The sequence below is a fragment of the Rossellomorea sp. ABR4_004 genome, from assembly GCF_056159585.1.
The window spans coordinates 57672-113923 of the sequence record NZ_JBSWVM010000002.1 but is presented as its reverse complement, the minus strand read 5'-3'; the positions used below and the strand labels follow the sequence as shown (position 1 = coordinate 113923).

The 56252-nt window shown below is 43.1% G+C and carries 59 protein-coding genes, 16 tRNA genes, 3 rRNA genes and 1 pseudogene (2 of these 79 cut by a window edge); 68 read left to right on the top strand and 11 right to left on the bottom strand.

Annotated features, from left to right (window positions below; translation table 11 throughout):
- On the top strand, positions 1 to 512 hold the 3' portion of the coding sequence (gene recX / locus ACXAF2_RS13475; RefSeq protein WP_475139351.1) for a recombination regulator RecX. It extends 295 nt beyond the left edge of the window; the window shows 512 of its 807 coding nt (coding positions 296-807); its start codon lies beyond the left edge, outside the window; its stop codon occupies positions 510 to 512.
- A gap of 54 nt (positions 513 to 566) precedes the next feature.
- Positions 567 to 980 (top strand): hypothetical protein, encoded by a 414-nt coding sequence (locus ACXAF2_RS13470; protein WP_475139350.1) that lies wholly within the window; start codon positions 567 to 569, stop codon positions 978 to 980.
- A 43-nt stretch (positions 981 to 1023) separates the two neighbouring features.
- Here the strand turns inward: ACXAF2_RS13470 and ACXAF2_RS13465 are convergent, their stop codons facing one another.
- Complete coding sequence (locus ACXAF2_RS13465) at positions 1024 to 1695, bottom strand: SDR family NAD(P)-dependent oxidoreductase (protein WP_475139348.1); 672 nt, start codon at positions 1693 to 1695, stop codon at positions 1024 to 1026.
- A 145-nt stretch (positions 1696 to 1840) separates the two neighbouring features.
- Between ACXAF2_RS13465 and ACXAF2_RS13460 the strand changes: the two genes are divergently transcribed.
- Positions 1841 to 2167, top strand: coding sequence for a YfhH family protein (locus ACXAF2_RS13460; protein ID WP_148968106.1), 327 nt, complete (start codon positions 1841 to 1843; stop codon positions 2165 to 2167).
- 38 nt (positions 2168 to 2205) lie between these two features.
- Here ACXAF2_RS13460 and ACXAF2_RS13455 read toward each other — a convergent pair whose 3' ends face one another.
- Together ACXAF2_RS13455 and ACXAF2_RS13450 are read right to left on the bottom strand one after the other, a co-directional pair.
- Positions 2206 to 2364: a YpzG family protein gene (locus ACXAF2_RS13455; RefSeq protein ID WP_082051311.1), complete on the bottom strand. Its 159-nt coding sequence runs from the start codon at positions 2362 to 2364 to the stop codon at positions 2206 to 2208.
- A 31-nt stretch (positions 2365 to 2395) separates the two neighbouring features.
- Positions 2396 to 2560: a small, acid-soluble spore protein K gene (locus tag ACXAF2_RS13450; protein ID WP_044339716.1), complete on the bottom strand. Its 165-nt coding sequence runs from the start codon at positions 2558 to 2560 to the stop codon at positions 2396 to 2398.
- Between the two features lie 150 nt (positions 2561 to 2710).
- Between ACXAF2_RS13450 and ACXAF2_RS13445 the strand changes: the two are divergent.
- Positions 2711 to 2985, top strand: a pseudogene (locus ACXAF2_RS13445) (YfhJ family protein).
- Between the two features lie 43 nt (positions 2986 to 3028).
- Here the strand turns inward: ACXAF2_RS13445 and ACXAF2_RS13440 are convergent.
- Positions 3029 to 4015, bottom strand: a complete 987-nt coding sequence (locus tag ACXAF2_RS13440) for a metal-dependent hydrolase (RefSeq protein WP_475139346.1) — start codon at positions 4013 to 4015, stop codon at positions 3029 to 3031.
- A gap of 90 nt (positions 4016 to 4105) precedes the next feature.
- On the opposite strand from ACXAF2_RS13440, the gene ACXAF2_RS13435 reads away from it, so the two are divergent.
- Together ACXAF2_RS13435 and mutY are read left to right on the top strand one after the other, a co-directional pair.
- On the top strand, positions 4106 to 4408 hold the full coding sequence (locus ACXAF2_RS13435; protein WP_148968109.1) for a hypothetical protein: 303 nt from the start codon (positions 4106 to 4108) through the stop codon (positions 4406 to 4408).
- Between the two features lie 55 nt (positions 4409 to 4463).
- The gene (mutY, locus tag ACXAF2_RS13430) at positions 4464 to 5570 is read left to right on the top strand and encodes an A/G-specific adenine glycosylase (RefSeq protein ID WP_475139344.1); all 1107 of its coding nucleotides are present in this window, start codon (positions 4464 to 4466) and stop codon (positions 5568 to 5570) included.
- Between the two features lie 42 nt (positions 5571 to 5612).
- Here mutY and ACXAF2_RS13425 read toward each other — a convergent pair whose 3' ends face one another.
- A complete protein-coding gene (locus tag ACXAF2_RS13425) occupies positions 5613 to 5837 on the bottom strand; it encodes a hypothetical protein (RefSeq protein WP_148968111.1) in 225 nt (74 codons plus the stop codon).
- Between the two features lie 103 nt (positions 5838 to 5940).
- Here ACXAF2_RS13425 and fabL point away from each other — a divergent pair, with 103 nt between their 5' ends.
- From fabL to nikC, 10 genes are all read left to right on the top strand, one after another.
- On the top strand, positions 5941 to 6684 hold the full coding sequence (gene fabL / locus ACXAF2_RS13420) for an enoyl-[acyl-carrier-protein] reductase FabL (RefSeq protein ID WP_034762580.1): 744 nt from the start codon (positions 5941 to 5943) through the stop codon (positions 6682 to 6684).
- 76 nt (positions 6685 to 6760) lie between these two features.
- Positions 6761 to 6970, top strand: coding sequence for a gamma-type small acid-soluble spore protein (locus ACXAF2_RS13415; protein WP_324747581.1), 210 nt, complete (start codon positions 6761 to 6763; stop codon positions 6968 to 6970).
- A gap of 234 nt (positions 6971 to 7204) precedes the next feature.
- The gene (locus tag ACXAF2_RS13410) at positions 7205 to 7465 is read left to right on the top strand and encodes a YgaB family protein (RefSeq protein ID WP_475140391.1); all 261 of its coding nucleotides are present in this window, start codon (positions 7205 to 7207) and stop codon (positions 7463 to 7465) included.
- Between the two features lie 166 nt (positions 7466 to 7631).
- A complete protein-coding gene (gene ntdP / locus ACXAF2_RS13405; protein WP_113970149.1) occupies positions 7632 to 8162 on the top strand; it encodes a nucleoside tri-diphosphate phosphatase in 531 nt (176 codons plus the stop codon).
- Positions 8163 to 8325: 163 nt separating this feature from the next.
- Positions 8326 to 10074, top strand: a complete 1749-nt coding sequence (locus ACXAF2_RS13400) for an ABC transporter ATP-binding protein (RefSeq protein WP_475139342.1) — start codon at positions 8326 to 8328, stop codon at positions 10072 to 10074.
- A 316-nt stretch (positions 10075 to 10390) separates the two neighbouring features.
- The gene (locus tag ACXAF2_RS13395; protein ID WP_475139340.1) at positions 10391 to 11407 is read left to right on the top strand and encodes an ABC transporter ATP-binding protein; all 1017 of its coding nucleotides are present in this window, start codon (positions 10391 to 10393) and stop codon (positions 11405 to 11407) included.
- A complete protein-coding gene (locus ACXAF2_RS13390) occupies positions 11382 to 12347 on the top strand; it encodes an ABC transporter ATP-binding protein (RefSeq protein ID WP_148968115.1) in 966 nt (321 codons plus the stop codon). The genes ACXAF2_RS13395 and ACXAF2_RS13390 overlap by 26 nt, the downstream gene beginning before the upstream one ends.
- Before the next feature lie 74 nt (positions 12348 to 12421).
- The gene (locus ACXAF2_RS13385) at positions 12422 to 14011 is read left to right on the top strand and encodes an ABC transporter substrate-binding protein (protein WP_475140388.1); all 1590 of its coding nucleotides are present in this window, start codon (positions 12422 to 12424) and stop codon (positions 14009 to 14011) included.
- A 410-nt stretch (positions 14012 to 14421) separates the two neighbouring features.
- Positions 14422 to 15426 carry an ABC transporter permease gene (locus ACXAF2_RS13380; protein ID WP_475139338.1) on the top strand — a complete coding sequence of 335 codons (1005 nt, stop codon included), beginning with the start codon at positions 14422 to 14424 and terminating at the stop codon, positions 15424 to 15426.
- 28 nt (positions 15427 to 15454) lie between these two features.
- On the top strand, positions 15455 to 16351 hold the full coding sequence (gene nikC, locus ACXAF2_RS13375) for a nickel transporter permease (protein ID WP_044339707.1): 897 nt from the start codon (positions 15455 to 15457) through the stop codon (positions 16349 to 16351).
- Between the two features lie 48 nt (positions 16352 to 16399).
- On the opposite strand, the gene ACXAF2_RS13370 is transcribed toward nikC, so the two are convergent.
- Together ACXAF2_RS13370 and ACXAF2_RS13365 are read right to left on the bottom strand one after the other, a co-directional pair.
- A complete protein-coding gene (locus ACXAF2_RS13370) occupies positions 16400 to 17482 on the bottom strand; it encodes an FUSC family protein (protein ID WP_475139336.1) in 1083 nt (360 codons plus the stop codon).
- A 272-nt stretch (positions 17483 to 17754) separates the two neighbouring features.
- Complete coding sequence (locus tag ACXAF2_RS13365) at positions 17755 to 19041, bottom strand: glutamate-1-semialdehyde 2,1-aminomutase (RefSeq protein ID WP_475139335.1); 1287 nt, start codon at positions 19039 to 19041, stop codon at positions 17755 to 17757.
- A gap of 200 nt (positions 19042 to 19241) precedes the next feature.
- Between ACXAF2_RS13365 and ACXAF2_RS13360 the strand changes: the two genes are divergently transcribed.
- From ACXAF2_RS13360 to perR, 8 genes are all read left to right on the top strand, one after another.
- Entirely contained in the window at positions 19242 to 20252 is a 1011-nt protein-coding gene (locus ACXAF2_RS13360; RefSeq protein WP_475139333.1) for an ABC transporter ATP-binding protein, read from the top strand.
- 49 nt (positions 20253 to 20301) lie between these two features.
- Entirely contained in the window at positions 20302 to 21093 is a 792-nt protein-coding gene (locus ACXAF2_RS13355; RefSeq protein WP_475139331.1) for an ABC transporter permease, read from the top strand.
- A gap of 3 nt (positions 21094 to 21096) precedes the next feature.
- Entirely contained in the window at positions 21097 to 21882 is a 786-nt protein-coding gene (locus ACXAF2_RS13350) for an ABC transporter permease (protein WP_044339702.1), read from the top strand.
- A 61-nt stretch (positions 21883 to 21943) separates the two neighbouring features.
- Positions 21944 to 22348, top strand: a complete 405-nt coding sequence (locus ACXAF2_RS13345) for an ion channel (protein ID WP_475139330.1) — start codon at positions 21944 to 21946, stop codon at positions 22346 to 22348.
- A gap of 71 nt (positions 22349 to 22419) precedes the next feature.
- Positions 22420 to 22884, top strand: a complete 465-nt coding sequence (gene bcp / locus ACXAF2_RS13340; protein ID WP_475139329.1) for a thioredoxin-dependent thiol peroxidase — start codon at positions 22420 to 22422, stop codon at positions 22882 to 22884.
- 225 nt (positions 22885 to 23109) lie between these two features.
- The gene (locus ACXAF2_RS13335; RefSeq protein ID WP_475139327.1) at positions 23110 to 24060 is read left to right on the top strand and encodes a D-2-hydroxyacid dehydrogenase; all 951 of its coding nucleotides are present in this window, start codon (positions 23110 to 23112) and stop codon (positions 24058 to 24060) included.
- A gap of 1 nt (position 24061) precedes the next feature.
- Complete coding sequence (locus ACXAF2_RS13330) at positions 24062 to 24610, top strand: cob(I)yrinic acid a,c-diamide adenosyltransferase (protein WP_475139325.1); 549 nt, start codon at positions 24062 to 24064, stop codon at positions 24608 to 24610.
- Positions 24611 to 24703: 93 nt separating this feature from the next.
- Positions 24704 to 25144: a peroxide-responsive transcriptional repressor PerR gene (gene perR, locus ACXAF2_RS13325; protein WP_475139324.1), complete on the top strand. Its 441-nt coding sequence runs from the start codon at positions 24704 to 24706 to the stop codon at positions 25142 to 25144.
- 81 nt (positions 25145 to 25225) lie between these two features.
- Here the strand turns inward: perR and ACXAF2_RS13320 are convergent, their stop codons facing one another.
- The gene (locus tag ACXAF2_RS13320; RefSeq protein WP_148968126.1) at positions 25226 to 25573 is read right to left on the bottom strand and encodes a YgzB family protein; all 348 of its coding nucleotides are present in this window, start codon (positions 25571 to 25573) and stop codon (positions 25226 to 25228) included.
- 154 nt (positions 25574 to 25727) lie between these two features.
- Between ACXAF2_RS13320 and ACXAF2_RS13315 the strand changes: the two genes are divergently transcribed.
- The 35 genes from ACXAF2_RS13315 (at position 25728) to ACXAF2_RS13145 (ending at position 45379) form a co-directional block, all read left to right on the top strand.
- Positions 25728 to 26594, top strand: coding sequence for a nucleotidyltransferase-like protein (locus ACXAF2_RS13315; protein ID WP_475139322.1), 867 nt, complete (start codon positions 25728 to 25730; stop codon positions 26592 to 26594).
- A 258-nt stretch (positions 26595 to 26852) separates the two neighbouring features.
- Positions 26853 to 28404: ribosomal RNA gene (locus tag ACXAF2_RS13310) — 16S ribosomal RNA — on the top strand.
- A 199-nt stretch (positions 28405 to 28603) separates the two neighbouring features.
- Positions 28604 to 31540: ribosomal RNA gene (locus tag ACXAF2_RS13305) — 23S ribosomal RNA — on the top strand.
- A 298-nt stretch (positions 31541 to 31838) separates the two neighbouring features.
- Positions 31839 to 31955 (top strand): 5S ribosomal RNA (gene rrf, locus ACXAF2_RS13300).
- The 16S, 23S and 5S rRNA genes sit together here with 15 tRNA genes alongside, the layout of an rRNA operon.
- A 7-nt stretch (positions 31956 to 31962) precedes the next feature.
- Positions 31963 to 32037, top strand: a tRNA-Asn gene (locus ACXAF2_RS13295).
- Positions 32038 to 32043: 6 nt separating this feature from the next.
- A tRNA-Ser gene (locus ACXAF2_RS13290) sits at positions 32044 to 32135 on the top strand.
- 19 nt (positions 32136 to 32154) lie between these two features.
- Positions 32155 to 32229: transfer RNA gene (locus tag ACXAF2_RS13285), tRNA-Glu, on the top strand.
- Positions 32230 to 32267: 38 nt separating this feature from the next.
- A tRNA-Val gene (locus tag ACXAF2_RS13280) sits at positions 32268 to 32343 on the top strand.
- Between the two features lie 17 nt (positions 32344 to 32360).
- A tRNA-Met gene (locus tag ACXAF2_RS13275) sits at positions 32361 to 32434 on the top strand.
- A gap of 106 nt (positions 32435 to 32540) precedes the next feature.
- Positions 32541 to 32617, top strand: a tRNA-Asp gene (locus ACXAF2_RS13270).
- Between the two features lie 18 nt (positions 32618 to 32635).
- Positions 32636 to 32711: transfer RNA gene (locus tag ACXAF2_RS13265), tRNA-Phe, on the top strand.
- A 19-nt stretch (positions 32712 to 32730) separates the two neighbouring features.
- Positions 32731 to 32806: transfer RNA gene (locus ACXAF2_RS13260), tRNA-Thr, on the top strand.
- A gap of 19 nt (positions 32807 to 32825) precedes the next feature.
- A tRNA-Tyr gene (locus ACXAF2_RS13255) sits at positions 32826 to 32909 on the top strand.
- Between the two features lie 120 nt (positions 32910 to 33029).
- Positions 33030 to 33103, top strand: a tRNA-Trp gene (locus tag ACXAF2_RS13250).
- Positions 33104 to 33114: 11 nt separating this feature from the next.
- Positions 33115 to 33190, top strand: a tRNA-His gene (locus ACXAF2_RS13245).
- Positions 33191 to 33229: 39 nt separating this feature from the next.
- Positions 33230 to 33301: transfer RNA gene (locus ACXAF2_RS13240), tRNA-Gln, on the top strand.
- Positions 33302 to 33305: 4 nt separating this feature from the next.
- A tRNA-Gly gene (locus ACXAF2_RS13235) sits at positions 33306 to 33380 on the top strand.
- A gap of 7 nt (positions 33381 to 33387) precedes the next feature.
- Positions 33388 to 33461, top strand: a tRNA-Cys gene (locus ACXAF2_RS13230).
- A gap of 8 nt (positions 33462 to 33469) precedes the next feature.
- Positions 33470 to 33553, top strand: a tRNA-Leu gene (locus ACXAF2_RS13225).
- Positions 33554 to 33681: 128 nt separating this feature from the next.
- Positions 33682 to 34659, top strand: coding sequence for a tyrosine-type recombinase/integrase (locus ACXAF2_RS13220; protein ID WP_475139321.1), 978 nt, complete (start codon positions 33682 to 33684; stop codon positions 34657 to 34659).
- Between the two features lie 173 nt (positions 34660 to 34832).
- Entirely contained in the window at positions 34833 to 35594 is a 762-nt protein-coding gene (locus ACXAF2_RS13215; RefSeq protein ID WP_475139319.1) for a hypothetical protein, read from the top strand.
- A 457-nt stretch (positions 35595 to 36051) separates the two neighbouring features.
- Positions 36052 to 36630, top strand: coding sequence for a recombinase family protein (locus tag ACXAF2_RS13210; protein ID WP_475139318.1), 579 nt, complete (start codon positions 36052 to 36054; stop codon positions 36628 to 36630).
- A 591-nt stretch (positions 36631 to 37221) separates the two neighbouring features.
- Positions 37222 to 37422 (top strand): helix-turn-helix transcriptional regulator, encoded by a 201-nt coding sequence (locus ACXAF2_RS13205; protein WP_475139317.1) that lies wholly within the window; start codon positions 37222 to 37224, stop codon positions 37420 to 37422.
- Between the two features lie 50 nt (positions 37423 to 37472).
- Positions 37473 to 37796: a hypothetical protein gene (locus ACXAF2_RS13200; RefSeq protein ID WP_475139315.1), complete on the top strand. Its 324-nt coding sequence runs from the start codon at positions 37473 to 37475 to the stop codon at positions 37794 to 37796.
- A 372-nt stretch (positions 37797 to 38168) separates the two neighbouring features.
- The gene (locus ACXAF2_RS13195) at positions 38169 to 40001 is read left to right on the top strand and encodes a hypothetical protein (protein WP_475139314.1); all 1833 of its coding nucleotides are present in this window, start codon (positions 38169 to 38171) and stop codon (positions 39999 to 40001) included.
- 99 nt (positions 40002 to 40100) lie between these two features.
- Entirely contained in the window at positions 40101 to 40778 is a 678-nt protein-coding gene (locus ACXAF2_RS13190; protein WP_475139313.1) for a hypothetical protein, read from the top strand.
- Between the two features lie 124 nt (positions 40779 to 40902).
- Positions 40903 to 41118: a helix-turn-helix transcriptional regulator gene (locus tag ACXAF2_RS13185; RefSeq protein WP_475139311.1), complete on the top strand. Its 216-nt coding sequence runs from the start codon at positions 40903 to 40905 to the stop codon at positions 41116 to 41118.
- A 46-nt stretch (positions 41119 to 41164) separates the two neighbouring features.
- Complete coding sequence (locus ACXAF2_RS13180) at positions 41165 to 41482, top strand: hypothetical protein (protein WP_475139310.1); 318 nt, start codon at positions 41165 to 41167, stop codon at positions 41480 to 41482.
- Positions 41479 to 41601, top strand: coding sequence for a hypothetical protein (locus ACXAF2_RS13175; RefSeq protein ID WP_475139309.1), 123 nt, complete (start codon positions 41479 to 41481; stop codon positions 41599 to 41601). Before ACXAF2_RS13180 ends, ACXAF2_RS13175 begins: the two co-directional genes overlap by 4 nt.
- 121 nt (positions 41602 to 41722) lie before the next feature.
- Positions 41723 to 42070, top strand: coding sequence for a hypothetical protein (locus ACXAF2_RS13170; RefSeq protein WP_475139307.1), 348 nt, complete (start codon positions 41723 to 41725; stop codon positions 42068 to 42070).
- Between the two features lie 54 nt (positions 42071 to 42124).
- A complete protein-coding gene (locus ACXAF2_RS13165; protein ID WP_475139305.1) occupies positions 42125 to 42820 on the top strand; it encodes a hypothetical protein in 696 nt (231 codons plus the stop codon).
- A 120-nt stretch (positions 42821 to 42940) separates the two neighbouring features.
- On the top strand, positions 42941 to 43333 hold the full coding sequence (locus ACXAF2_RS13160) for a hypothetical protein (protein ID WP_475139304.1): 393 nt from the start codon (positions 42941 to 42943) through the stop codon (positions 43331 to 43333).
- On the top strand, positions 43330 to 43779 hold the full coding sequence (locus tag ACXAF2_RS13155) for a phBC6A51 family helix-turn-helix protein (RefSeq protein WP_475139302.1): 450 nt from the start codon (positions 43330 to 43332) through the stop codon (positions 43777 to 43779). The genes ACXAF2_RS13160 and ACXAF2_RS13155 overlap by 4 nt, the downstream gene beginning before the upstream one ends.
- Positions 43780 to 43815: 36 nt before the next feature.
- A complete protein-coding gene (locus tag ACXAF2_RS13150; protein WP_475139300.1) occupies positions 43816 to 44451 on the top strand; it encodes a DUF6932 family protein in 636 nt (211 codons plus the stop codon).
- The gene (locus ACXAF2_RS13145; RefSeq protein ID WP_475139298.1) at positions 44423 to 45379 is read left to right on the top strand and encodes a hypothetical protein; all 957 of its coding nucleotides are present in this window, start codon (positions 44423 to 44425) and stop codon (positions 45377 to 45379) included. Before ACXAF2_RS13150 ends, ACXAF2_RS13145 begins: the two co-directional genes overlap by 29 nt.
- A gap of 227 nt (positions 45380 to 45606) precedes the next feature.
- On the opposite strand, the gene ACXAF2_RS13140 is transcribed toward ACXAF2_RS13145, so the two are convergent.
- The 3 genes from ACXAF2_RS13140 to ACXAF2_RS13130 form a co-directional block, all read right to left on the bottom strand.
- Positions 45607 to 46449 (bottom strand): hypothetical protein, encoded by an 843-nt coding sequence (locus ACXAF2_RS13140; RefSeq protein ID WP_475139296.1) that lies wholly within the window; start codon positions 46447 to 46449, stop codon positions 45607 to 45609.
- Positions 46450 to 46516: 67 nt separating this feature from the next.
- Positions 46517 to 46699 carry a hypothetical protein gene (locus ACXAF2_RS13135; protein WP_475139295.1) on the bottom strand — a complete coding sequence of 61 codons (183 nt, stop codon included), beginning with the start codon at positions 46697 to 46699 and terminating at the stop codon, positions 46517 to 46519.
- Between the two features lie 19 nt (positions 46700 to 46718).
- On the bottom strand, positions 46719 to 46919 hold the full coding sequence (locus tag ACXAF2_RS13130) for a hypothetical protein (RefSeq protein ID WP_475139293.1): 201 nt from the start codon (positions 46917 to 46919) through the stop codon (positions 46719 to 46721).
- 373 nt (positions 46920 to 47292) lie between these two features.
- Here ACXAF2_RS13130 and ACXAF2_RS13125 point away from each other — a divergent pair.
- The 9 genes from ACXAF2_RS13125 to ACXAF2_RS13085 form a co-directional block, all read left to right on the top strand.
- A tRNA-Gly gene (locus ACXAF2_RS13125) sits at positions 47293 to 47366 on the top strand.
- Positions 47367 to 47709: 343 nt separating this feature from the next.
- On the top strand, positions 47710 to 48651 hold the full coding sequence (locus tag ACXAF2_RS13120) for a carbohydrate ABC transporter permease (RefSeq protein WP_475139291.1): 942 nt from the start codon (positions 47710 to 47712) through the stop codon (positions 48649 to 48651).
- Positions 48651 to 49478 (top strand): carbohydrate ABC transporter permease, encoded by an 828-nt coding sequence (locus ACXAF2_RS13115; protein ID WP_148968227.1) that lies wholly within the window; start codon positions 48651 to 48653, stop codon positions 49476 to 49478. Before ACXAF2_RS13120 ends, ACXAF2_RS13115 begins: the two co-directional genes overlap by 1 nt.
- 82 nt (positions 49479 to 49560) lie before the next feature.
- Complete coding sequence (locus ACXAF2_RS13110) at positions 49561 to 50838, top strand: ABC transporter substrate-binding protein (protein WP_475139289.1); 1278 nt, start codon at positions 49561 to 49563, stop codon at positions 50836 to 50838.
- Positions 50839 to 50980: 142 nt separating this feature from the next.
- Entirely contained in the window at positions 50981 to 52792 is a 1812-nt protein-coding gene (locus ACXAF2_RS13105) for a sensor histidine kinase (protein WP_475139288.1), read from the top strand.
- The gene (locus tag ACXAF2_RS13100) at positions 52773 to 54347 is read left to right on the top strand and encodes a response regulator transcription factor (RefSeq protein WP_475139286.1); all 1575 of its coding nucleotides are present in this window, start codon (positions 52773 to 52775) and stop codon (positions 54345 to 54347) included. The genes ACXAF2_RS13105 and ACXAF2_RS13100 overlap by 20 nt, the downstream gene beginning before the upstream one ends.
- A gap of 15 nt (positions 54348 to 54362) precedes the next feature.
- On the top strand, positions 54363 to 55088 hold the full coding sequence (locus ACXAF2_RS13095) for a ThuA domain-containing protein (protein WP_475139285.1): 726 nt from the start codon (positions 54363 to 54365) through the stop codon (positions 55086 to 55088).
- 21 nt (positions 55089 to 55109) lie between these two features.
- Entirely contained in the window at positions 55110 to 56135 is a 1026-nt protein-coding gene (locus ACXAF2_RS13090) for a Gfo/Idh/MocA family protein (RefSeq protein ID WP_475139283.1), read from the top strand.
- Positions 56136 to 56149: 14 nt separating this feature from the next.
- A protein-coding gene (locus tag ACXAF2_RS13085; RefSeq protein ID WP_475139281.1) for a Gfo/Idh/MocA family protein crosses the window boundary here: on the top strand, positions 56150 to 56252 show its beginning. 938 nt of this gene lie beyond the right edge of the window; the window shows 103 of its 1041 coding nt (coding positions 1-103); its start codon is at positions 56150 to 56152; its stop codon lies off the right edge, out of view.

Here is a 56252-nt window from a genome sequence, read left to right as displayed (position 1 = left end):
ATAAATTAAATGATATTAAATACATCAATGATTTAGAATTCGCTCAAGCATTTGTCGGGACTCACATGAATACCTCCGATAAGGGACCGACCTGGATTCGGGGGGAATTAAGAAGAAAAGGGGTGGATGACCCTTATATTGAAGAGGCTCTTTCTGCATTTACAGAAGAGAAGCAGGTCGATAAAGCGGTCGGTCTCACCGAAAAACTTCTTCAAAAATACCGGAAAGATTCAAAGATGATCGCCAAGCAAAAAATTGAGCAGAATTTGATGCGAAAAGGATATCCGGGTTCTGTCATGAAAATGGTCTGGGAGACAGTAGAATCTGATCGGGATGACGATGAAAAATGGGATGCTGTCTATCACCAAGGGTTAAAGGCTCATAGAAAACTGAGTTCAAAGTATGAGGGATACGAGTATGTCCAGAAGATGAAACAGATCTTGTATCGAAAAGGTTTCTCTATGGAGGACATCGATAGACTTTTGGAAGAATTAAAAGAAAATGAAGAATGATTTGATGTTTTCAAGGTAGATTGAACTATAGGGGTATGACAAGGGGGAGTTCGTGTGGAGATTTTCACGCTTCTGTTTGCTGGTATAACACTTCTGCTGCTCATCGGTACGACTAAAAAATTCAAGCTTTACACAGGTGGAATTGTCGTGGGGGCGGCGGTACTATTTATCATTGGTGAAATCATCATTAAAGTCCAAACCGGATTCTATACACTGGGGAAACAAGAATGGTATAACCAAGGGTACGCCGAAACCATGGGGAAATGGGTGATGCCATTTTTTCTCTTAGGGGTGGCGATCTTCCTCATCCTCGTGAACATCCGGATAATCCAGCAGTTTCTCAAAAGAAAAGACGGTATCCGCTGGGTGTGGATGGCACTTGTCGTTGTTATTGATGCCTTCGCTGTATTTTTGGTCCCTGTTTTATTATTTGTGGTGGCCTTTATGTTCTTCCCGTTTGCTCCATAATTGAGAAGGCAGTCTTCCTTTAGGGAAGGCTGCCTATTCAGGTTTATTTTTTTGATTCAATGACGATTTCGTCTTTTTCTTTGTATTCATTCACAATCAATTCCGCAACTTCTTTAGGAGAGCGAAGTCTTGATGGATCACTGATATGGTCACTGTTTTCCCAGAATGGGGTATCCATTCCACCCATATATGCATTCACGATGCGAAGATTCGAGTCCTCATACTCCTTCTGTAAACTTTCACCAAATCCTCTGAGGGCAAACTTACTCGCTACATACAATGATTCGTTCATTTTACCTCTAAGGCCAGCTGTTGAAATGATGTTAATGATGGTGCTATTTGGTTCCAGTTGATTTAGAAGTGCCTTGGTAAGTCGAATGGGACCCAGTGCATTGGTTTCAAACATGCTTACTAATTCCTCATCGTCCGTTTCCTTGAAGGGCCCGAAATAGCCTACTCCTGCGTTATGTACGAGTAATTCAACATTTAGATCATTTAGATAATTTTTGCCGAATTGTTGAATGTCATGAGTTGAACGAATATCCAACGGGGCAAATGAAACATGTCCGCCTATACTTTCAATTTCTGCAGCAGCTTCTTTTAAGCGGTTTTCCGTTCGGCCAAGAAGCAAGATATGATATCCCTGCTGGCTAAGAAGTTTTCCTAATTCTTTTCCAAGGCCGGAGCCTCCGCCTGTGATGATGGCTGTTTTCATGATGGTGTCATCCTTTCTGGTGAATTTGGTTAGATGATTGTCTTGGAATAAGGGTCGTCTTATGCTTGTCGGGTCTGACCAAGCCGCTTCCGCTTTTCTTATTGTATCATTTTCTCTATACTACTATTAGTAGAGGTGATGAAGAATGGAACAAGAGAGAAGATATAGTGAGATGACGGAGCATGAGCTGAAGCAGGAAATTGCTTCGTTGAAAGAGAAGGCGAGAAAAGCTGAACAGCTGGGGATTGTGAATGAGTTTGCCGTATTGGAACGAAAGGCTCTTATGGCACAGGCTTATTTAATGGATCCAGACAGCTACAAGCCTGGTGGAATATACGCAATAGAAGGGGATCCAGGTACATATTTCAAAGTGGACTATCTGAACGGGGTATTTGCCTGGGGATATCGCCTTGGAGGAGACGGAAAAGAAGAAGCACTGCCGATTTCGCTGTTGGCAGGGGAAAAGAAATAAAGGAGAGGTCCGTCATAGGGACGGACCTCGTAAGCAGGCTAGGAACGCTTGCGTGTCTGGTTCTCTAGTATGATTAAGTCTTGAGTTTGTGTGGTTTGTCCATTAGCTTGGGAATGGGCATGCTTCGGGTTGTAGAATGCCTTGTTAAATGGACTGCTGTACTTATTTCGGTAGAAGTTGTTTTTCATGTTTGCCATCGTAACTACCCCCTAAACAAATTTCACTTCATTAAAGTGAGTCGTGATCTCTTTCTCCAGAAGCTTTCATACGTTCTTGAGGATGGGTATTGATGGTGCCGTTAGCCCTTTTAGATGCAAATTCCGCTTTAGCTCTCGGTTCACCTTCGAATTTATTGTTATTCATGTTAGGGAACCCTGTCGTTTTATTTCGCATAAAGTGCCTCCTAAAAGGTGAATTTTCTGACTCATACCGTGAAGAAGCAAAGATTCACAACTAAGCTTAACCACGTACTAATAGTATGGGTGAAATGGTGTACATTATCATAAAAGCGGGAACTAAATATATGGAAAAGGAGGAGACAAAATGGAGTCAACATTCCACGAATTAACACAATTGTTAATTGAAAAAATAATAAGCTTTCATATGAAAAAGCGAGAACCTGGATTGAACTTGTTTGGGAAGATTTTGAAGCAACATACGCAAAAGCAGGTTACGATTATAAAGGGAAGGCAGTAACGGAAAAAGTCGTTCGCCAATGGGTCAATACATACGGAGAACAAATCCACGAATTTGCTGCACAAAACCCTAAATACAAACACCTGATCGACGATAAGGAAGATGATGATTTAGTGCATTAAAGTGATGAGGGACGGACCTTGAAAAGGTCCGTCCCTCACTGCTTTAATCGATTAAAATGTCGATGTCGACTTTTGAGCGGAGTTTTTCTTCGCTGAAGACCCATCCTGTGTAGGAGCTGACAATGGTCAGATCTTTGTCGAGCTGTACCAGGGCGACAAAGGGATAGTGTCCGTTATTTCTGTAGCGAAGATCGATGAAGCGAACTTCAAAATGATCTTCGTATTCGTCCACTTCCCAGCGGAAAACAGGCGAAAAAGAAAGAAAAGCGGCCAGATTTTTATCTTTTTTAGCAGCATTGATTACTGAATTCTCTGGTATCGGTACCCGTTCAAATTTATCAAAAATCGTAATCGACCGTCTGAATGCCCGCGCGACATAATAATGCTCCTTTGTAACGATCGCAAGGCGCCATTGGAAGAATCGGATGGTCGGAGAAACGATTATTTTCTCCGCTTTAGGGATTCTTCGCTTAACAGCATTTTTTACGGCTTTTTGAACCTGGAATCTCAATACATAATAAGCAAAAATCACCATGTACATGACCAAAAAGGTTTTTCCGGGAGGTAATCCGATGCCCCAAAGGATCAATCCTCCAATATGAATCCCGAAAATAATCGGATCAAACGTGTTAATGACCCCTAAAGCGACCCATTTCGACGAGATCGGCCTGATGGCTTGTGTCCCATAGGCGTTGAAAATGTCGACAAATACATGGAGGAATACGGCCACAAATGTCCAAATCCATAAATGAAGCAAATCTGCCCCCGGGAAAAAAGGATAAAGACAAGCGACAATTAGAAGTGGCCACAGAGCAACAGCTGGAATGCTGTGGGTGATGCCTCGGTGATGACGTATATAAACGGCATTATTGCGTAATTTCAAAACGGTATCAATGTCTGGTATTTGAGAGCCGATGACTGCTGCAACGAGCACACTTTGAGAAGTGGCTGCACTTTCAGCAACAACGGGATCCAGGGTGGCTAAGCCCCCAAGAGCGAAACCCATGACGATATGTGTGCCTGTATCCAAAAAAAGTCCTCCCTTGGCTCGCATTTCTTTGATTTCTTTATGACTTGTATTCATTTTTGAACATGATATGGTTAAAAGGAGTTTATTTCAATGAAAAACACTTTACACATTTACTTAGAATATGAAATAAAACAAAACTTCAAACCTCAATATAAGCAGATTATGAATAACATCGTCGAGACATTACCACAATACGACGCCTGTAATATCCAATGGGAAAAGTCTGATGCCGGCTCTAATCGTTACATCGAACGGTTTATTGTGCCTACGGAATCCCATTTCCATGTTTTGAAACGTTTACGAACTTCCCGTCGTCATTTATTATTTGGATTATTGGACGAATGTATTTGTGGAGGGTTAAAAGAAATAAACCTTGTTGGCTTAAAAACATAGCCTTAATTATTTATTCCCTATTCAATGTAACATTTAACATCCTGGAGGTACAAAATTGACTGAAGAATCATTGAAACATTTACAAACCATCAACCGTGAGGAATTTCAGAAAGATTTACTATCATGGTTTTCAAGGGAACAGCGCGATCTTCCATGGAGGAAGGATCAAGATCCATATAAAGTGTGGGTATCAGAAATCATGCTTCAACAAACAAGAGTGGATACGGTCATTCCTTATTTTAACCGATTCATCGAGAAATTTCCTACCATAGATGCTCTTGCTACAGCAGACGAAGAAGATGTGCTGAAAGCATGGGAAGGTCTCGGGTATTATTCGAGAGTCAGAAACCTTCAATCTGCTGTAAAAGAAGTGAAAGAAAAGTATGAAGGAATCGTCCCGGATACACCGAAAGAAATATCGTCATTAAAAGGTGTGGGACCATACACTGCAGGGGCGATTTTGAGTATTGCCTACAGCAAACCCGAGCCTGCTGTTGACGGAAATGTCATGCGGGTATTTTCAAGGATCCTCTCCATCTGGCTGGATATTGCCAAACCTGCTTCACGCAAGGTATTTGAACAATCAGTCAGACATTTGATTTCTGAAGAGAATCCATCGTATTTCAATCAAGGATTGATGGAGCTTGGGGCACTGATTTGCACACCGACATCTCCATCCTGCTTACTGTGTCCTGTACGGGAGCATTGTCAGGCATTTGAAGAGGGAGTGCAAACAGAACTTCCAATCAAATCGAAAAAGAAATCTGCACGTAAGCTAAATATGGCGGCAGCCGTTCTGTTTACGGAAGATGATCGAGTAGTTATCCACAAACGCCCAAATAAAGGGCTGCTCGCTAATTTATGGGAATTCCCTAATTTTGAAGTGGGAAGTTCAAGGGGCGGCCGAAAGCAATTGCTTGATCAAATGGAGGAAGAATACAAGGTAGATTGCTCATTGAAAGCAGGGGTTGTCACGAAAATCCAGCATATTTTCTCACACATTGTTTGGGATATTGAAGTATATGTAGGTTCTATCGACAGTACTACTCTTGATGCCAGCGATCTGATTGCCGTAACGACTGAAGAATTAGAGAAATATGCCTTTCCTGTTTCCCATCAGAAAATCTGGAAGGAAACAGGGGAAGGGATACTACAGAAATAGACAAAGAGCAGCCGGGAAGGTTGCTCTTTGTCTATTGTCATTTCAATCGTAACTAACCTTTGTCCCGTGAGTATAATCGGCTTCTCCACGCTTCAATCCACCGCGGTTTTCAATTTCTTCGACAATTTCTCTGTGAATCGATTGTCCTTCTGCGTTCAAATAGGGTACTATTTGTTGTAGTGAATGATGAAAGAAAGCAAGCTCGCTTTTCTCCCATTCATTTTTAGGAATCATTGAAAGCTCTGTCATATCTCTGCCTACATACATAACTCATTCCTCCATTTAACTGACGTGCTCTTATTAGTGTGCATGTTCGTGGTGTGATTATGCTTTACACCGAATGGAAAATGAAATTGAAAGGATGATCAACATGAGTCAAAAAGTAGCATTAGTCACAGGAAGCAGCCGGGGACTTGGACGGGAAATTGCGATCCAACTAGCAGAAAAAGGGTACGATATTGTCGTTAATTACGCACGAAGCAAAAAAGGTGCACTTGAAACGGCTGAACAGGTCGAAAAGTTGGGACGAAAAGCATTTGTCGTAAGGGCAAATGTAGGGGACGTCGATAAAATCAAATCGATGTTTGAACAGATCAAAGAAGAATTCGGCCGTTTGGATGTACTGGTAAGTAACGCAGCATCCGGGGTTCTTCGCCCGGTCATGGAACTTGAGGAATCTCATTGGGATTGGACGATGAATATTAACAGCAAGGCACTACTATTCTGTGCTCAGGAAGCGGCAAAATTAATGGATAAAGGCGGACGCATTGTAAGCATAAGCTCATTGGGATCCATCCGTTATTTAGACAATTATACAACTGTGGGGGTTTCTAAAGCTGCAGTTGAAGCATTAACGCGATATCTTGCAGTTGAGCTTGCACCTCGTGACATAATTGTAAATGCAGTTTCCGGTGGTGCGATCGATACAGATGCACTCAAGCATTTCCCTAATCGTGAAGAGCTTCTGGAGGATGCACGCAGTAAAACACCTGCAGGCCGAATGGTGGAAATTGATGATCTTGTGAAGTCAGTGATGTTCCTCGTTTCCGACGATTCTTCTATGATTAGAGGTCAAACGATCATCGTCGATGGCGGTCGCTCACTACTCGTTTAGTGGAATGTATTTCCTGAAAAATATCGAATAGTGAAATCCACGCTTGGTTATCTTAATAAGCGTGGAGGTGATTACAATGGCAAAACAACCAAACAAAACTCAAGCTGGTACAAGCGTTCAACATGTTAAACAACAAAACGCTCAAGCTGGTGCAACTCAACAACAACAATACGGTACTGAGTTCGCTTCAGAAACAACAGCAGCACAACACGTGAAGCAACAAAACCAACAAGCAGAAGCTAACAAAGCGAAAGCTTCTGGTAAATACGGTCAACAACAACAATAATTGAATTGTTCTTGACGGAAAAAGCACCCATTAACCTGGGTGCTTTTTCGTGTTTGAGGGACGGACCTCCCATGAATCCTATCATGTCAACCCCAATCAATCATCATCCTTGGAAATGTGGAGGTCCGTCCCTCCATCGACAAAACTGGTGAGATTGTGACAGAAGTTGTCAAAGGGTTTGGGGGGTGAAAGGAGAATGTTTAAGAGAGTTTGTTTAGGGGAGTGGTGGATGTGATGCAGCAACGGTTTAATGAGTTGGTAACAGAGCAGTTGGAGACGATGGATAAGCTGTTATATCTTCAGTCTGAGATCGAACGTTGTCAAGAGCTTCAAGAGGAGCTGCTTCAGCTTCAAGAGATGACGAAGGTTGAGTCTATAATGAGAGAGATTGCTTCAAAGAAGATGGAACTTAAAGAGATTCAAAATATGTTTCAAAAACAAACCGATGAAGTGATTCGCTCCTATCAAAAGGAACAAAACAGCGTTACAACATAAAAAGATATGAATGATAAATCCCATTTTTGAACAGGAACCGGGCGATTCTTAAAGGATTTTTTCTTTAAGGATAGCCCTTTTGTTTTAAATTTTCTGAGGAAACGTTATAATGATAGAATAGACAAGTATATATAAGGGTAATTTTGAAATGAAAGAAGGGGATACGATGGCGGTTCCCACTGAAGGAAAATCAGTACAAATACATAGCTTTAAGCATGATGGCAACATTCACCGGATATGGAATGAGACGACGGTTCTGAAAGGAACAAGCAATCAGATAATCGGTGGAAATGATCGAACGATGGTGACGGAATCAGACGGAAGAACGTGGATGACCCGTGAACCGGCAATATGCTATTTTCATTCAGAGCTATGGTTTAACATTATTTGTATGATTCGTGAGGACGGTATTTATTATTATTGTAATTTAAGCTCACCATTTGTATATGACCATGAAGCGATCAAGTATATTGATTACGACTTGGATATTAAAGTGTTTCCTGATATGACATATACATTGCTGGATGAGGATGAGTATGAAGCTCATCGCAAGTTGTACGGTTACCCGGATGTGATCGACCACATCCTGAAGCGAAATGTCGACAAGCTTGTTCGCTGGATCCGACAAAGAAAAGGGCCATTTGCTCCTGACTTTATTGACATTTGGTACGAGCGTTATCTTACTCACAGGGGGTAACACAACTGGAAAACTGTATAGGCATTAAAGGGCTGACCCAGTAAGGAGCAACCCTTTTCATTTCCTGAAAGGACTTGAAGAGGAACATTGCTGCGTTCCATACAGGGTCATCCCTTTTTATTGGGGCAAAATAAATACTCACATCTTAGAAAGGAGTAATCACTTGGATAGTATCAAACGCTACCTTCAATTTGTAAAACCTTATCGGTGGCAAATTATTGGTACATTAATCATAGGTATTATTAAATTTACCATCCCGTTATTAATCCCGATTTTAATCAAATATGTCATTGATGATATTGTGGGGGCTTCGGGCCTGTCTGCGGAAGAAAAAACAAATCAATTACTGATGATCATGGGGATCATGCTTGGCCTTTTCTTACTTGTAAGACCGCCTGTAGAGTATTATCGACAGTACTTTGCTCAGTGGACGGGAAACAAGATCTTGTATGACTTAAGGGATCATTTGTTTTCACATATTCAACGACTCAGCTTTAAGTATTATTCGAATACAAGAGCGGGGGAAGTCATTTCCAGGGTCATCAATGATGTAGAACAAACGAAGAATTTCGTAATCACCGGTCTGATGAACCTATGGCTGGATGCCGCTACCATTGTCATTGCCCTCTCCATCATGTTTACGATGGATGTTTCGTTAACACTTGTTTCTTTAATAGCATTTCCTTTCTATGCTTTTTCTGTCCGTTATTTCTTTGGCAGACTTAGAGGGTTGACGAGAGACCGTTCTCAGGCACTGGCGGAGGTTCAAAGTCATTTACACGAACGGGTCCAAGGAATGGCTGTCATCAAGAGTTTTGCTGTAGAAGATTATGAACAAAAACAGTTTCAAGATCAAAATAGCAACTTCTTAACGAAAGCCTTAAAGCAAACAAGCTGGAATGCGAAAGCGTTCGCGGTTGTGAATACCATTACGGATATTTCTCCGTTAATCATCATCGGATATGCTGGGCTGCAGGTTATTAATGGAGATCTGACCATTGGTACAATGGCTGCCTTTATCGCATATATCGATCGTCTCTATGGTCCGCTTAGACGACTGGTGAATTCTTCTACAACCTTGACTCAATCGATCGCTTCCATGGACCGTGTATTTGAGTTCATGGATGAGAAGTATGATATTGATGATGAGCGAGGGGCGATTCCTTGTGAAAATGTACGCGGAGATATTCATTTTAAAAATGTTTCCTTCCGCTATGAATCTGAAGAGGAAGATGTATTGCGTAATCTCAACCTTGATATTAAAACAGGTGAAACCGTCGCTCTGGTCGGTATGAGCGGGGGAGGGAAATCATCCTTCGTCAGTCTTATTCCCCGTTTTTATGATGTCACAGGTGGTGAAATTCTTTTAGATGGAACAGACATCAGAAGATTTCAGGTGAGGTCTTTGCGGGATAATATCGGAATGGTGCTTCAGGATAATATTCTCTTTAGTGAATCGGTCAAGATGAATATTAAATTCGGTAATCCTGATGCAAAGGATGAAGAAGTAATAGAAGCTGCCAAGGCGGCAAATGCACATGAGTTCATCATGAAATTACCTCAAGGCTATGACACGAAAGTAGGAGAACGAGGTGTGAAACTATCTGGTGGACAGAAGCAGCGTGTCGCGATTGCCAGGGTGTTCCTAAAAAACCCACCGATTCTCATACTTGATGAAGCAACGTCAGCCCTAGATCTGGAAAGCGAACACCTTATCCAGGAATCTCTTGAAATCCTGGCAAAAGATCGAACGACCTTCATAGTGGCTCATCGATTATCAACGATCACCCATGCCGACAGAATCATTCATATGGAGCACGGGGAAGTTGTCGAAATGGGCACACATGAAGAGCTGATGGCAAAACAGGGTCATTACTATAAACTCTTCCAAGTACAGCAACTCGATCAATAAACCAAGAAAGTCATGACTTATCACGATTCATGTGATAAAAGTCATGACTTTTTTTGTTTTTCTAAATAAAATATCAAACTTATTTCAGGTCTTCGGTGAAAGAAGTAGGGCTAAATAACTTTATCTGGAAGGAATGAAAAGAATAATTGGACATATATTGAATTGAATTAGGCATGAAAGAGTAAATGGGTTTTGTGTAGAAAAATTCTGAAAATAGATTGCAACATTTGTAACATCTTGTATAATAAGAAACATATAAAATTTAGAAAATAATCACTATTAAGAAAAGAGAGAAAGTTTCAAGAGGAGGATTTGAATGAGCGAAGCGCGTCCTTTACTAAAAGTGGAAGATTTGAGGACCTCCTTTTTTACTGATGACGGAGAAGTTCCTGCAGTCGATGGAGTTAGCTTTCATGTGAATGAAGGGGAGGTGCTCGGGATCGTTGGGGAGAGTGGATGTGGTAAAAGTGTTACATCCCTATCCATTATGGGCCTGGTACCGAAACCACCGGGGAAAATAGTTGGTGGGAAGATTCTGTATAAAGATGAAGATCTGACACAAGCATCTGAAAAGCGAATGAGAGATATCCGGGGCAATGATATAGCAATGATCTTCCAGGAGCCAATGACATCTTTAAACCCTGTTTTTACTATAGGTGACCAATTAACGGAAGCAATACGAATACATACTAAGGTTGGAAAGAAACAAGCAAGGGATAAAGCGATTGAAATAATGAAGATGGTAGGTTTACCGAGATCTGAAGAGCTTATCAAGGATTATCCTCATCAGCTATCAGGCGGCATGAGACAAAGGGTCATGATTGCCATGGCAATGGTTTGTGATCCACGTGTGTTGATAGCAGACGAGCCGACAACCGCTCTTGATGTGACGATTCAGGCCCAAATTTTAAAATTGATGAAACGATTAAATAAAGAATTGAATACAGCGGTCCTCTTGATTACTCATGATTTAGGAGTAGTTGCTGAAACATGTGAACGGGTGGTCGTTATGTACTCAGGTAAAGTGGTGGAAGAGGGGAAAGTAGAAGAAATCTTTAAAAACCCTCAGCATCCATACACGAAAGGCCTGATTCAATCCGTACCGGATATGAGAATCAAGCAGCAGCGACTGCACTCGATTCAGGGGAATGTTCCGAAACCGGGGTCCATTAAGACAGGATGCCGATTTGCAGCCCGCTGTGAATATGCCTTCGATCGCTGTTTAGTTGAAACACCGGAATTATATGAAACATCACAAGGACATTGCACACGATGCTTCCTGTTCGATGAAGTGGAGGAGGGAGTTTATGACGGAACCGTTGCTAAAGGTTGAGAATCTTAAGAAACACTTTCCAATTACAGGAGGAATTCTTGGACGACCTGTCAGTTCGGTAAAAGCAGTAGACGGGGTATCTTTTACAGTGAATAAAGGAGAGACCCTGGGAATCGTAGGTGAAAGTGGATGTGGCAAATCTACGACTGGCAGGATGCTTATGAGACTCATCGATCCATCCGAAGGAAAAGTGACATTCGAAGATCGAGAGCTTACGAGTCTATCAAACTCAGAAATGAGGAAGATTCGCCGGGAGATGCAGATGGTCTTTCAGGATCCTTTTGCTTCCTTAAACCCGAGGCATACTGTTGAACAGATTCTCGAAGAACCATTGAAGGTCCATGGAATGGGTTCAGCAAAGGAAAGAAAAAAGAGGGTTCATGAACTACTTAATATTGTCGGGTTAAGCAGCTATCATGCGAAACGTTATCCACATCAATTCAGCGGTGGACAAAGACAGCGGATTGGGATCGCGCGGGCTTTGATGACGAAACCCAAGCTCATAATAGCCGATGAGCCTGTTTCAGCTCTTGACGTATCCATTCAATCCCAGGTCCTGAACCTGATGCAGGATTTGCAAAAAGAGTTCGGACTCACCTATATCTTCATTGCACATGATTTAGGTGTAGTTAGACATATTAGTGACCGGGTAGGCGTGATGTATCTCGGAAAAATGGTAGAGCTGAGTAATAGTGAAACACTTTATGAAAAACCGCTTCATCCATACACCCAGGCACTTCTATCAGCGGTACCGGTACCGGATCCGGATTTCAAAAGGGAAACGATTCTCTTGCAGGGTGACATTCCCAGTCCGTCCAACCCGCCAAGTGGCTGTACATTTCACACCAGATGTCCACATGCAACGGAGATCTGCAAACAGAAAGTACCGGAATTCAAGGAACACCAACCAGGGCATTATGTAGCTTGTCATCTTTACTAGAAGACAAGTCTCATAAGTATATAAACATTATTCAGGAGGGGATTTAGTTGAGAAAAAAAAGCTGGTCAATTTTAATGCTGCTCATCCTACTCGTATCATCTGTTCTTTACGGATGTGGAGGAAATGAAAGCTCTTCAGGCGAAGGCAGCGACAGTAAAGATAGCGGCGATCCAAAAGTATTGATCTTTGGTCGCGGGGGGGACTCAGTAGCACTTGATCCTGCTGCGGTTACAGATGGAGAATCATTTAAAGTAACAAAGAATATCTTCGAAACTTTAGTTGAATTTGGTGAACAGGATACAGAACCAAATCCAGGATTGGCTGAAGAGTGGAAGGTATCTGAAGACGGTTTAACGTATACGTTCACACTTCGTGAAGGTGTTAAATTCCAAGATGGTACAGATTTCAATGCTGACGCAGTAGTGAAGAACTTCGAGCGTTGGATGAATGGGAATGAAGAAGCATTCTACTACTATAAATCTATGTTTGGTGGATTTAAAGGTGATGAAGGTCACGTTATCAATGAAGTAAAAGCGGTTGATGAGAAAACAGTTGAGTTCGTTCTTAAGCGCCCTCAGGCTCCGTTCTTAAAGAACATTGCGATGAGTCCGTTTGCGATTGTAAGTCCTAAAGCTCTTGATGAGTTAGGTGATAAGTTAGGCGAAGCACCGACTGATGCAGGAACAGGTCCTTTCAAGTTCAAAGAGTGGAAGCGTAATGACAAAATCGTTTTAGTTAAGAATGAAGACTACTGGAAAAAAGATCTACCGAAATTAGATCAAGTTGTCTTCAAATCAATTCCTGAAAACTCTGCACGCCTTAACGCACTGGTTTCTGGTGAAATCGATCTTGCAGATGGTATCAATCCAAGTGATGCAGCACAAGTTGAAGGGAACGACCAATTACAATTATTCGAACGTCCTTCAATGAACGTTGGATACTTAGGGTTAACTTCGACTCGTAAACCATTTGATAATCCAAAAGTACGTCAGGCAATTAACTATGCCATCAACAAGCAGGAAATCATTGACGCATTCTTCGAAGGAAGAGCAGAAGTAGCGAAAAACCCAATGCCTCCAGTTATTGGCGGCTACAATGATGCACTTGAAGGATATGAATACAATCCTGAAAAAGCAAAAGAACTTCTTGCTGAAGCAGGACTTGAAGATGGATTTGAAATGGAATTATGGGCAATGCCTGTACCACGTCCGTACATGCCGGATGGTCAAAAAGTAGCTGAAGCGATTCAGGCGGATCTAGAAGAAGTAGGGGTTAAAGCTAAAATCGTATCTTACGAATGGGCAACCTACCTAGAGAAGGCCCGTAACGGAGAAGCGGATGCGTTCTTACTTGGATGGACCGGTGACAACGGTGATGCAGATAACTTCCTATATGTATTACTTGATAAAGACAATATCGGAAGTAATAACTACACGTACTACAGTAATGACGAGCTTCATGAATTATTAATCGCTGCTCAATCTGAAACAGATCAAGCAAAACGTGAAGAGATGTACAAACAGGCTCAGGAAATCATCCATGAAGATGCTCCTTGGGTACCTTTGGCTCACTCAACACCATTATTAGCAGGTAGTGCGGCAGTGAAGAACTTCCAACCGCATCCAACCGGATCTGACTTCTTAGGTGCAGTAGACATGGAATAGTCCTAATAAGCTTCAACCTAGGGGAGATGACTTTAAGTCTCCCCTTTGTACATAGAAAAGCGGAGGCGGCTTGTTCAGCCCCGACAAGCATAAGATGAATGGGCCGGGAAGGCGCTCTTTGCCTTCTTGGACCATTTAGCTTATGACCTCGAGGGGCTAGCCGCCGCAGCTGGACAAAAAGAAAAGCGGAGGCGGCTTGTTCAGCGCCGACAAGCATAAGATGAATGGGCCGGGAAGGCGCTCTTTGCCTTCTTGGACCATTTAGCTTATGACCTCGAGGGCTAGCCGCCGCAGCTGGACAAAAAAGAAAAGCGGAGGCGGCTTGTTCAGCGCCGACAAGCAAGGAATATAAAAACGATTTAAGCAAGCTTCCAAGAATACTAGAATCTCCTTTCAGAGAGGTGAACTAAATGTTTCAATACACCATACGAAGATTACTTCAATTAATACCCGTATTATTAGGGATGACCTTTATTGTATTCTTTATCATTCGGGCGATACCTGGAGACCCTGCCCAAGTGATCCTGGGTCAACAGGCTTCAAAAGAAGCCATTGAACAGCTTAGAACACAGTTAGGTCTTGATAATGCCTGGTATGTTCAATATTTTGAGTACTTAAAAGGCCTTTTAACAGGTGATTTAGGCAGCTCTATTCGTACAAAAACAGAAGTTTCAAGTGAAATATGGCCATACTTGGCTGCGACAGCCGAATTGGCGATTGTAGCGATCGTCATCGCCGTGGTCATTGGGGTGAATGCGGGTATCATCAGTGCCTGGTTCCAGAACTCATGGTTTGATTATACGGCCATGATACTGGCTCTAGTCGGGGTGTCTATGCCGATCTTCTGGCTTGGTTTGATGGAGCAGTGGATCTTTGGTATTCAACTTGACTGGCTTCCAACCACAGGTAGGGAAAACATTCGTAATCCAATCGATGCCATTACGAACCTCTATATTATTGACACCATCATACAAGGACGTTTCGATCAATTAGGTGAAGTGATGAGGCATCTGATCCTTCCTGGTATTGCACTTGCGACGATTCCTATGGCGATCATTGCCCGTATGACCCGTTCAAGTATGCTTGAGGTCATGCGTTCGGATTACATTCGAACTGCTCGTGCCAAGGGTCTGAAAATGTTCTGGGTTGTGTACAAGCATTCTCTTAAAAATGCCATCATTCCAGTATTGACGGTGATCGGTCTGCAAATGGGGCTCCTATTGGGTGGAGCGATTTTGACAGAGACGATCTTTGGATGGCCTGGAATTGGTCGCTATATTTATGAAGCGATCGGCTTCCGTGATTATCCTGTTGTACAGTCAGGTATTCTCGTAGTGGCAACGATCTTTGTCACAATTAACTTAATCGTCGATTTACTATATGCTGCTGTCGATCCGCGCATTAAATACAACTAACATCAATAGAAGAAAGAGGTGAACTCTCATGGCAGAATTAGCAGAACCGCAAAAAGAGCTTCATCCTTCCCTGCAGGAGGAAACGGTTTCTCCTTGGAAGGAAGCGTGGAAAAGCTTTCGGAAAAACAAAATCGCTTTAGTCGGATTTTTTATCGTGCTTTTCTTTGTCGTCTTAGCCATTGCTGCACCAGTCATTGCCCCACAAGGCATCAATGAACAAGATTTATCGAAAAGACTGCAGGCTCCATCTTCTGAACATTGGCTCGGGACAGATGACTTTGGACGGGATATATTGTCCAGAATTATTTATGGGGCACGAATTTCATTATGGGTAGGTTTCTTTGCAGTAATCGGTTCAGCAGTAGTAGGAAGTCTACTGGGAATCGTGGCAGGTTATTATGGAAGATGGGTGGATACGATTATCTCGCGAATCTTTGATATCATGCTCGCATTTCCAAGTATCCTGTTAGCGATAGCTGTTGTAGCTGCTCTTGGGCCATCCCTGAGAAATGCTTTAATTGCCATTGCAATTATCAATATCCCTAACTTTGGGCGACTCATCCGGTCACGGGTGTTGAGTGTAAAGCAGGAAGAGTATGTGATGGCTGCGAAAGCCATTGGGATGAAAGATAGCCGTATTCTATTGAGTCATATCCTTCCTAACAGTATGGCGCCGATCATTGTACAAGGAACTCTGGCCATTGCGACTGCAATAATTGAAGCTGCGGCACTTGGCTTCCTTGGTTTAGGTGCACAAGCCCCTCAGCCCGAATGGGGAAAAATGCTGGCTGATGCACGTACGTTCATGCTGCAAGCCCCGTGGACAATGATCTTCCCGGGACTTGCCATCATGCTGACGGTACTGGGATTCAACTTGATGGGGGACGGACTTCGGGATGCCCTTGATCCGAAAATGAAAAACTAAATAGAACAAAAAAACGGAGCAAAGGAAATCACATCCTTTGCTCCGTTTTTATTCTTCTTCTTCCCCGATCATCACTTCATTGTCTTCTTTATGATACGATTGGAAGCTTGTGATGAGTTTTTCCAGGTGCTCTAAATGCTCATCGTATTCAAAGATAGCAGAGAAAATATGCAGCAGATGGAAATTATGAATATTATCATCTTTACTATGCTGTTTTACTTCCTGGATCATGATATTCATCAGTTCTTTGCGATGCATGCACACATCCTGCTGGGCTTCTGACTCAGTATGGGGATGCATCTTACCCAAGAACTTCAAAAGGAGCTGTTCGTGATAAGTAAGGAGACAATCAAGCTGTCCCTTGATGACCCCACGTAATTCATCCGGCAACTGAAAAATTTCATTTTCATACCGGTTTAATCGTTTCAAGATGTCAAAGCTTCGATTCGTTGAGGAAATCATTTGACGGAAAATGACAAGCTTACGACTTTTGACAATCGAATTTTTCTTGAAATAGTCCCGTTCTTCTTTATAGAGAAGGTACAATTGATCGACCTTAATAAGCTTTTCTTTGATGCGCTCCAAGTCTTTTTTCAAGAGGTGGAACTCTGTTGCGTGCCTTGAACTTAATCGGATCCACTTTAAGATTTCTTCTGTAGAATCAGATATTTTATGGTAAAGCTTCGTTTCGTATTTTGGCGGCAGGAAGATCAAGTTAATGATGAACGATGAAAATACTCCGATCATGATGGTTGAGAAACGGATAAATGCAAATTGAATAAAATCCTGATCCGTCACTTCCATAATCGCGATCAACGTTACAAGGGCAAGGCCGATTGTGTTTTGCAGCTTTAATTTAAGAATGATGGCAATGGCTATGACAGCAGCGAGACCCACAATAAGAGGATTGCTGCCGAATAAGAGAACGAAAATAACGGCAATACAGGCACCTATCAGGTTCGCTTGAATTTGTTCAATAATCGATAGATATGAACGATAGATGGTGGGCTGGACGGCAAACACAGCCGCGATTCCAGCAAACACTGGAGACGGTATATTCAATAGCTGAGATACAAGTAAAGCTAATACAATCGCAATTCCCGTTTTAAGGATGCGAGCACCAAGTTTCATGGAATTAGGATCCTTTCTTGTGTAACTTTTTTATAAACAATACTGTACTATACATGTACTTACAAGCAATATCAATAGGGAAATTTAAATATGTTTCTACAAAATATGTACCTTTTTGATGAAGAGAATAAACAAATAGGGAAACGGAATTCTTCTACCAAATGAATAGATATGCCAGGAAGGAAAGGGTTATTCATACCGAGTGAACCAAAAAGACTGCTCCGACAGGGTGAAATACCGGTGGGGCAGTCTTTGACTGGTTTCTTATTCGATTATAATTGTGCAAAAGCACGATCGACAGCTTCGATCGTTTCCTGTATATCTTGTTCGGTATGAGCAGTTGTAAGGAACCATGCCTCATATTTAGAAGGAGCAAGATTGATTCCCTGATTCAGCATCAGCTTAAAGAACCTGGCAAACATTTCTCCATCTGTTGCTTCCGCTTGTTCATAATTCTCCACTTTTTCTGTCGTAAAGTAAAGAGTGAGGGCTCCTTTCAATCTGTTAATGGAGATCGGTGTGTTATGTTTTTCAGCGGCAGCAAGGATCCCTTTTTCAAGCATTTCCCCGAGTTTATCAAGTTTCTCATATACGCCTTCTTCTTTTAATACTTCAAGGCAGGCAATTCCTGAAAGGATGGAAGCGGGATTTCCTGCCATTGTACCTGCTTGATAGGCAGGTCCTAACGGGGCAACCTGTTCCATGATTTCTTTCTTGCCGCCGTAAGCTCCGATTGGAAGACCGCCGCCGATGATTTTTCCCAGCGCCGTTAAGTCAGGCTTTACCTTTAAGATATCCTGTGCCCCGCCGTACATGAATCGGAATGCCGTGATGACTTCATCATAAATGACAAGGGAACCGGCATTATGAGCAATCTCATTCACTTGCTCAAGAAACCCTTCTTTAGGTTCTACAATTCCGAAGTTTCCTACGATGGGTTCCACGAGGACCGCTGCAATTTGATCTCCCCATTTTTCCATTGCTGCTTTAAATGGCTCGATGTCGTTGAATGGAACCGTGATGACTTCCTGGGCGATACTTTTTGGAACACCGGCTGAATCAGGAGTTCCTAATGTAGATGGTCCAGATCCAGCTGCAACCAGGACCAGATCTGAGTGACCGTGATAGCAGCCTGCGAATTTAATGACTTTGTCTTTCCCCGTGTATGCTCTTGCAACACGAATCGTTGTCATAACCGCTTCAGTCCCGGAGTTTACAAATCGAACCTTGTCCATATAAGGCATTGCTTCTTTGATCATTTTGGCAAACTTCACTTCATGTCGGGTGGGGGTTCCGTAAAGGACTCCATTTTCCGCCGCTGTTTTGATCGCTTCTGTAATATGTGGGTGGGCGTGACCGGTAATGATAGGTCCATATGCTGCCAGATAATCGATGTATTTATTTCCGTCAACATCCCAGAAGTATGCGCCTTGTCCTCTTTCCATTGCAACCGGGGAGCCTCCGCCTACTGCTTTATATGAACGTGACGGGCTATTCACTCCTCCTACGATATGTTCCAATGCTTCTGTATGTAAAGTTTCTGATTCAGTATATTTCATGTTTTCCTCCTATATAAGTGTATTTAGCTATCTATTACTCTTCTATTGTAGTACGGTCATTTCCACTTTAGCAAATAGGGAATCATTGGGCACACTAATTTTCAAGCAGACTGTTCTAAGGGAATCAGATCTCTGTGGTACACTATTCTTTGTTTGTAAATGAGGGGCCGATACTTTTTTTGATATTAGGAGGACGCAGTATGAATGCAATCGAAGTACATCACTTGCGTAAGGAATTCAAGGCTTTTTCCAGTCGTTCCGGGTTAAAAGGGGCATTCAGGGATTTGTTTACGCGTAATTATAAAATCGTTCCTGCGGTGAACGATATCTCATTCAATGTGAAACAGGGTGAGATGGTCGGATACATCGGTGAAAATGGAGCCGGAAAATCCACTACCATCAAGATGCTGACCGGGATCTTGACACCGACCGGGGGAGAGTTGAACGTCAATGGAATGAATCCTCATCGTGATCGGGAAAAATTCGTTCAGACGATCGGGGTCGTGTTTGGGCAGCGCTCCCAGCTCTGGTGGGACATTGCGGTTCAGGAATCCTTCCAGCTCTTAAAGAAAGTGTACAAAGTCCCCGATCAACAATATAAAGCACATATGGATCATGTGATTGAAACACTGGATATCGCACCGCTACTGGACAAGCCGGTCCGTAAATTATCACTGGGGCAGCGAATGAGATGTGAATTGGCAGCGGCTCTTGTCCATAATCCACCTTTACTTTTCTTGGATGAACCTACAATTGGATTGGATGTTTTGGTGAAACTGAAGATCCGCCAATTTTTAAAAGAAATAAACGAGAAGTACAATACTACGATTCTTCTAACCACCCATGATTTAACCGACATCGAAGCTCTTTGTGAACGGGTCGTGATGTTGGATGAAGGGAAAATCATTTATGACGGGGCTCTGAGTCAGCTCAAGGAAAATTGGGGAGATCAAAAGGAAGTCGTGTTTCAATTTCTGGACGACACGTGTTTGTCCGCCTTATCCGATCTTACTAAGAATCAAAACATCTCCTGGTCGTTTGATGAGAAAAAGCAAAGCTATTCCGCATTGATTGAAGCGGATGATGAAGTTATCTCACAACTGATCACGAAAATCGTTGCGAGTTTCAAAGTGAAAGACATGAAGATAGAAGAAACGACTACGGAGGAGATCATACGGAATATCTATGAAAAAGGGGCTGTGACGAGATGAGTTTGGCCTTAGAAGCTAACGGTTCAGCTCCAGCGTCTGGGAGGGTATCATGGCTAAGTATATAGAAATGATTCGCATCCGCTTTCTCATGATGCTGGCGTATCGAACTAACTATTATAGTGGAATATTAATATACAGTATCAATATTGGAGCTTACTATTTCTTATGGCAGGCTATCTACGGAGGAAAAAGTGATATTGAAGGATTATCAATCATTCAAATGACGACGTATGTGGCCGTTTCATGGATGGCGAGGGCCTTTTACTTTAATAATATCGACCGTGAGATCGCTCAGGAAATCAAGGAGGGGAAAGTGGCGGTTGAATTTATCAGACCCTATAACTATCTGGGGATGAAGACGATGCAGGGACTCGGAGAGGGAGTCTTCAGACTGTTGTTTTTCTCGTTCCCGGGAATGATTATTGTCAGCCTCATCTTCCCGCTGCAAATAGGTACAGGGTTTGATACTTTGGGCTTATTTGCGATTTCAATCCTGTTTAGCTTCATTATCAATACACAAATCAATTTATTGACGGGTATCACGACCTTTTTCTTATTTAATAATGATGGTCTCATCCGGGCGAAACGGGTGGTCATTGATTTGTTTTCCGGCTTATTGCTGCCGATTCATTTCTTCCCCCTTTGGGCGCAAAATGTGATGGGATACTTACCGTTCCAAAGTATAAGTTATGTTCCCAGCATGATTTTCACCAATGGTTTTACGACTTCTGAATCATTCAACGCCATTCTTATGCAGGGCGTATGGTCATTGATTCTTCTTGTACCAATCAAGATACTATGGGTCATGGCAAAAAAACAGATGATTATTCAAGGAGGGTGACAGATGTTTTATGTAAAGATGTTTTTTCAATATGTCGCCCAATATATGAAGATCAGGCTGCAATACAGGGCCGACCTGGTTGTCGAGATTCTTTCTGATTTACTGTTTCAGGCAGTTAACCTCGTATTTATCCTGGTCGTGTTTGGCCATACTCAGCTTCTGAGCGGGTGGACAAGAGACGAAATTATTTTCATATATGGTTTCTTCCTGGTCCCGTTTGCACTATTCAGTTCGTTCTTCAATATTTGGGACTTTAACGACCGGTATGTGGTGAAGGGTGAGTTCGACCGGATCCTGACCCGTCCCATACACAGCTTGTTTCAAATTATCTTAGAACGAATGGAACTGGAGTCGCTCTTCGGAGTGGTAACGGGCCTCTCGGTTATGTTCTACGCCGGGGGAAGACTGGATATTACCTTTGAATGGTACGAACCCGTTTTATTTATCCTCTTTGTAATCGGGGGAGCTCTTGTGTATGCAGGAATCTTCATCGCCCTTGCAAGCATCGGGTTCTGGTCGGATGCGAAAACGTCGATCATGCCGATGATGTACAATATCGGTAACTATGGAAGGTACCCCGTTGATATCTATAATAAAGTGATCCGATTCGTGTTAACGTGGATTCTTCCATTCGCGTTTGTTGGAGTCTATCCATCTGCTTTTTTCCTGGAAAAGACGGAATGGTATCCATATTCGTTTCTGACTCCATTTGTGGGCATCGGATTCTTCATCTTCTCAATCGTGTTATGGAATGAAGGAGTGAAACGATACAGGGGTGCAGGTAACTAGAATGAATCTGAAGTATCAAGCGTACATATAGGAAGACAAGCAGAAAAAAGAGGGTATGTACATGCTTTATATCATTGGATTTTTCATTCTGTTTTGCATGGTGATGAGTTTACGGGCATTATTTTATCCTTCAAGGTGGAAAGAGCATCACGTTTCACTTCTTCATTTTCTCTTTTTAGGAATGAGCTATATCACGATCATGATTGGATTCGGTCTTCTGTTCACACTCTTTGAGCTTGAAGGAATTCCGATTCTCGTTGAGGGAGGGGAACCCTTAACCGGAAACTTTTTAGATCATTTTTTCACTACGATGTATTTCAGTGGCATCACCCTTTTCTCCGTAGGATATGGGGATGTAACTCCTGTTGGGATCGGGAGAGGAATTGCCCTCATTGAGTCATGGCTCGGTTACACCATACCTGCCGCTTTTGTCGTGAAATCATTTTTAAACTACGAAAACAAGTAGCATATGGTTTGAGTTTTTCACTCCCATTGGGTACGCTAAAGTTAGAAATTATTCAATGGAGGCGAAGATACATGACAGTGGGTCAAAAAGCACCGGAATTTGAATTACTTGCAAGTAATGGAGAAAAGGTGAAGCTTTCAGATTACCAGGGGAAAAACGTGGTTCTTTATTTCTATCCAAAGGACATGACCCCAGGTTGTACGACAGAGGCATGTGATTTCAGGGATCAACATGAAAACTTTGAGAATCTGGATGCCGTTATCTTAGGGGTTAGTCCGGATCCCGTTGATAAGCATGAAAAGTTTGTAGACAAACATGGACTTCCGTTCCTTTTGCTTGTCGATGAAGATCATAAAGTGGCAGAGGAATACGGTGTGTGGAAGCTAAAGAAGAACTTCGGGAAAGAATATATGGGGATTGAACGTTCTACCTTTATCATCGATAAAGAAGGAAACATGTCCAAGGAATGGAGAAAGGTGAAAGTGAAGGGACATGTGGAGGAAGCTCTTCAATACATTCAAGAGAACCTTTCTTGAACCTATTTTTCAGCCTATTTTAAGAATCTTGAGGCTTTTGTCCATTCACAAGAGAGGTAAAGACATATAGTAAGAGTAGGGCAACCTCCTCAAATAAGTCAGTCTCATCCGTGTAAGGATCGACCAGGTCGATCCTCTTTTTTTATGCTTTTAAGGATGCTTAAAATAGGGTGATACGGTACTAATATGGTAAAATAATGGGCAATAGGGATGGGAGGCAGCTACATGAAAATTATCTTCACATTTCAACCTAAGGAAGAGTTTGTCTCAGACTTAAAGAATCGTTTCCATGAGGTTGAGTTTCTTTTTTATAAAAAAATCAAAGAAGCTGAAAATGAACTTTCAGAAGCAGAAGTGATTGTCACCATGGGGGAAGATCTGACCGACTTTCACATTGAAAAGAGTGAGAAATGCAAATGGATCATGGTCACCTCGGCAGGCCTTGAGAAGATGCCATTTAAAGCTATTAAAAAAAGAGGCATCCTGGTGACCAATGCAAGGGGAATCCATAGAATTCCTATGGCTGAGTTTACGATCGGGTTGATGCTTCAGCATGCAAAACAGCTTCAAGCAGTATGGAACCAGGAAGAAAATAGCGTTTGGAGCAGAAGACTCCCAACCTCAGAACTTCATGAAACCTCACTTCTTGTTCTGGGGGCAGGAGCCATTGGAGGAGAAATCGCACGATTGGCAAAAGCGTTTCACATGAAAGTGACGGGTGTGAACTCTTCCGGCTCTCCTACAGAACATTTTGACAGCATGTTTACCCTGAAGACATTTCAGAAGGAGCTGGCAAATGCCGATTACATTGTATCCGTTCTGCCCAGTACTGAAAAAACGAAGCATCTCCTGCAGGTTGAGCACTTTGAACAAATGAAGGACACGGCTGTTTTCATCAATATAGGTCGTGGGGATCTCGTGGAGGAATCCGTTCTCCTTGAAGTAAGTGACAAGAAGTTAATACAACATATGTACCTTGATGTATTTGAAAATGAACCATTACCAGAGGATCACCCGTTCTGGCAGAATGAAGGCATAACGGTGACGCCTCATCTTTCCAGCATCACAAAAAAATACATGCCAAGAGCACTTGATATATTTAAAAAGAATTTAACTACATATCGTAAGAATAGTGAAAACTATATTAACGTGATCGATGCAGAGAGGGGATATTAGGATGAAAATTTATACGAAAACCGGAGATAAGGGAACAACGTCATTGGTATACGGAACCAGAGTATCAAAAAAAGATCAGCGGGTTGAGGCATACGGGACATGTGATGAAGCGAATTCCATGATTGGTTTAGGTCTAAGCTACATTAAATCTGAATATTTTGATGGAAAAGAAAAGTTTGAGGAGTTCTTTCATAAGGTGCAAACGATTCTCTTTCATGTTGGAGCGGAACTGGCTACTCCTGCAGGAAAAGAAGTGAAGTGGAAGCTTGAACAATCACATATTAAAGAATTGGAAGAGCAAATCGACTTTCTTGATGGTGCCCTTACGCCCCTTAGCAATTTCATCCTTCCGGGAGGTCAGCCTGCTGGAGCTGCACTTCATACGGCGAGAACAATCGTAAGAAGAGCCGAAAGAGAAGCGGTTGGAATTGATGAAGACATTAATCCGTTGGTCCTTTCTTATCTGAACAGACTTTCCGACTATCTATTCGTCGCAGGGCGCTATATAAACCAGCAGCTCGGGGAACAAGAGAAAAACTTACATGAGTAACTAGGGAGAAAGATTGACAAATGGGACCGTTGATTAGTACACTATTTATAAACATTATAAAATAATAATTCTTATGAAAAGAGGTGCATGACGATGTCTGAAGAAGGACAATTAAAGGAAGCGATTTCGACATTGAAGGAAACGGGAGTCCGTATTACTCCTCAACGTCATGCGATATTAGAGTATCTCATTGATTCAATGGCTCATCCAACTGCTGATGACATATATAAAGCACTCGAAGGGAAATTCCCGAACATGAGTGTGGCTACTGTATACAATAACTTACGCGTTTTCCGTGAAGTAGGATTAGTAAAAGAGTTGACTTATGGTGATGCTTCAAGTCGCTTTGATTTTGTGACAACCGATCATTACCATGTCATCTGTGATGGCTGTGGGAAAATGGTTGACTTCCATTATCCTGGGCTGGATGAAGTTGAGCAATTGGCTTCTCATGTGACGGGTTTCAAGGTGAACAACCATCGAATGGAAATCTATGGAACGTGTCCTGACTGCTCAACAAAGGAAACCCACTAGGTAAGGATGGTCCTACTATCAGGGCCATTCTTTTTTGATGTTAAAAAAAGACCTTCTGCAGAAGGTCTTTTCTCATTTGGGTTATCTTTTCTTTTTATTATAGTCCTCATCAAACTCTTCGCCTTCCAAGTTCGGATCAAGAGTCAATGGTTCATTACAATACATACACATATCTACCCGTCCAAGGACCTTTGTGACCTTCCCACAATTAGGACATGTGACTTGAACAGCCTTAGTGGATAGCATCCCGATCCAGAAATAGACAACCGTGCTTCCAATGATCGCCAGAAAACCCAGCAGCATGAATGTTGTCATAACCCATGGATGTTCTCTAAAATATATACCTACGTACATAATGATAAATCCGATGAAAACCAAACTTAAGGCAAACGTACGGATTTTATTAATTTTACTCGAATACTTAGCCATTTGTTTGTCCCTCCTAAAAAAATACTATACCATAATTGTTGTGATAAGAGGGATACGAAACCGTTTTGTCGAAAAATGACTATATTCAGAGAAGGAAATCACCTTTGAATGTCGAAATAGTAACCAACCAATGAGTGATGTGGAGGAGTATGAAATGGAAGACATTTTACGACCGTTATACCAAGAGCGTACAAGTCACCCCAATACTTTAGGAGCGCTTTTAATAGAACAAAGCAAGAAATCCAGTCCGTTAACGGATACTTTTGATATTGTCCTTTTTCTAGTGGTGAAAGAAGCTGAAGAGCCGGTATTCATTAAACACTATTCTTATAAAGAACAGAAGGCAGCCTTACATATCGTAACGGAAGCTAAGTTAAATGAGTGGATATTACTCGGGTCCAACCGAAAAGTGATCGATTGGCTATTTAATGGAAAGGTACTGTTCGATCGCAACGAATATATTCATAATCTTAAAACAGAGTTAAGAGATTTCCCGTTCTATGGCAGAAAGATAAAGATGGGGATGGAATTTGCCAAACTGATTCGTCGTTACATGGATGGTAAAGAATTCTTTGAAAGTAAACATTATTTAGATGCCTATAATCACATTGTCCATTCCTTACACCATCTCGCCAGGCTTGCAGTTATCGAAAACGGATTTCATCCGGAGGTTACAGTATGGAACCAGGTAAAACAAATAGAACCTGAAATCTACAAATTGTATGAAGAACTCGTAACAAGTGATGAAGAGATCGATAAACGACTTGAACTGCTGTTTCTGGCAAGCGAGTTTCTCATTCACTCAAGGACGAATGTTTCAACTGAACATCTATTAAGCGTTCTGAACCAGAAAGAACATTGGACATTCCAGGACCTTCTCAATCATTCAGAGGCCAAACATTATTCAGTGGATTTAAGCATGCTCATTGAATATCTGACAGACAAAGGACTCGTTGAAATTGTAAATGTAGAGACAAAGGGACAAGGGATTTATCACCGCTATTATCGAGCAGTAAAATAATTATAGTGAAATATTAATTATTCGTTGACTTCAATATGAAACCTTGTTATATTAGTAAATGTCGCTGCTGAACGACGACAACGAGCGGTCAGTGGCGACTTAAAAATCTTAAAAAGTTGTTGACAGTAACTCCATAACTTGGTAAGATAAAAAAGTCGCTTAAACGAAGCGATTACACATTGAACCTTGAAAACTGAACAAAACAAGACAATACGTCAACGTTAATTCTAGATTTATTTTTAAGAGCTATTCAAACTTTTATCGGAGAGTTTGATCCTGGCTCAGGACGAACGCTGGCGGCGTGCCTAATACATGCAAGTCGAGCGGATTGATGGGAGCTTGCTCCCATCAATCAGCGGCGGACGGGTGAGTAACACGTGGGTAACCTGCCTGTAAGACTGGGATAACTCCGGGAAACCGGGGCTAATACCGGATAACTCATTTCCTCGCATGAGGAAATGTTGAAAGGTGGCTTTTAGCTATCACTTACAGATGGACCCGCGGCGCATTAGCTAGTTGGTGAGGTAACGGCTCACCAAGGCGACGATGCGTAGCCGACCTGAGAGGGTGATCGGCCACACTGGGACTGAGACACGGCCCAGACTCCTACGGGAGGCAGCAGTAGGGAATCTTCCGCAATGGACGAAAGTCTGACGGAGCAACGCCGCGTGAGTGATGAAGGTTTTCGGATCGTAAAACTCTGTTGTTAGGGAAGAACAAGTACCGTTCGAATAGGGCGGTACCTTGACGGTACCTAACCAGAAAGCCACGGCTAACTACGTGCCAGCAGCCGCGGTAATACGTAGGTGGCAAGCGTTGTCCGGAATTATTGGGCGTAAAGCGCGCGCAGGTGGTTCCTTAAGTCTGATGTGAAAGCCCACGGCTCAACCGTGGAGGGTCATTGGAAACTGGGGGACTTGAGTGCAGAAGAGGAAAGTGGAATTCCAAGTGTAGCGGTGAAATGCGTAGATATTTGGAGGAACACCAGTGGCGAAGGCGACTTTCTGGTCTGTAACTGACACTGAGGCGCGAAAGCGTGGGGAGCAAACAGGATTAGATACCCTGGTAGTCCACGCCGTAAACGATGAGTGCTAAGTGTTAGGGGGTTTCCGCCCCTTAGTGCTGCAGCTAACGCATTAAGCACTCCGCCTGGGGAGTACGGTCGCAAGACTGAAACTCAAAGGAATTGACGGGGGCCCGCACAAGCGGTGGAGCATGTGGTTTAATTCGAAGCAACGCGAAGAACCTTACCAGGTCTTGACATCCTCTGACAACCCTAGAGATAGGGCTTTCCCCTTCGGGGGACAGAGTGACAGGTGGTGCATGGTTGTCGTCAGCTCGTGTCGTGAGATGTTGGGTTAAGTCCCGCAACGAGCGCAACCCTTGATCTTAGTTGCCAGCATTCAGTTGGGCACTCTAAGATGACTGCCGGTGACAAACCGGAGGAAGGTGGGGATGACGTCAAATCATCATGCCCCTTATGACCTGGGCTACACACGTGCTACAATGGACGGTACAAAGGGCAGCAAGACCGCGAGGTTTAGCCAATCCCATAAAACCGTTCTCAGTTCGGATTGTAGGCTGCAACTCGCCTACATGAAGCTGGAATCGCTAGTAATCGCGGATCAGCATGCCGCGGTGAATACGTTCCCGGGCCTTGTACACACCGCCCGTCACACCACGAGAGTTTGTAACACCCGAAGTCGGTGAGGTAACCTTTTGGAGCCAGCCGCCTAAGGTGGGACAGATGATTGGGGTGAAGTCGTAACAAGGTAGCCGTATCGGAAGGTGCGGCTGGATCACCTCCTTTCTAAGGAAGATTTAACTAAAACGTTTGACACGTCGAAGTTTTGTTCAGTTTTGATGGTTTGATATCCATCAAAACTTTTTGTCTCTTACGAGATCAAAAAGTGTTTGTTCTTTGAAAACTAGATAAAGATATAATTGATAGTCAAGAAATTACCGAGTATCGCCATTTTAGGTTTTAAACCTGATGTAACAACCAATTCGGTTAAGTTATGAAGGGCGCACGGTGGATGCCTTGGCACTAGGAGCCGACGAAGGACGGGACTAACACCGATATGCTTTGGGGAGCTGTAAGTGAGCTTTGATCCAGAGATTTCCGAATGGGGGAACCCATTGTTCGTAATGGAACAATATCCTTACTTGAATACATAGAGTATGGAAGGCAGACCCAGGGAACTGAAACATCTAAGTACCTGGAGGAAGAGAAAGCAATTGCGATTCCCTGAGTAGCGGCGAGCGAAACGGGATGTAGCCCAAACCAAGAGGCTTGCCTCTTGGGGTTGTAGGACACTCTATACGGAGTTACAAAGGAATGAAGTAGACGAAGAAGTCTGGAAAGGCTCGTCAAAGAAGGTAACAACCCTGTAGTTGAAACTTCATTCCCTCTTGAGTGGATCCTGAGTACGGCGGGACACGTGAAATCCCGTCGGAAGCTGGGAGGACCATCTCCCAAGGCTAAATACTCCCTAGTGACCGATAGTGAACCAGTACCGTGAGGGAAAGGTGAAAAGCACCCCGGAAGGGGAGTGAAATAGAACCTGAAACCGTGTGCCTACAAGTAGTCAGAGCCCGTTAACGGGTGATGGCGTGCCTTTTGTAGAATGAACCGGCGAGTTACGATCCCATGCAAGGTTAAGTCGATGAGACGGAGCCGCAGCGAAAGCGAGTCTGAATAGGGCGAATTGAGTATGTGGTCGTAGACCCGAAACCAGGTGATCTACCCATGTCCAGGATGAAGTTCAGGTAACACTGAATGGAGGTCCGAACCCACGCACGTTGAAAAGTGCGGGGATGAGGTGTGGGTAGCGGAGAAATTCCAATCGAACTTGGAGATAGCTGGTTCTCTCCGAAATAGCTTTAGGGCTAGCCTCATGTGTAAGAGTCTTGGAGGTAGAGCACTGTTTGGACTAGGGGCCCTCATCGGGTTACCGAATTCAGACAAACTCCGAATGCCAAAGACTTATCCATGGGAGTCAGACTGCGAGTGATAAGATCCGTAGTCGAAAGGGAAACAGCCCAGACCACCAGCTAAGGTCCCAAAGTATACGTTAAGTGGAAAAGGATGTGGAGTTGCTTAGACAACCAGGATGTTGGCTTAGAAGCAGCCACCATTTAAAGAGTGCGTAATAGCTCACTGGTCGAGTGACTCTGCGCCGAAAATGTACCGGGGCTAAACGTATCACCGAAGCTGTGGATTGACACCTCTAGGTGTCAGTGGTAGGAGAGCGTTCTAAGGACTGCGAAGCTAGACCGTAAGGACTGGTGGAGTGCTTAGAAGTGAGAATGCCGGTATGAGTAGCGAAAGATGGGTGAGAATCCCATCCACCGAATGCCTAAGGTTTCCTGAGGAAGGCTCGTCCGCTCAGGGTTAGTCGGGACCTAAGTCGAGGCCGATAGGCGTAGACGATGGACAACAGGTTGATATTCCTGTACCACCTCTTTTCCGTTTGAGCAATGGGGGGACGCAGGAGGATAGGGTAAGCGCACTGCTGGATATGTGCGTCTAAGCAGTTAGGCTGATGATGAGGCAAATCCCATCATCGCATAAGGCTGAGCTGTGATAGCGAGCGAATTATAGTAGCGAAGTTCCTGATTCCACACTGCCAAGAAAAGCCTCTAGCGAGGAAAAAGGTGCCCGTACCGCAAACCGACACAGGTAGGCGAGGAGAGAATCCTAAGGTGAGCGAGAGAACTCTCGTTAAGGAACTCGGCAAAATGACCCCGTAACTTCGGGAGAAGGGGTGCTCTGGTAGGGTGCAAGCCCGAGAGAGCCGCAGTGAATAGGCCCAGGCGACTGTTTAGCAAAAACACAGGTCTCTGCGAAGCCGTAAGGCGAAGTATAGGGGCTGACGCCTGCCCGGTGCTGGAAGGTTAAGAGGAGTGCTTAGCGCAAGCGAAGGTGCGAATCGAAGCCCCAGTAAACGGCGGCCGTAACTATAACGGTCCTAAGGTAGCGAAATTCCTTGTCGGGTAAGTTCCGACCCGCACGAAAGGCGTAACGATCTGGGCACTGTCTCAACGAGAGACTCGGTGAAATTATAGTACCTGTGAAGATGCAGGTTACCCGCGACAGGACGGAAAGACCCCGTGGAGCTTTACTGTAGCCTGATATTGAATTTTGGTACAGCTTGTACAGGATAGGTAGGAGCCTTGGAAGCCGGAGCGCCAGCTTCGGTGGAGGCATCGGTGGGATACTACCCTGGCTGTATTGAAATTCTAACCCGCGCCCCTTATCGGGGTGGGAGACAGTGTCAGGTGGGCAGTTTGACTGGGGCGGTCGCCTCCTAAAGAGTAACGGAGGCGCCCAAAGGTTCCCTCAGAATGGTTGGAAATCATTCGCAGAGTGTAAAGGCACAAGGGAGCTTGACTGCGAGACCTACAAGTCGAGCAGGGACGAAAGTCGGGCTTAGTGATCCGGTGGTTCCGCATGGAAGGGCCATCGCTCAACGGATAAAAGCTACCCCGGGGATAACAGGCTTATCTCCCCCAAGAGTCCACATCGACGGGGAGGTTTGGCACCTCGATGTCGGCTCATCGCATCCTGGGGCTGTAGTCGGTCCCAAGGGTTGGGCTGTTCGCCCATTAAAGCGGTACGCGAGCTGGGTTCAGAACGTCGTGAGACAGTTCGGTCCCTATCCGTCGTGGGCGCAGGAAATTTGAGAGGAGCTGTCCTTAGTACGAGAGGACCGGGATGGACGCACCGCTGGTGTACCAGTTGTCTTGCCAAAGGCATCGCTGGGTAGCTATGTGCGGAAGGGATAAGTGCTGAAAGCATCTAAGCATGAAGCCCCCCTCGAGATGAGATTTCCCATCACGTATGTGAGTAAGATCCCTAGAAGATGACTAGGTAGATAGGTCAGAGATGGAAGCATGGCGACATGTGGAGTTGACTGATACTAATCGATCGAGGACTTAACCACACTATAAAGCGGAGGCGGCTTGAACAGAGACGACAAGTATTTCTGGGCAATCAGAAGAGGGTGCCTTTTACCCTCAGCTGATTGAACTGAAATGACCTCGAGTCTCTAGCCGCCAGAGCTGGAATGGTATCTACTTGAAGAAGTAGATGCAACAATTGGTCGGTATTCGGCTTTCTTGACATCAATTCTTTATTTAGTTTTCAGGGAATAAATTTTATATGAAAATATAAAAAAACCTTGAAAAAATTTATCTACGCGATATAATAGTACTTGTCCTTAAAAAAGAGGCAAGAAATAGTCTGGTGACAATGGCGAAGAGGTCACACCCGTTCCCATGCCGAACACGGAAGTTAAGCTCTTCAGCGCCGATGGTAGTTGGGGGATCTCCCCCTGTGAGAGTAGGACGTCGCCAGGCATATCGTTCCGCAGTAGCTCAGTGGTAGAGCTATCGGCTGTTAACCGATCGGTCGCAAGTTCGAATCTTGCCTGCGGAGCCATCATATGGAGAGCTGTCCGAGTGGCCGAAGGAGCACGATTGGAAATCGTGTAGGCGGTTAATGCTGTCTCAAGGGTTCAAATCCCTTGCTCTCCGCCATAATTTTTCTTCTTATTAAGGCCCATTGGTCAAGCGGTTAAGACACCGCCCTTTCACGGCGGTAACACGGGTTCGAATCCCGTATGGGTCACCAACACTTTCTATTTGAAAGTAATAAACAATCAATATTTCGGAGGATTAGCTCAGCTGGGAGAGCATCTGCCTTACAAGCAGAGGGTCGGCGGTTCGATCCCGTCATCCTCCACCATTAACAAATTATATCGTCGCGGGGTGGAGCAGTTCGGTAGCTCGTCGGGCTCATAACCCGAAGGTCGCAGGTTCAAATCCTGTCCCCGCAATACCATTTTTGACTTAGGATAGGATAATCCTTGAAGAGTCACGCATGGATAGTTATTTTCGCTATCGCGAGGTAATGAAAGTTATTTTGCTGACGCAAAAAACTCTGGTCCGGTAGTTCAGTTGGTTAGAATGCCTGCCTGTCACGCAGGAGGTCGCGGGTTCGAGTCCCGTCCGGACCGCCATTTTTATTTTTACATAGTGGCTCAGTAGCTCAGTTGGTAGAGCAATGGACTGAAAATCCATGTGTCGGCGGTTCGATTCCGTCCTGAGCCACCATTTATCACTATTACTTGATGCCGGTGTAGCTCAACTGGTAGAGCAACTGACTTGTAATCAGTAGGTTGGGGGTTCAAGTCCTCTTGCCGGCACCACTCGAGTGATTTAATATGTGGAGGGGTAGCGAAGTGGCTAAACGCGGCGGACTGTAAATCCGCTCCTTCGGGTTCGGCAGTTCGAATCTGCCCCCCTCCACCAAGATTTTTTACGAAGCGTCACGAAGTAAAATAATATTTCTTAAACTTTGCGCAGCGAAGCGGAACAATATGCTTCAAAGGGAATAGCATGAGGATTCACTGGAAACTAATTATATTTCATAGGGGTATAGTTTAAAGGTAGAACGAAGGTCTCCAAAACCTTTGGTGTGGGTTCGATTCCTACTACCCCTGCCAATTTTATCATGGCGATTGTGGCGAAGTGGTTAACGCACCTGATTGTGGTTCAGGCATTCGTGGGTTCGATTCCCATCAGTCGCCCCATAAAAGTCACATTTTCATTTCCGTGACATATACTATCAGTGGGCTATAGCCAAGCGGTAAGGCATCGCACTTTGACTGCGACATGCGTTGGTTCGAATCCAGCTAGCCCAGTAGTGCGGAAGTAGTTCAGTGGTAGAACACCACCTTGCCAAGGTGGGGGTCGCGGGTTCGAATCCCGTCTTCCGCTCCAATATTAAGGCGGCATAGCCAAGTGGTAAGGCATGGGTCTGCAAAACCCTGATCACCGGTTCAAATCCGGTTGCCGCCTCCAAATGTAATGCCGGTGTGGCGGAATTGGCAGACGCGCACGACTCAAAATCGTGTTCCTCTGGAGTGCCGGTTCGATCCCGGCCACCGGTACCATTTATCGTACATATGACGGCGTTCTACTAACGTAGGCGTCGTCTTTTTTCGTGTAATGACCTTTTAAATGGTCGTACGCACCGTTAAGCCCCGTTTTCCTAATCGATAGGAAGGCGGGGTTTTTTTATTTGCGAAAAAGTAGACGAGATAATCGATTAAATGGAGCCGAGATCCAAGCCGTGGAAAAGTCCTTAAAGGGGCGTGAAGTCCATTTTGACGAGGGGTTACGGCTATTCATAGCAGACGGAGAACGAAAAGCCTTACGAGAGTACACGTTAAATTACTACCGTCGTGAGTGCAATGACTTTCGAAAATACTTAGTGCGCGAGGATAGACCGTTAGATTTAAACCAGGTCGTGCGCGATGACATCGACAAATTTATCGAGGACATGCAGAAGGAACGTGGGCTAAAGGTAGGGACGATCAATACGAAGCTACGAGCGATACGGACCCTTTTTAATTTCCTGGGAGATTCGAAATACATCGATGACAACCCGATGAAGAAATACCCGTTGCTAAAGGATAGGAAGGCGAACATAGAAACGTTTAATCTAACACAGTTGAAACGGTTGTTAAATGCACCGGACCTACGAACCTTTACCGGGCAACGAGACTATACGTATCTACTATTATTGCTTGAAACAGGACTACGTTTGAACGAGGTAGCCGGTGTACTGGTGGAGGACGTTAAACTCAGCGAGGGACAAATCTTCGTTAGAAACACGAAAAATCACATGCACCGATACGTTCCGATTACATCGAAAATGAAGGAGCAGCTACGAAGGTACTTAAAGGTTCGGGGCACATGCGAGACGGATCACTTATTCGTAACGATAGATGAAACGGCTATGACCCGGAGCGCCTTGCAGAAGTTAGTCTCACATTACGGGAAGAAGGCGGGCATAAAAGGGGTTCGATGTTCACCGCATACACTCCGACATACATTTGCGAAGTTATCCGTGATGAACGGAGCAGGCATATTCGAATTACAGAAGATACTCGGACATTCCTCGATGGAAATGGTACGGGTTTACGTGAATTTGTACTCGAGCGAGGTATCGGACAGGCACAAGGAGTTTTCACCGTTGAACAGTCTCGACTTATAAACGAAGGCAAATAAAAAAGGACGCAACCACCCGACATAAAGACGAATGATATACGACCTACTCGACAAGTAAAGTATATCGCAAAAAACGGTAGTTTCGCAAGTGTCTTTACTATGCGATTTTAACCGAACATACGTACGGGTATTACCGTCCTTCAAATGGAGGGCAACGTAATGGATCAAGTCTATTTAACTACCGATTTAATCGAATTAAAAGAGCACGCCACGTTTCGGCAGCAGTCCGAGATGGATAACGCAATTTACGAATACATAGAGCAACTACGAGCAGACGAGGTACCCGAATCAGTTATCGATGTGCTATTGTTTTTAGGTCGTTCAAGTCTTCGTGTCCTGGGCGTTAGTTTCGCCAAGTACGATACGATAGGTAAAGCAGTAGGTAAGTCGAAATCAACTGTTATCAGGGCTGTCAGGACGCTAAAAGAATACGGCATGATCGATGTAATCCCTACGTTAAAGAAGTGGAATGGCTACGGTGCCAGCCGAAAGAAATCCGTTAACGTAATACTAGTGACACCTCAGAATGAAACCACAGTAATCCCCGATGAAGCTACGTCAGACAAAGGACAAACTGACGAAACTCAATCCGAATCACTTGAATATAAGCATCAAGATCCTTACATATTAGATACGAGTACGGCAATTAAGAATTGTATTCCAACGCCAATATACGAGGCACTAAGTCCTTTCTATGAAACGAGTGACCTACAACGTTTAACGGGCATTGTATTTAGAGCGAAAGCTGCCGTTCATCGGGATATTCGATTGGAGCACCATGCAGAGCCGTTTAAGACAGTAGTTCTCGACTGTGTACGTAGATTAAAGCAAGGGACAATCGATAAGCTAGAAGGGTACCTTTACGTGTCTCTACGAAAGCTATTCAGACGTCTATCACTCGAGGAATCGTTTAGTTGGTGACGTCAGCTAGGCGTCCCTACCTTCTCCCTCATCGTACACATAGGAGCCATCGATATGCTATCGGAGGGAGGGACGTCAGGGTACGTCAGTGGACTCGGGAGTAGGTACGTCAGCTAGACGTTAGCACTCGATCCCTGAGGTTTTGGATAAATTTGTAAGATATTTTCATTAACCCGGCAGCCCGACGAGAGCGTGAATGCCCCCGGGGGGGTTAATCAATCAAACTATCAATACGTATTCTCATGTATGCAACCCTTGAAACGCCTTGAATTTGGGGCGTTGTGGGGAAATAGAATAACGAGTTCTTCAATCGTCTAAAAGTGTTAACTTATAGACGCGTGGATAAAACCGTAAATATTGATCGATTTTCATCTTGATATTCGTCTAGAAGTTAGTCTATAATTAAACGTATAAAAGATAGCAGACTTATAGATGTAATAATCGGGAGGTAATCGGAATGAAAATCGGATATGCACGAGTATCAACTGTAGGGCAAGACCTGGAAACGCAACAATCGTTATTACAAGCGGAAGGGTGCGAGAAGTTATACGTTGAGAAGGTAACAGGTACTAGTACGGCGCCACGTAAGGCACTCGCTGATTTGCTAGACAACGTTCGAGCGGGAGATACCGTCTATATATCGAAAATTGATAGGTTGGCGAGATCCATAACCGATTTGAATAAGATTGTGTCGGAGTTGAACGCGAAGGGCGTTAGTGTCGTATTTATTAAAGATAACATGCGATTCGATGCGGGTGAGAACGCTAGCAGCATGAACACGTTAATGTTTAACATCCTCGGTTCCTTTGCTCAGTTTGAACGTGATTTAATCGTTGAACGGACAACGGAAGGTCGGGATCGTGCGAAGAAGAACGGTAAACACATGGGACGTCCGGCGAGTAGCAGCGATAAGGAACTTCGAAAGGCTATCGAATTGTACCGGAATAAACAAGACAACGGAATGAGTATCGCTGATATCTGTAAACTAACTGGCGTAAAAAGGGCTACGTTATATGCGAAACTGAAAAAAGAATAAACTCTTCAACCCCTGAGTTTTCGGAGGTGTTCGTCCTCCGTGAGGGCGTTTCCCGGTAAATCTACATAGTGAACGAACGGCTACCGATGTTTTGTCGGTGGTCTTTTTGGTGTGCAACAAAGAAGACAAACACGTTTGCAGAGTCGGACGATAGTGTCGGGGGGCTTGTAAAGAAATTGTAATAAAGTTCATTAAAGTCACGCCAGGACTTCGATTGAAGACGTTGACTCGAGAGCAGTGTCGGGGCTTCATTTGGTACATTTTAATTAATCGACGCGGGGTTTAAAATCCTCGCAAGTAAGTTTACAGGGTTTTGTTGACTGTGTGACGTTGCTTCCCAGGAATCGTTCGTTTAAAGGGTAGCACGGTAAACGAGTCGGTATAAAAACTTTAAAGGCAGATGTCCCACGAATGGTGCGTTTTGGTCTATTAGTTAGTGACGGCTTTAAAATTTGATGTTGCACAAATGAGGGGCAAATTGGTTCTAGTAAGTGAAGGTGAAATGTCCCAAATTTAAATACTTTTTTGTTATTAGATATTGAAGGTACTTTTTAATCATCAGTCACGGATTACTTACAGGGAGGAAACGGAATGCAGCGGGAGACATTAAAAGCAATACGTACATTAAACGGACTATCACGGGAACAGTTCGCCAGGAAAATCGGAGTCAGTCGCTCGTTAGTGTCTTACATCGAACAAGGACGACGAATCATATCGGATGAAACGAAACGAAGGATCCATGCGGTTTATGGAGCTGAGTACATTTCTAAGGTACGAGAATTTACGGAATGAGGAACGGCAAGTCTACTAAAATACGAAAATATCAAAGGGAGCGATGTTAAATGGGTTTATTCAGTTGGAAGTGTGCAGTAAGTAGAAAAAGAGTAGCAAGTGTGTACCGAGGACGTGAGTCGGAGCAAAGCAAGTGCTATCTTATCACGCCAAGCAAAACGTACTTTGAGCCGGAATACGAAGGATACGGGATGTTCGGAGGTGCCGATGTATTCGAGTTACTAGGCGAGGGTGATCGCGATAAAGGTATTCACGATTACTTTAGTGGCAAGCCGGCATTTGACATAAAAGTTGTGTTAGCGAGCCAATACGAGGGTCAACGATACGAAGAGTTGCAGCCGTCAGAGGATTGCGAGCGACAAGGGTTCTTTTAATAGGATTAACGTAGAATACGTGTGCTGCGGTTATAGTCTCCATTCTCGGACACATATTGGTATATCAATTGGTGCGACTGAAAGGAGTACGGGAGCGAAGTGACCTTTACTACCTTTAATAACGATGCCAACGAGATATAAGCTCGCAAGCTCGCGCAATCAAAGATTGCCAACGCAATAGTGAAGAGTAACGTAAAACGTATAGACAGAAGGGGAATCGATGCTAACGGGTGGATACTGTATGGATACCATCGAAACGGAGTGACGGGTACTGATTGTATAGTATGTATAGAAAGAGTACCCTTCACGAAACAACGATTAAAACGCTAGTCGCCCGGCGCGACAATTAATATATGAAGGGGAGTCGATTTCATGACATTCAACCAAATCATTACGGGTACACGAGAGGTGGCGGATTTACCGTCAGTACCGCCGAGTAAATATGATAGGGAAACACACGCACTAGTCGAGCAGTGGGAAGTTGAACTTGATAAAAAAGACCGCAGGCAACGGACACCGAGCGAATTAATGTTCGCGTACCACATGTTCGACGGGTTCAAGGAGCAGCAGACGTTAACTAAACCGGTTATACTCGCATGCCCGCCAGGTTACGGAAAATCAACCGGCTTGAAGACATTCCTTCATCATATTGTGCGCACGGATCCAACCTATGGTGCTATCGTCGTTAAAGAGAAGATTGAAGACCTCGAGGTACTTGCGGACTACATCAACGCGGAGAACGGTAGGTACGCCTACTACATCAAAGGAAGCGACAAGTATGAAACACGCGAGCAGTACGATACACAGTTTGCCGAACAGGAGCGATACCCAATCGTTTTAATGTCGATGGAGCAGTTACGGTTACAGACGGTCAAGAACGGGCTGAAAGACTTCGGTAGCTTCGTACTGCACGGCACCAATCGTAAGATACGTCGGGGCAACCTATTCATCGACGAGCGCCCGAAGTTAACAGTATCTTCACTAATATCCGCACAAGACTTAACGAAATTCATGCAAGACATTAGAATGGTTGGCGCCGATCAGTATGTAGGAACCTACGAGCTACTTCGAGAGCTACGCAATCGAATTGAAGACACCGGTCTTGAACACGGCGACAAAGTGCCTGCACACGAAGGGTTCCAGTTACCACAGAGCTTAAAGGCGGCACTATTCGCTAGATACGGGCATGACGACGTAGCCAAGTTCCGGGCGCTCGAAACACTAATCGCTGAGGGAGGGTCAGTCGATAACATGCACGGCACGTTCAAATACTCGAGCACAATCCGTATCGCCTACGATTGGACGGTCTACAAAACGTTCATTATGGACGGTACAGGACGCTTCGATCCAAACTACATCACAAAAGATAACGACTTCACGGTACTAGCGCCCCCGCCCGAGCATCACGGTGAGAACATGGTATTTCATTTTTGCGACGAGTATCTGTTTTCCGGTAATCAGTTGAAGCAAGGAAAGGTAAACGTGCCCAACGTTGTCAGCGAGTGCAAGCGTATCCAACTGAAACACGGAGGACAGCTTTTAATCGTAGCAACTAAAGATTACATTGAGGCACTGGCGCCACACTATGAAGGGAACGAGGCATTCAAGCTCAAGCATTACGACGGTGGCCGAGGCAGTAATGACTACCGTGACAATGACACCGCGGTTTATATCGGTAACATGTTCAAAGGTGAGTACGTTTATCGCGGGGCTACCGAAGTGCTGCTTGACGGATTCATTGAACGTGAAGTAAAAGCGGGCACAACGCCAGGGAAACACGGCATAAAACTCGACGACCCATTAGTAGCTGAGTACCGTGACCTCGATCAAGCGGTAGACTTTACACAAGAAATTAACCGTATGCGTGCGAATAACAAGTCGCAGGACGTTAACATTTACGTACTAAACAAAGACCGTTCGATGATGGATCTTATTTATGCGGAATACCCGAAGGCTCGTCAAGAATCGTACAGTCCGGTTGATAAGTTAATTCACAGTGAAAGCACACAAGAGGATACGGTCGTTGAGTTCCTTAAGTCAATGGTTCACGGGCAGGAAATCGCTAAAAAGCAAGTACGTGAGCAACTCGGAGTTAAAGAGGATAACTTTAAAAAGATAATGAAAGGAGATCGAATAAAGGATGTCTGTAAAGAGTTAGGAATCGAGATAGCACGGTATAAGTTCAAGAAAAACGGCGGGGAGTAATAACACAACTCAACAAAACCGAGGAATTTCAATCCTTTGTTGTTCTTTATAAAGAAAATAGTTGACTCATAAAACAAACGTAAAGGGGAGCGATTTTTAATGACCACGGAACTAAACGATTTAAAGCGACTGGAAGCGAAGCACTTAGTTAAATACGATGGGGAAGACTTTAGCTACCGAAAGAAAACCGGACTCGAACGTTTTACTAACGTTGATAACGTAACACTCAAGCGAGCAAATCCGAAGACTACACTTGAAGGATTCGCCAATATGCTAATTGCCGATCACGAAAGACTCGAGATTGAATGGATCCGTGCGAATCCTCCGGTTTATGATCGTAGCTTTATTGAGAATAGGAACGTTTACTCAATTATGTCTTTGTATAGCGATTACAAGGATTTAATCGAATTCGGTTACCGGACATGGGACGATTACAAGACCGAACGGTGTAAGTGGCGCAGGTGCAAGCATGTATTCTGTATGAACGTCTACCCGATTGACCGCGACAATTTCCGAGGCAAACGTGCCAAGCGAAAAGACTCTAAGTATTGTTCGGAAGCATGTAAAGTAAATCACCGTGACGCAAAACGTAGACTTGAGAAAACAGGTTCACTGCTACCGGAATGGTTCTACTTGCCGAATATGTCCGAGTCAGTAAACGATCGCACACGTAGGCGGGAATGGGCTAGCGAATACGATGCACTGGAACGGGAAATAAACAAGCCAAAAGATGGTAACCGAAGAAAACCCAAAGAAACCCCGAAAGAAGCGTGTTAAAGCGGTGGAGAGAGCCCCATATAAGTGAGAAGACGAACGTTTGTTCGAGTGCCTAGCCGGCTATATTCGATCAATTCTTCGTCTCTTTATTTTTTAATAAAACGTGATAAAAGGAGTGATTTGTGTGACGAAAGAACGGTTCAAAGCGATAAGACTATACCTCGAGATGACTCAGCAGCAATACGCAGAGTTCTTGGGGATATCCGTATCAGCAGTCGGCATGATCGAAGCAGGACATAGAGATGTAAGTGAAATTGTATCGTCAAAACTAGCGAGAAGATTCCAGGCCAGCGACGAATTCATCGAGTACCTCGGCAATCAAAAGAGACTCGTAGAATAGTAACGTCAAACGAGAACGAAATAATAAAATGAATGGAGGTAACGAAATGGACATTAAATCCGAAGCAAAGCGAATACTTGAAGTGCATCAAAAAGGGCAGTTGTCAACGAATCAATTCTTACATCAACTAAATAGACTCATAACCGTACGTCGCGAGGAGCCGACTGTTATCGCTGAAATAGGATCCGGGTTATGGCTAATCGAATCTATGGACGCTCGAATGATACCGAACATTCTCGATTCAGATTCGGAAATAAAGGCGAGGGCAAAGGACGTTAACGGTTTTACTTCGAAGGTCAGGGCGCTTGTGACAAAGAGTGAGCTCGTTGAAATCCTTGAGGCGACGGAGGTGAGCGAGGAATGAGTGAAGAGTACGCTTTTCTTTCGATTTTATCGAAAATAGAACGTCTTGAAAGGGTAGTGGACGAGATACTTGAAAAGGTCGAAGTAATCGAGGAAACGAAGGTAGGTGATCGATATTAGGAAGCGAACAACGTCAGTACGTGAGTTCACGGGATACTCAGAGCGAAGCGAAGGGCAAGGGCAACCGAGACAACGCCAAGAGAATAATATCTAATCACAATTAAACGGGGGAGGGATTTATATGGAAGAGAAAACGTTCACGCAGGACGAAGTTGACCGCATCATAAAGGAACGATTGAAGCGAGAAAGAGCGAAGGTAGACAAGGAGTTAGTGGACATCCAAGCGGAGATTGACGCCGAGTATCCCGATTATAAAGGTATGTACATTGACGCATTAAAACGTAAGTCACTTACTGATGCGGGTATGCCGATTGAACAAGTAGACAGGTACGTAAGATACATCGATGATAGCGAGTATGCAGACGAGGTCAAACGACAAGCTCGAGAGTTTACCGAATCGGCAGGCTTAAACGGTAAAGGAGAAAGTAAGAGCAAGTCGAATAGGAACACGTGGAACCCATTCAGATAAAGATAGGTCAATAATCTACGAAATTACAAAACTAATCTAAGGGAGCGATTATTAATGGAAGAGAGAGTATTTTTATTTAATACTGAGGGCGATTACAACCAACATCAAGTATACAAAGTCGATAACAAAGAGGCGACAAGGTTAACGGAGTCAGGCGTAGCAACTAAAATCCAACTTGGTGAGTACGATGACTACCGTAAAAAAGCGAAGGATCTGACAAAACAGTTTAAGTCGGGAGAAAAACGAATTAAAGGAAGCGAGAACCCGGCCCATACTCGTGAGGTCAAGGCGTACGAACTCGAGCAACTGAAAACTAAGTATAAAGAAGACAGCCTTAAGCTCGACGCGGAGTACAAGGAATATAAAGAGGAAGCTATCGACGAGGCTCGGACTAAATCGGCACGAGCTAGTGTTACCGTTAGTGAGTCTGATAAGCGAATCGCAGAGCAGCTAGCTAATCGATTAACGCTCGGTGTTCAAATGGCGGTTAGTGATTACGCAAAAGAGGAGTTTGTTCGAGAAGCAGCGGAAGATATTAAACGTTTATCGGATGAACAGAAGACTGCATTACAAGGCTCCATCGGAAAGGTGCTCGATAAACTGAGTGACGAGAAGCACCAACGTAAGCTAATCCGAGAAGTGAAAGACGTTCGGAATCTCGATCTTTTATCTTCGAAGGTTGCCGAGGCACTTCCTCATACGGTAAACATCGAGTACAACCAAATTAAAACAGTTAGACGTTGGAAATAACTCGTTCAGCTCCGATGAAGCTACCTGCCAGGCGGAGGAGTGTCGATGATTAGAGTTTACTAATCCACGGGAGCCTTAAACGGGACTCCTTTTATTTTTAATCACGGAAGGAGTGTTTTAATGCGGGAACTAGACGAACTTTCCAAGCACCATTCATTCTTTATCGGGTACGTAGACATTCTTAATAGGCATAAACAATTGATCCATATAGACGTATCGGAGCTAATCGAGTCCACCGAAGAGATACGCATGAAACTAGAAGCGTCAGAGTTTGAAGGTAGTCATGCGGAACTATACGGTGCGACATTCGGGGCACTACTAAGAGCTATCGAGACTAACAATGCGCTTACTCAAGAGGAAGTGCTCACGCAACATAAAATAAGCAAACGTATTAGCTTTACTTTTCGGTTACTAAGATTGTTATCAAAAGTTCATGGACTAGCAATTAAACAAGAGGAACAACGGGAACAGTTTGAAAACGATCAACACGCAGAATGGAGGAATGTGAAATGAATATTCGAGAATTAGAAACGGTGATATTCGATGATAACCCGAAGAAAGTCAAAGCAGCGCACATGCTAGTTAACAACGATTATGCCAATAAGGATGAAACGAAGTCATTAGAGGAAATCGCAGAGGATGTCGGTGTTGACCGGAAGACGCTATACCATTGGCGACAGGAACCGATTTTCCTTAAGTATTGCGAGCAGCTTTCTGAAGTAAAGCTAATCGAGTTTCGAAGCCTGGTCGATAGTCAGCTTATTAAAGCGATAAAGGGAACGTCTGCTAACGGGATTCCATCGATGAAGGCACTCGATCTTTACTATAAACTTAGCGGACGCCTGGTCGAACGGAGCGAAGTGGTAACTGCCGACGAATCAAGCTCGAGAGCACAACCACTAAACGATGAAACAATCGCAAAGGAAATCGAGGAATTACGAGCAAAAATTAAACACTAACAGGGGGAGAGATTGAAGGCATTTTAGGTGCTAATAATGATTACTAACGACTCTTCTAGAATTTTGTATTGTTTAAAAATAGGAATTAATATACAATTTAGTTACTATATTACTAGAAGAGAGTGGTTTAAGTTGCCTGAATTTTTACCAGATGGTAATCTACTTCCTGGTATTCATGAATATAATGTAGAGGATTTTAAAAAACAATTCGTTGCGGATTTTACAGAATCGGCTACCCGTGAAAGAATTTACAAAGATTTTTGTGAATGGATTGAGGAGTTAAATAAAGTTCTACCGCCGGCATACATGTGGTTAGACGGAAGTTACGTCACTGAAAAGCCAAATCCCAATGATATGGACATTATTGTATTTTATTGTCCTAAAGTTATTCAGGCTAAAGGTGAGGAAGTTTCTAAACAAATTGGGTATACTGTAAATGAGGTTTCAAGGCGTCTTAACTGCGACGCATACTTTTGCTATACATTAGAAAACCTTTCTCCACAAGAATTAACCTTGCTCCCCGATCGAATGACTATTATGGATAAGTATTGGATGGGTCAGTTTGGGTTTGACAGACAGCGTAGACCAAAGGGAATTGTGGAATTTCCTGAAGAGCAACTTTTATTATTAGGAGGTGAAAGAAGTGGTATCTCCTCTAGAGAGAATAAATGAACAGATTGAGGAAACGCGGCAGATTAAAGCAGAAGCTGAAAATGAAATGAAAACTCTTGGTTTTCCTGATTATTTAATAGACCTCCAATTATCTTCGTTAGACCAAAGGATGTTGGACCTCGGCAGGAAAGAAGAGGATATTAAGCAATCCTTTCACAAAGAAGAGGTAATTGTAACTTTACACCCAGAGTCGTTACCTTCAGGTCAAGTCTCAGTAAGGGAATTAACGTTGATTCTAGGTGGATTACAGGATTTAACAGATAGCATTGCGAATTCTATGCACAATAATCAAAATGAGCGAGGGAAGATTCCTAGCAGAATCCTAGACGAAAATACCTTTATCTTAAAAGAAACTAGGGCGGGATCATTTAAAGCGGTGTTAGAGATGAGTCATTCCCTGCAAGAATCTTTTGAACAACAACCTGAACAAACAAGAACTATAGAGGAGCTATTTACTTTGTTAAACTCCTCGGATAAAGAAAATGAACTAACTGAAATTGTTACATCATTAGGTGGTAGGACAATTAAAAATTATCAAAATTTCTCAAAGGCAATCGTAGATTTAGGAACGTCTCTAGATTTTGATTGGATTTCTCCGAAGGAATCGTATAAGAAATCGTCTATATCTAAAGAAACTGCAAGACAGGTCTATAACCTATTAAGTAAATTTTCCGCAACAGAAGAAAGCGTTGAGATAGTCAAAGGCCGTTTAACGGGGGCGAATATACGAACGAAATCATTTGAAATTATCTCTGATTTAGGGGAAAGAATAGCTGGGAAGATAAATAAAGAAGTTCTAAGCAAGGTAGCGGTGTTAGATTTAAACCAAGATTACAGTGCTACTCTTATGAAGCAGACAGTGCACTATACGAACTCGAAAAAGGTTAAGGTGACATGGTTGTTAAATGATATAGAGCATAAAAAATAGCCCGCATTCGTGGGCTTTTAATTTTACTTCTAATAGAAAGACCTCGATCTAAAACTCGAGACGCCGCACCTTAATAATTTATCCGGTTGGTAGGTGATTCGTGCTCAGTCGAACGGTGTTTTACGGAAGTAGAAACGTATTCATAGAATTTCCAATACTTATTATAATCATAAGGTCTTATTATATAATTGCTACGGTGAAAAATTACTTTTATAGTGTTGGAAATTCTAACAATCTTTTTCCAATCTTCTATTCGCTATTTCTTCCATTACGAACTTCCCGACAATTTCATTTCTAGAACCGAAAGAAACGTGTTTGACTTTATTTAAGACTTTAAAGGACTGAAGATATTCTTCGCCATACGGGTTTGTATAGGAAACTTTTAAAAGTAAGTTAAGCTTTAAATCCTCATCTTGAATTTTAGAAGCGAAAATGTTGGTAAAATAGACATACGTATTTGGGATGTGGATTTTAGTACGTGTACTTTCATGAGAACTTGGTTGTAAAGATCCGTAAAATTCTAAATAGGCAGCATCATCTACCATAACTCTTTTTGTTTGGTTATCCACTGTTCGTTCACTTAGTATAAACTGATTAAACTCATGTGTTCCATTTTGTTTTTTTCTATGGGTTATAGTTATTTCTTTACCTTCAAAAAGGTCTGTAAATTTTGGGTCCTCTTTAATTTGTTCTAAAATATCATCTATTCCTTCATAATAATATGAAAGTTGAATATTACGAGCCGTCACATTCCCTATATTCTTGAGTTCTAAATAGAATGAAGAGGCATATTTTGGCTTGAATTCATCTATTTCTTCTTCCCAATCTACAAGATAAGAATTGTTTAAATTTACTTTATAGTCCTTTATAAAAACCTCCAAAACAGGTCTATTATTTTCTTCGAGAAAAACTTCATTGTCTTTCATCTGTTTTCTTGCTAAAGCATTGCTTTCAGATGCATTTTTTACTGCAAGGTATGACATTGTTGCAGCTATTGTAGTAGCTAGACCAACAATAATATCAATTGTAAACTTTGCTTGAGTATATACAGTAAATATTATTAATTCCAATATGAAACTCCTCTCTGAACCAGAGTTGAAAAAATTTTTATTGTAACCATTAAAATTAATAGTGCATCTATTCTTTATCTAAAGCAAACTTGTACGCAATTATTGCGGCAAAGAATGGACTGTTATCTTCTACTTGCGCTTGAATCCGGTTATCTCTAATCGCATCCGCGATAAACACGCCGTCTTGCTTCATTATATGTACGTCAATTTTCGGCACCTCGTTTACATCATCACCTGGCACGAGTAACATCGCCTTCCACTTATTCACGTTATGATAGTCCCCCTTTGATTTCGTGTGTTATGTCTCGATCATCTGCGAGTACCTTTTCGATGATAACTTCGCGATAACCGTACTCTTTTTGAACCTCGTATAGCCATCGTTTAACATTCGGGATCAACGGCTCTCTAAATTGGTTGAATTGAATCACGCCGATACCATCCACGCGTATTCGTATTTCGACTGTAATCACGACTAAAGCACCTCGTATTTCCGTTTATTTCCTGTTGTAATCTAAGCATATAACTCGGCTAATCATACGTCAATAACTGAATGCTGAGAGGACGATTCTGACGCAATTAACTTCGGTTACTCGACCAGTCCAACCGTCTAGCATCGTTATACAACGAATCTACGAAAAAGTTCGGATAACCCCTTGCATTTTATCGTGAACTATCGTAATATAATAAACAGGAAACGGGGCAACACAGTCGTACGCTAGTCGTTACGTCTAATGAACGTTTAAATGCACGGTAAAGCCATCGAGCAGCATAAACCAGTTTGTAACCGACTCAAAATCGTGTTCCTCTGGAGTGCCGGTTCGATCCCGGCCACCGGTACCATTCGCGGGTGTAGTTTAGTGGTAAAACCTCAGCCTTCCAAGCTGATGATGAGGGTTCGATTCCCTTCACCCGCTCCAACTTACATACGATAGACTTTCTCATTAGAGGAAGTCTTTTTTATTGTTTATTTATGAAAAGTCATCTATTAAGCATCATCTTCAACGTTATTGACGCTTATCTGATCGACTGCGCTCTATTTACTTTCGATTAATACCAATATATTTTCAAAAACGCACTTCACCCTACGTGCACCTAACTGAGCTTAAAGAAAACCAACCTTTTCATTTTCCCACCACCCACTACATCCAAACCCATCTAGTCAAAATTTTGCACCTTCTTTGTCAATTGAGTTCCCCTTTTTAAGAAAGCGCTGCCATTATAATGTAAGAAAGCGATTACATGATTAAGGTGGTGATACGGGTGGAACCAAAGATTCAGACTGGACCAGTAAGCCCAGACGCACAAATGAAAGCAGTGACGAAGAAGAAGTTTAAGTATAAGAGTTTGCTGACGTATGCTGCCTTTGTCGGACCGGCACTTTTATTTTTCTTAGTGATTCAGATTCTTCCATTCTTGATGGGTGTGTATTATTCGTTTACTTCATGGAATGGTGTCAGTTCGGTTGTTGAGTGGGTTGGGTTTGAGAATTATAGTAAGATCTTTACGGATGATAAGACGTTCTTTAATTCTTTTATGTTTACGACGAAGTTTATGTTTGCGGCTGTGTTTATTAGTAACTTAATAGGTTTTGGATTTGCGTTACTGTTGAATGCGGCATTGAAAACCCGTAATATTTTACGGACAGTGTTTTTTATTCCGAACGTGATCGGTGGATTGCTACTCGGGTTCATCTGGCAGTTCATTTTTGTAAAAGGGTTTGCATCTCTCGGGAATATGACGGATATAGGATTCTTTAAAATGCCTTGGCTTGGTGATGAGACGACGGCATTCTGGGGGATTGTCATTGTGTTTGCATGGCAGATCAGTGGTTATATGATGGTCATCTATGTAGCGGCATTGCAAGGGGTGGATAATTCACTTTTGGAAGCAGCGAGGATAGATGGAGCATCAAACTGGACGTTGTTGACGAAAATTATCATTCCGTTGATTTTACCGGCGTTCACGATTTGTTTCTTCTTGACGATTTCAATGGCCTTTAAAATATTCGATTTGAATATCTCGTTAACAGGTGGGGGGCCATTCAATTCTACACAATCTGTGGCGATCAATATTTATCAAGAAGCGTTCCAGAATAACCGTTATGGCCTGGGAACAGCGAAATCGATCCTGTTCTTTGTGGTAGTGGCAGTGTTTACGACGATTCAGGTGATGGTGACGAAGAAGAAGGAGGTTCAGGCGTAATGGGCAATCGCTATACGAAAAGAACGTTTGTATTAGAGATTATCGGTATTGTCATAGGGCTCATTTTCCTTATCCCTTTCTACTTCGTACTGATCAACTCGGTGAAGCCATTTGCAGCGATCTTGATCGATGCGGCGGCGTGGCCAAAGGAATTTGTTTTCTCTAACTATGCGAAAGTGTGGGAGATCATCAACTTCCCCCGTGCATTCTGGAACTCCTTGGTCATCACTGTTTTCAGCAACATTGGATTAGTGATTATCAGCTCTATGGCGGCGTGGAAGATGGTACGTACGCCAGGGAAGTTCAGCAAAATATTATTTGTCATCTTTGTATCAGCCATGGTCATTCCATTCCAAACGGTGATGATTCCTCTTATGAAAGTAGGGGGGACGTTGGGACTTACGAATAGCATTCCAGGTTTGATCATCATGTACTTCGGATTTGGGGTACCACTTTCTCTTTTCTTGTATCATGGTTTTGTGAAAACCGTTCCGATTGAAATTGAAGAATCCGCTATGATTGATGGCTGTAGTCAGTTTGGTGTGTTCTGGAGAATTGTCTTCCCATTACTAAAACCGATAACAGTGACCGTGATCATTCTGAACACTTTATGGATTTGGAATGACTATCTGCTTCCTCTTCTTGTATTACAGGATGCAGAACTGCGTACGATTCCACTGGCAGCGAGTTCGTTCTTTGCTCAGTATACGAAGCAATGGGATATGGGTCTTGCAGCATTGGTGCTTGGCATTACACCGATCATCATTTTCTTCTTATTTTTACAGAAGCATATCATCAAAGGTATTGCTTCAGGGTCAATCAAGTAGATATAAAGTTTCTGTCGAGATGGTCTATCATTGATACAGAAATTTATATAAAATAATTTATATCAGGGAGGTCAATCCATTTATGAAACGTATACTTTTACTTTGTATGTCTTTGGTTTTAGTATTTGGAATTATTGCTGGCTGTTCTTCTAAAGACACTACAAGCAATTCAGGTGGAGAGTCTGGATCAGGTGATGATGTAGTAACCCTTAATTTCTTCCAGTTCAAGGTTGAAATTGCCGATCAGCTGCAAGAAATGATTAATGAGTTCGAAGCTGAACATCCAAACATTAAGATTAAGCTTGAAACAGTTGGTGGAGGTGCCGATTACGGTGCAGCATTGAAAGCGAAATTTGCTTCTGGTGAAGAGCCGGACATTTTCAACAACGGTGGTTTTAAAGAATTAGAGCTTTGGAAAGAAAAGTTAGCGGATCTTTCTGGTGAGCCATGGGTTGAACATGTTCTTCCGATCGGTAAAGTTCCGATGACGGATGAAGATGGCAAGCTTTATGGTATGCCGGTTAACCTTGAAGGCTACGGATTTGTATATAATAAAGATCTATTTGAAGAAGCAGGGATTACGGAGCCGCCTGCAACGATTGATGAGTTAAAAGACGCTGCGAAAAAGCTTGAAGCGAAGAAAAACACACCATTCTCAGCGGGTTACGGCGAGTGGTGGGTAATTGGTCAGCATTTACTTAACATTCCGTTTGCTCAGCAGGAAGATCCGGATGCGTTCATCGCCGGACTTTATGATGGTTCTGAGAAAATTGTAGGGAACGAAAAGTTCAAGCAATTCAAAGAAGTTTTAGATGCTGAGCTTAAGTATGCAAATGATAATCCATTAACGACGGATTACAATACACAAGTAACCCTATTTGCTTCTGGTGAAACTGCAATGCTGCAACAAGGAAACTGGACTGAGAACATGATCACGGAGATTAATCCTGAGATCAACATGGGCTTCCTGCCAATTTCTATCAGCAATGATGATAGTGCTGATCGCCTTCCTGTAGGTGTACCGAATAACTGGGTATTAAACAAGAACTCAGAGCATCTTGAAGAAGCGAAAACATTCTTGGAGTGGATGGTTTCATCTGAAACTGGTAAGCGTTATATCACGGAAGAGTTTGCGTTCATCCCGGCATTCGATAACATCGAGCCGAATGGTCTTGGAGACTTAGGTCAGTCTATCCTTGACTACTCTAAAGAAGAGAAGACAATTCCTTGGACTTGGTTTAAATGGCCGGATGGAGCGAATAAGGAATTCGCTGCAACGATCCAGGAATATGCCGCAGGGAAAATTGATTATGATACTGTACTTGAGCGATTCCAGCAAACATGGGATAACTTGAAGTAAATCGAATAATAGAAAGCATGTCTACTTAGGGCATGCTTTCTATTTTATAAGTTTAATAGGAATATTTCGAAAAAACACTTCCAAGAGCGGGGAAAAACACTTTATACTAGTGTATAAGTGAGACCTGGGAGGTCCGTCCCTCATGTTAAAGACCAGCATTCGGAATAAGTTGATTGTGTTGTTGATGATTACGACGATTGTGCCGTTTGGCAGTTCGATTATCATTACATATTTGTATACGAAGGATTCCATAGAGGAGCAGGTGGTGGAAGAGAGCAGCAATCTTCTTTATCAGGGAAAGGTGAATCTGGAGAGCTATATTAATGAGCTCAACGGGTTAACTCTATCACTCTATAATAATCCTGATTTTATTAACTTCATGAGATCACCCAGTAAAGAGAATAATTACTTGACGATCGGCATTGTAAAGAATGTTGTGCAAACGATTCTCTACACAGGTGATACCATTAACGGGGTACGTATTTCCTTCGCAGATGGTGACCGCGTAATTTCGGCTACCAAGCGCTCTACCGTTGTTTTTTCCAATAAGGTAAGGGATTCGCAATGGGAATCCTTCAGAAATGCAGAGCGCAGTCCTTATAACATGTATATTGAACCAACACATAGTCAGGAAGAAAAGAATATTAAGAGATCGAAGGATATTGTCACGATTCACCGGGCATTCCGAAACGTTCCCGGTGATGAAGTGCTCGCGTATATTTCATTGGAGGTTTCGCCTGACAAGATCATCGATTTGAGTAGAAACTTGTACAACGCTAAGTCAGAAGAATTCTATCTTCTTTCTTCTGAAGGGGAAATGATTTATAGCTCGGACCGGGATGTGTCGGACGATGGCAACAACCAGAAGTGGATTAAAAGGATAGTGGAATCAAAAGATATATCAGGGACACTTGAGTGGAAAGAGGACTCCTTCAACGGAGTGATGATGTACGACCAGCTTCCTGCTTCTGCCGGCGGTTGGTTGTTAGTGAAACGGGTTCCTTACGTGAATCTTTATGAAAGCGCATTTAGTGTGGCAAAGATTAATATTTTATTCGGAGTACTTGGATTATCCCTAGTGGTTCTGGCAACGCTCTTTGTATCTTTTAAAATTACATCACCAATAAGGATTCTGCTTCAACATATCCAGCAGGTTGAAAAAGGGAATATGAAGGTACAGTCTGAATCGTTCGGTTCAGATGAAATCGGAATCCTCGGTTTCCGGTTTCATCAGATGATCGAACGGATCAATCATCTGATCAATCGTGAGTACAAACTGGAGCTCGAGAACAAGACGAATCAATTAAAGGTCCTCCAGTCTCAAATCAATCCGCATTTTCTCTATAATGCCCTGCAATCCATTGGAACGATTGCTTTAAAGAACAAGGTTCCGCAAATCTACTCCCTGATCACCCACCTTTCCAAAATAATGAGATACGGGATGAATATGGAGGAAGATGTGGTTCCATTAAGCAAGGAAATCAATTACACGAACGCTTATCTTCTTTTACAAAAAGAACGTTTTGGTGAGAATTTAGATTACAGTGTAGCGGTAGAAGATGAGGTAATGGAGATCCCAGTACCGAAGATGATCCTGCAGCCTCTCATTGAAAACTACTTCAAACACGGATTCGATATCCGGGACGGGGTAGGGCGAATATGGTTATCTTGCTTTCAGGATAAGGGAGAACTGGTGATGATTGTCCGTGATAATGGAGTCGGCGTAACAGAAAGCAGACTGCGGGAAATCGGGGAACATTTCAAAGCAGATGCTTGGAATAAAACCGGGGATGAGACCAATATCGGACTGAAGAATGTGTATGTCCGTTTAAAGCTGTACTATGACCACCAGGCTACTTTACAGCTTGAAAATCATGATGAGGGAGGCTTTATGGTCACCATGAGGCTGCCAATAAGAATGGAAGGTGAAGCGAATGAAAGCAATCATCATTGACGACGAAAAGCATGTGCGTGAGGGATTACTTTTATTAGCGGAATGGGACAAGCATGGAATCCATACCATTCTGGAGGCGGAAGATGGAGACCAAGCCATCGAATTGATCACAGAGCACCGGCCGGAAATCATTTTTACTGATATGAGGATGCCGAAACGGGATGGCATCACTCTTTTAAAATGGCTTCATGCCTCCGACCTTAAAAGTAAAACCATCGTTGTAAGCGGGTATGATGATTTCGAGTATATGAGAAACGCGATCTTTTATAAAAGCTTTGATTATATTCTGAAGCCGATTGAACCGGATGTGTTAAATGAAACACTGGATAAAGCGGTAAAAGAGTGGAATGAACAGGCTCAATCAAGAAAATTTCAAGTCGAGGAAACTCGAGTGATGAATGAAGTAAAGCCCCTCTATTGGGATCGGTTATTCTCAAGTCTCTGTGCGAAGGAAAGCATTACCACAGAGATGGTAGAAAAGGTTGAACAGGAGTTCGGGATTGCCATTAAAAAGCTTGCAAAGACCGTTGCCCTCATCCCTATCAAACCGATCGTGGAGAAACACTTTCAAGGAGACCGGGACCTGGCCTTTTTTACCCTTAGCAATATTTGCAATGAATTGCTGCGAAAACAAAATGATGGAGTTTGTTTCCGGAATGGGAACAAAGAAGAAGAGCTTGTGATTCTCTTCTGGAATGATAAAAATGTGACATATTTGTTAGAGGAAATTTACTCATTGATCTATCAATATAGTAAACTCTTTACGATCATTGCACTTGGGCGGAAGTATAAGAAAATAAACGAAGCGTATGAATCTGCTTTACAAGTGTATCTTAAGCATTCCCTGCTTGATCAAAAGAAAATCGTCACACATAAAGATATAAGGTCGAGACCCCTCCTGCATCTATTGGATCACTCCAATGAGTTGAAATGGGCAATTCGTTCAGGAAGCGGCAATCAGGTTCAGTCCCAGTTAGAGGGGATATTTTCACAGATGGGAACGGAGCATGCACTGTCACTTGAGCAGCTCCAGATGTGGGAAAATCAATTTGAGTTATTACGGAATAATTGGTTGAAAGAGTATGAGATTCAGCATACAGAACCATTCTATCGGGGGCAGGATTATTGGAATGAAGACGGCTCGTTTTCGTTCAGGAAATTTAAAGAGGAAAAGGCGAAAGAGTTCAGTGAATTAATTCAAATCCTTTCAAAGGCAAAGTATCAGCGGGAAAAGAACAATATGCAGCAGATTGAAGAATATCTTCAGCAGCATTATCAAGAGGATATCAATCTACAGGACATTGCCGATCGCTTTTACCTAAGCAGGGAATATATTTCACGTAAGTTCAAACAGGATCATGGATCTACCATAACGGATTATGTTACGAATATACGGATGGAAAAAGCAAAGAAACTGCTTGAAAATCCTTATTTGAAAATCTATGAAGTTGCCTATGGTGTAGGGTACGGGAATGAGAAGTATTTCAGTAAAGTATTTAAAAAGCACGTCGGTACGACACCAAATGAATACCGTCATTTACAATCAAACACTTAACTTGGAGGTTTTACAATGTTGAACGTTACAGTATGGAATGAAAATCGTCATGAGCAGAAGAATCCGAAAGTGCGAGAGGTGTACCCTGAGGGAATTCATGGTGCCATTGCCTCCTTCCTGGGAGAAGCATCATTCAATGTGAAAACGGCTACATTAGACGAGGGTGACCACGGTCTAACAAAGGAAGTATTAGATGGCACAGACGTATTGGTCTGGTGGGGACATATCGCCCATGATGAAGTGAAAGACGAAGTAGTTGAAAGAGTAAAACAGCGTGTCCTTGATGGAATGGGATTAATCGTCCTTCATTCAGGTCATTTCTCTAAAATCTTCAAAACTTTGATGGGTACTTCCTGTGACCTGAAATGGCGGGAAGCTGATGAGAAAGAACGCATCTGGATAGTCGATCCAAGTCATCCCATTACAGCAGGCTTAGGGGAATACATCGAGCTTGAGAAGGAAGAAATGTATGGAGAGCATTTTGACATTCCGGCTCCTGATCAGCTTGTGATGGTGAGCTGGTTCGAAGGTGGGGAAGTGTTTAGAAGCGGGTGTACGTATCAGCGAGGTAACGGAAAAGTATTCTACTTCCGTCCAGGACATGAAACGTATCCAACCTATTACAATGAAGATGTTCAGAAGGTCATCGTCAATGCAGTGAAATGGGCATCACCTGTAGATCATGCAAGACCGGTATATGGAAACGCACAGCCTTTAGAAGAAATCAAAGGATCCAACTAAGGAACAAGAGGAGGAAAAATCATGAGTAAATTAAAAATCGGGGTTATCGGGTGTGGAAGCATCGCACAGCATCGGCATCTGCCGGAGTATGCAAATAATGAAAATGTAGAAGTGGTAGCGGTGTGTGACATCGTGGAAGAAAGGGCATGGAAGATGGCCGATGCAGTGGGAGCGAAAGCATATACCAATCATAAAGAGCTACTGGCGAACGCTGAAGTGGAAGCTGTGAGTGTGTGTACACCGAACTACCTGCATGCACCGATTTCCATCGATGCTCTAAACGCCGGAAAGCATGTATTATGTGAAAAGCCGATGGCCACTTCAAGTGAAGAAGCTCAAAATATGATTGATGCCGCTGCTAAAAACGGTAAAAAATTGATGATCGCTCACAACCAGCGTTTTGTCCCTTCTCACCAAAAAGCAAAGCAGCTGATCGAAAGTGGTGAAGTAGGTAAAATCTATAGCTTCCGTTCTGCATTTGGTCATGGTGGACCTGAAGGCTGGAGTGCTGACGGGAAAGACAGCTGGTTCTTCAAAAAGGACGAAGCGTTCATCGGTGCCATGGGGGACCTTGGTGTTCATAAAACCGATCTTCTTCGTTACATCTTAGGGGAAGAATTTGCCGAAGTCGGTGCCTTTGTTGAAACGAGTGCAAAGGAAAATGCAGATGTGGATGATACGGCTGTTTGTGTATTGAAAACTGAAAGCGGTACAATCGGTACCCTTGCAGCAAGCTGGTCTTATGTGTCTAAAGAAGACAACTCTACGATCATTTATGGAGAGAAATCGATTCTCCGTTTAGAGGATGATCCAGTCAACTCCCTAATTGTTCAATATGTAACAGGGGAAATAGTGAAGTATGAGCTTGGCGGCATTCAAACAAATGACGAGGGCGGCCAGACGAATTCCCGTGTGATCGATCAATTTGTTCACAGTATCCTGCATAATGCAGAGCCTCCTGTAACGGGTGAAGAAGGAAAGAAATCTCTTGAGGTTGTTTTGTCTGCTCTGGAATCAAGTGAAACAAAACGAATCGTAAAGCTATAGAGGTGAATGCATCGATGACCAAACTCCGGATGGGAGTGATCGGCGTTGGGGGCATTGCCCAAACGCGTCACATTCCTACTTTTATAAAATTATCAGATTCTGTATCCATAGAAGCAA

Excerpts from the sequence above, each read along its gene's own strand:
- ACXAF2_RS13465 (WP_475139348.1), bottom strand. The coding sequence starts at position 1,695 with ATGAAAACAGCCATCATCACAGGCGGAGGCTCCGGCCTTGGAAAAGAA.
- ACXAF2_RS13460 (WP_148968106.1), top strand. The coding sequence starts at position 1,841 with ATGGAACAAGAGAGAAGATATAGTGAGATGACGGAGCATGAGCTGAAG.
- ACXAF2_RS13455 (WP_082051311.1), bottom strand. The coding sequence starts at position 2,364 with ATGGCAAACATGAAAAACAACTTCTACCGAAATAAGTACAGCAGTCCA.
- ACXAF2_RS13450 (WP_044339716.1), bottom strand. The coding sequence starts at position 2,560 with ATGCGAAATAAAACGACAGGGTTCCCTAACATGAATAACAATAAATTC.
- ACXAF2_RS13435 (WP_148968109.1), top strand. The coding sequence starts at position 4,106 with ATGAAAAACACTTTACACATTTACTTAGAATATGAAATAAAACAAAAC.
- ACXAF2_RS13425 (WP_148968111.1), bottom strand. The coding sequence starts at position 5,837 with ATGTATGTAGGCAGAGATATGACAGAGCTTTCAATGATTCCTAAAAAT.
- fabL (WP_034762580.1), top strand. The coding sequence starts at position 5,941 with ATGAGTCAAAAAGTAGCATTAGTCACAGGAAGCAGCCGGGGACTTGGA.
- ACXAF2_RS13415 (WP_324747581.1), top strand. The coding sequence starts at position 6,761 with ATGGCAAAACAACCAAACAAAACTCAAGCTGGTACAAGCGTTCAACAT.
- ACXAF2_RS13410 (WP_475140391.1), top strand. The coding sequence starts at position 7,205 with ATGCAGCAACGGTTTAATGAGTTGGTAACAGAGCAGTTGGAGACGATG.
- ntdP (WP_113970149.1), top strand. The coding sequence starts at position 7,632 with ATGGCGGTTCCCACTGAAGGAAAATCAGTACAAATACATAGCTTTAAG.
- ACXAF2_RS13395 (WP_475139340.1), top strand. The coding sequence starts at position 10,391 with ATGAGCGAAGCGCGTCCTTTACTAAAAGTGGAAGATTTGAGGACCTCC.
- ACXAF2_RS13390 (WP_148968115.1), top strand. The coding sequence starts at position 11,382 with ATGACGGAACCGTTGCTAAAGGTTGAGAATCTTAAGAAACACTTTCCA.
- ACXAF2_RS13385 (WP_475140388.1), top strand. The coding sequence starts at position 12,422 with ATGCTGCTCATCCTACTCGTATCATCTGTTCTTTACGGATGTGGAGGA.
- ACXAF2_RS13380 (WP_475139338.1), top strand. The coding sequence starts at position 14,422 with ATGTTTCAATACACCATACGAAGATTACTTCAATTAATACCCGTATTA.
- nikC (WP_044339707.1), top strand. The coding sequence starts at position 15,455 with ATGGCAGAATTAGCAGAACCGCAAAAAGAGCTTCATCCTTCCCTGCAG.
- ACXAF2_RS13370 (WP_475139336.1), bottom strand. The coding sequence starts at position 17,482 with ATGAAACTTGGTGCTCGCATCCTTAAAACGGGAATTGCGATTGTATTA.
- ACXAF2_RS13365 (WP_475139335.1), bottom strand. The coding sequence starts at position 19,041 with ATGAAATATACTGAATCAGAAACTTTACATACAGAAGCATTGGAACAT.
- ACXAF2_RS13360 (WP_475139333.1), top strand. The coding sequence starts at position 19,242 with ATGAATGCAATCGAAGTACATCACTTGCGTAAGGAATTCAAGGCTTTT.
- ACXAF2_RS13355 (WP_475139331.1), top strand. The coding sequence starts at position 20,302 with ATGGCTAAGTATATAGAAATGATTCGCATCCGCTTTCTCATGATGCTG.
- ACXAF2_RS13350 (WP_044339702.1), top strand. The coding sequence starts at position 21,097 with ATGTTTTATGTAAAGATGTTTTTTCAATATGTCGCCCAATATATGAAG.
- ACXAF2_RS13345 (WP_475139330.1), top strand. The coding sequence starts at position 21,944 with ATGCTTTATATCATTGGATTTTTCATTCTGTTTTGCATGGTGATGAGT.
- bcp (WP_475139329.1), top strand. The coding sequence starts at position 22,420 with ATGACAGTGGGTCAAAAAGCACCGGAATTTGAATTACTTGCAAGTAAT.
- ACXAF2_RS13335 (WP_475139327.1), top strand. The coding sequence starts at position 23,110 with ATGAAAATTATCTTCACATTTCAACCTAAGGAAGAGTTTGTCTCAGAC.
- ACXAF2_RS13330 (WP_475139325.1), top strand. The coding sequence starts at position 24,062 with ATGAAAATTTATACGAAAACCGGAGATAAGGGAACAACGTCATTGGTA.
- perR (WP_475139324.1), top strand. The coding sequence starts at position 24,704 with ATGTCTGAAGAAGGACAATTAAAGGAAGCGATTTCGACATTGAAGGAA.
- ACXAF2_RS13320 (WP_148968126.1), bottom strand. The coding sequence starts at position 25,573 with ATGGCTAAGTATTCGAGTAAAATTAATAAAATCCGTACGTTTGCCTTA.
- ACXAF2_RS13315 (WP_475139322.1), top strand. The coding sequence starts at position 25,728 with ATGGAAGACATTTTACGACCGTTATACCAAGAGCGTACAAGTCACCCC.
- ACXAF2_RS13215 (WP_475139319.1), top strand. The coding sequence starts at position 34,833 with ATGGATCAAGTCTATTTAACTACCGATTTAATCGAATTAAAAGAGCAC.
- ACXAF2_RS13210 (WP_475139318.1), top strand. The coding sequence starts at position 36,052 with ATGAAAATCGGATATGCACGAGTATCAACTGTAGGGCAAGACCTGGAA.
- ACXAF2_RS13205 (WP_475139317.1), top strand. The coding sequence starts at position 37,222 with ATGCAGCGGGAGACATTAAAAGCAATACGTACATTAAACGGACTATCA.
- ACXAF2_RS13200 (WP_475139315.1), top strand. The coding sequence starts at position 37,473 with ATGGGTTTATTCAGTTGGAAGTGTGCAGTAAGTAGAAAAAGAGTAGCA.
- ACXAF2_RS13195 (WP_475139314.1), top strand. The coding sequence starts at position 38,169 with ATGACATTCAACCAAATCATTACGGGTACACGAGAGGTGGCGGATTTA.
- ACXAF2_RS13190 (WP_475139313.1), top strand. The coding sequence starts at position 40,101 with ATGACCACGGAACTAAACGATTTAAAGCGACTGGAAGCGAAGCACTTA.
- ACXAF2_RS13180 (WP_475139310.1), top strand. The coding sequence starts at position 41,165 with ATGGACATTAAATCCGAAGCAAAGCGAATACTTGAAGTGCATCAAAAA.
- ACXAF2_RS13175 (WP_475139309.1), top strand. The coding sequence starts at position 41,479 with ATGAGTGAAGAGTACGCTTTTCTTTCGATTTTATCGAAAATAGAACGT.
- ACXAF2_RS13170 (WP_475139307.1), top strand. The coding sequence starts at position 41,723 with ATGGAAGAGAAAACGTTCACGCAGGACGAAGTTGACCGCATCATAAAG.
- ACXAF2_RS13165 (WP_475139305.1), top strand. The coding sequence starts at position 42,125 with ATGGAAGAGAGAGTATTTTTATTTAATACTGAGGGCGATTACAACCAA.
- ACXAF2_RS13160 (WP_475139304.1), top strand. The coding sequence starts at position 42,941 with ATGCGGGAACTAGACGAACTTTCCAAGCACCATTCATTCTTTATCGGG.
- ACXAF2_RS13155 (WP_475139302.1), top strand. The coding sequence starts at position 43,330 with ATGAATATTCGAGAATTAGAAACGGTGATATTCGATGATAACCCGAAG.
- ACXAF2_RS13150 (WP_475139300.1), top strand. The coding sequence starts at position 43,816 with ATGATTACTAACGACTCTTCTAGAATTTTGTATTGTTTAAAAATAGGA.
- ACXAF2_RS13135 (WP_475139295.1), bottom strand. The coding sequence starts at position 46,699 with ATGTTACTCGTGCCAGGTGATGATGTAAACGAGGTGCCGAAAATTGAC.
- ACXAF2_RS13115 (WP_148968227.1), top strand. The coding sequence starts at position 48,651 with ATGGGCAATCGCTATACGAAAAGAACGTTTGTATTAGAGATTATCGGT.
- ACXAF2_RS13110 (WP_475139289.1), top strand. The coding sequence starts at position 49,561 with ATGAAACGTATACTTTTACTTTGTATGTCTTTGGTTTTAGTATTTGGA.
- ACXAF2_RS13105 (WP_475139288.1), top strand. The coding sequence starts at position 50,981 with ATGTTAAAGACCAGCATTCGGAATAAGTTGATTGTGTTGTTGATGATT.
- ACXAF2_RS13100 (WP_475139286.1), top strand. The coding sequence starts at position 52,773 with ATGAAAGCAATCATCATTGACGACGAAAAGCATGTGCGTGAGGGATTA.
- ACXAF2_RS13095 (WP_475139285.1), top strand. The coding sequence starts at position 54,363 with ATGTTGAACGTTACAGTATGGAATGAAAATCGTCATGAGCAGAAGAAT.
- ACXAF2_RS13090 (WP_475139283.1), top strand. The coding sequence starts at position 55,110 with ATGAGTAAATTAAAAATCGGGGTTATCGGGTGTGGAAGCATCGCACAG.